52 protein-coding genes and 2 pseudogenes (1 of these 54 running past the window's edge) are annotated in these 56,911 nt (G+C 64.7%); 22 read left to right on the top strand and 32 right to left on the bottom strand.

Features of this window, described 5'->3' with window-relative positions:
* Positions 1-1,038: the 3' portion of an amidase family protein gene (locus QA600_RS11290; RefSeq protein ID WP_278292037.1), read on the top strand. Its footprint begins 735 nt before the window's first position; the window shows 1,038 of its 1,773 coding nt (coding positions 736-1,773); its start codon lies beyond the left edge, outside the window; it ends in the stop codon at positions 1,036-1,038.
* A 486-nt stretch (positions 1,039-1,524) separates the two neighbouring features.
* Here the strand turns inward: QA600_RS11290 and QA600_RS11285 are convergent.
* Positions 1,525-2,774: pseudogene (locus tag QA600_RS11285) on the bottom strand (transposase).
* 120 nt (positions 2,775-2,894) lie between these two features.
* Positions 2,895-3,029, bottom strand: coding sequence for a hypothetical protein (locus QA600_RS11280; protein ID WP_278292036.1), 135 nt, complete (start codon positions 3,027-3,029; stop codon positions 2,895-2,897).
* 212 nt (positions 3,030-3,241) lie between these two features.
* Here QA600_RS11280 and QA600_RS11275 point away from each other — a divergent pair, with 212 nt between their 5' ends.
* The gene (locus QA600_RS11275) at positions 3,242-3,418 is read left to right on the top strand and encodes a hypothetical protein (protein WP_278292035.1); all 177 of its coding nucleotides are present in this window, start codon (positions 3,242-3,244) and stop codon (positions 3,416-3,418) included.
* Between the two features lie 278 nt (positions 3,419-3,696).
* On the opposite strand, the gene QA600_RS11270 is transcribed toward QA600_RS11275, so the two are convergent.
* From QA600_RS11270 to QA600_RS11260, 3 genes are all read right to left on the bottom strand, one after another.
* Positions 3,697-4,545, bottom strand: a complete 849-nt coding sequence (locus QA600_RS11270; RefSeq protein WP_278292034.1) for a succinylglutamate desuccinylase/aspartoacylase family protein — start codon at positions 4,543-4,545, stop codon at positions 3,697-3,699.
* Between the two features lie 316 nt (positions 4,546-4,861).
* Positions 4,862-5,164 (bottom strand): HalOD1 output domain-containing protein, encoded by a 303-nt coding sequence (locus QA600_RS11265; RefSeq protein ID WP_278292033.1) that lies wholly within the window; start codon positions 5,162-5,164, stop codon positions 4,862-4,864.
* Entirely contained in the window at positions 5,165-5,461 is a 297-nt protein-coding gene (locus tag QA600_RS11260; RefSeq protein ID WP_278292032.1) for a hypothetical protein, read from the bottom strand.
* A 614-nt stretch (positions 5,462-6,075) separates the two neighbouring features.
* On the opposite strand from QA600_RS11260, the gene QA600_RS11255 reads away from it, so the two are divergent.
* Complete coding sequence (locus tag QA600_RS11255) at positions 6,076-6,270, top strand: hypothetical protein (RefSeq protein WP_278292031.1); 195 nt, start codon at positions 6,076-6,078, stop codon at positions 6,268-6,270.
* A 19-nt stretch (positions 6,271-6,289) separates the two neighbouring features.
* Here the strand turns inward: QA600_RS11255 and QA600_RS11250 are convergent, their stop codons facing one another.
* The 5 genes from QA600_RS11250 to QA600_RS11230 all read right to left on the bottom strand — a co-directional run bounded on the left by QA600_RS11250 (position 6,290) and on the right by QA600_RS11230 (position 9,720).
* A complete protein-coding gene (locus tag QA600_RS11250) occupies positions 6,290-7,246 on the bottom strand; it encodes an ROK family protein (RefSeq protein WP_278292030.1) in 957 nt (318 codons plus the stop codon).
* Positions 7,247-7,311: 65 nt separating this feature from the next.
* Entirely contained in the window at positions 7,312-7,929 is a 618-nt protein-coding gene (locus tag QA600_RS11245) for a hypothetical protein (protein WP_345782022.1), read from the bottom strand.
* A 198-nt stretch (positions 7,930-8,127) separates the two neighbouring features.
* Positions 8,128-8,310: an HVO_0649 family zinc finger protein gene (locus QA600_RS11240; protein WP_278292029.1), complete on the bottom strand. Its 183-nt coding sequence runs from the start codon at positions 8,308-8,310 to the stop codon at positions 8,128-8,130.
* A 91-nt stretch (positions 8,311-8,401) separates the two neighbouring features.
* On the bottom strand, positions 8,402-9,361 hold the full coding sequence (locus QA600_RS11235; protein WP_278292028.1) for a carboxypeptidase regulatory-like domain-containing protein: 960 nt from the start codon (positions 9,359-9,361) through the stop codon (positions 8,402-8,404).
* 152 nt (positions 9,362-9,513) lie between these two features.
* Entirely contained in the window at positions 9,514-9,720 is a 207-nt protein-coding gene (locus tag QA600_RS11230) for a hypothetical protein (RefSeq protein WP_278292027.1), read from the bottom strand.
* Positions 9,721-9,922: 202 nt separating this feature from the next.
* On the opposite strand from QA600_RS11230, the gene QA600_RS11225 reads away from it, so the two are divergent.
* The gene (locus tag QA600_RS11225) at positions 9,923-10,474 is read left to right on the top strand and encodes a metal-dependent hydrolase (protein ID WP_278292026.1); all 552 of its coding nucleotides are present in this window, start codon (positions 9,923-9,925) and stop codon (positions 10,472-10,474) included.
* A gap of 155 nt (positions 10,475-10,629) precedes the next feature.
* Positions 10,630-11,823 (top strand): ATP-binding protein, encoded by a 1,194-nt coding sequence (locus QA600_RS11220; RefSeq protein ID WP_278292025.1) that lies wholly within the window; start codon positions 10,630-10,632, stop codon positions 11,821-11,823.
* A gap of 65 nt (positions 11,824-11,888) precedes the next feature.
* Here the strand turns inward: QA600_RS11220 and QA600_RS11215 are convergent, their stop codons facing one another.
* The 4 genes from QA600_RS11215 to QA600_RS11200 form a co-directional block, all read right to left on the bottom strand.
* On the bottom strand, positions 11,889-12,398 hold the full coding sequence (locus tag QA600_RS11215) for a TrmB family transcriptional regulator (RefSeq protein ID WP_278292024.1): 510 nt from the start codon (positions 12,396-12,398) through the stop codon (positions 11,889-11,891).
* A gap of 156 nt (positions 12,399-12,554) precedes the next feature.
* Complete coding sequence (locus QA600_RS11210; protein ID WP_278292023.1) at positions 12,555-13,154, bottom strand: hypothetical protein; 600 nt, start codon at positions 13,152-13,154, stop codon at positions 12,555-12,557.
* A complete protein-coding gene (locus tag QA600_RS11205) occupies positions 13,147-13,563 on the bottom strand; it encodes a hypothetical protein (RefSeq protein ID WP_278292022.1) in 417 nt (138 codons plus the stop codon). The genes QA600_RS11210 and QA600_RS11205 overlap by 8 nt, the downstream gene beginning before the upstream one ends.
* 677 nt (positions 13,564-14,240) lie before the next feature.
* Positions 14,241-14,669 carry a universal stress protein gene (locus QA600_RS11200; protein ID WP_278292021.1) on the bottom strand — a complete coding sequence of 143 codons (429 nt, stop codon included), beginning with the start codon at positions 14,667-14,669 and terminating at the stop codon, positions 14,241-14,243.
* A 210-nt stretch (positions 14,670-14,879) separates the two neighbouring features.
* On the opposite strand from QA600_RS11200, the gene QA600_RS11195 reads away from it, so the two are divergent.
* On the top strand, positions 14,880-15,032 hold the full coding sequence (locus QA600_RS11195) for a hypothetical protein (RefSeq protein ID WP_278292020.1): 153 nt from the start codon (positions 14,880-14,882) through the stop codon (positions 15,030-15,032).
* A 161-nt stretch (positions 15,033-15,193) separates the two neighbouring features.
* Here QA600_RS11195 and QA600_RS11190 read toward each other — a convergent pair whose 3' ends face one another.
* From QA600_RS11190 to QA600_RS11180, 3 genes are all read right to left on the bottom strand, one after another.
* A complete protein-coding gene (locus tag QA600_RS11190) occupies positions 15,194-15,622 on the bottom strand; it encodes a universal stress protein (RefSeq protein WP_278292019.1) in 429 nt (142 codons plus the stop codon).
* A 63-nt stretch (positions 15,623-15,685) separates the two neighbouring features.
* Positions 15,686-16,099, bottom strand: coding sequence for a heme-binding protein (locus QA600_RS11185; protein ID WP_278292018.1), 414 nt, complete (start codon positions 16,097-16,099; stop codon positions 15,686-15,688).
* A gap of 126 nt (positions 16,100-16,225) precedes the next feature.
* On the bottom strand, positions 16,226-16,348 hold the full coding sequence (locus QA600_RS11180) for a hypothetical protein (protein ID WP_278292017.1): 123 nt from the start codon (positions 16,346-16,348) through the stop codon (positions 16,226-16,228).
* 236 nt (positions 16,349-16,584) lie between these two features.
* On the opposite strand from QA600_RS11180, the gene QA600_RS11175 reads away from it, so the two are divergent.
* Positions 16,585-17,781, top strand: a complete 1,197-nt coding sequence (locus QA600_RS11175; protein WP_278292016.1) for an MFS transporter — start codon at positions 16,585-16,587, stop codon at positions 17,779-17,781.
* Positions 17,782-18,217: 436 nt separating this feature from the next.
* Here the strand turns inward: QA600_RS11175 and QA600_RS11170 are convergent, their stop codons facing one another.
* The gene (locus QA600_RS11170) at positions 18,218-18,541 is read right to left on the bottom strand and encodes a hypothetical protein (RefSeq protein ID WP_278292015.1); all 324 of its coding nucleotides are present in this window, start codon (positions 18,539-18,541) and stop codon (positions 18,218-18,220) included.
* A 423-nt stretch (positions 18,542-18,964) separates the two neighbouring features.
* On the opposite strand from QA600_RS11170, the gene QA600_RS11165 reads away from it, so the two are divergent.
* From QA600_RS11165 to QA600_RS11155, 3 genes are all read left to right on the top strand, one after another.
* The gene (locus QA600_RS11165; RefSeq protein WP_278292014.1) at positions 18,965-20,263 is read left to right on the top strand and encodes a transposase; all 1,299 of its coding nucleotides are present in this window, start codon (positions 18,965-18,967) and stop codon (positions 20,261-20,263) included.
* 205 nt (positions 20,264-20,468) lie between these two features.
* Positions 20,469-20,825 carry a hypothetical protein gene (locus QA600_RS11160; RefSeq protein WP_278292013.1) on the top strand — a complete coding sequence of 119 codons (357 nt, stop codon included), beginning with the start codon at positions 20,469-20,471 and terminating at the stop codon, positions 20,823-20,825.
* 334 nt (positions 20,826-21,159) lie between these two features.
* Positions 21,160-21,609 carry a CBS domain-containing protein gene (locus tag QA600_RS11155; RefSeq protein WP_278292012.1) on the top strand — a complete coding sequence of 150 codons (450 nt, stop codon included), beginning with the start codon at positions 21,160-21,162 and terminating at the stop codon, positions 21,607-21,609.
* A gap of 387 nt (positions 21,610-21,996) precedes the next feature.
* Here QA600_RS11155 and QA600_RS11150 read toward each other — a convergent pair whose 3' ends face one another.
* Positions 21,997-23,169 (bottom strand): MFS transporter, encoded by a 1,173-nt coding sequence (locus tag QA600_RS11150; protein WP_278292066.1) that lies wholly within the window; start codon positions 23,167-23,169, stop codon positions 21,997-21,999.
* A 305-nt stretch (positions 23,170-23,474) separates the two neighbouring features.
* Between QA600_RS11150 and QA600_RS11145 the strand changes: the two genes are divergently transcribed.
* The gene (locus tag QA600_RS11145; protein WP_278292011.1) at positions 23,475-23,918 is read left to right on the top strand and encodes a hypothetical protein; all 444 of its coding nucleotides are present in this window, start codon (positions 23,475-23,477) and stop codon (positions 23,916-23,918) included.
* Positions 23,919-24,615: 697 nt separating this feature from the next.
* Here the strand turns inward: QA600_RS11145 and QA600_RS11140 are convergent.
* The 6 genes from QA600_RS11140 to QA600_RS11115 all read right to left on the bottom strand — a co-directional run bounded on the left by QA600_RS11140 (position 24,616) and on the right by QA600_RS11115 (position 33,381).
* Positions 24,616-26,199: a BCCT family transporter gene (locus QA600_RS11140; RefSeq protein ID WP_278292010.1), complete on the bottom strand. Its 1,584-nt coding sequence runs from the start codon at positions 26,197-26,199 to the stop codon at positions 24,616-24,618.
* Between the two features lie 164 nt (positions 26,200-26,363).
* The gene (locus QA600_RS11135; RefSeq protein ID WP_278292009.1) at positions 26,364-27,875 is read right to left on the bottom strand and encodes an aldehyde dehydrogenase family protein; all 1,512 of its coding nucleotides are present in this window, start codon (positions 27,873-27,875) and stop codon (positions 26,364-26,366) included.
* 103 nt (positions 27,876-27,978) lie between these two features.
* Entirely contained in the window at positions 27,979-29,178 is a 1,200-nt protein-coding gene (locus QA600_RS11130) for an iron-containing alcohol dehydrogenase (protein WP_278292008.1), read from the bottom strand.
* Between the two features lie 199 nt (positions 29,179-29,377).
* Positions 29,378-30,178, bottom strand: coding sequence for an IclR family transcriptional regulator (locus QA600_RS11125; RefSeq protein ID WP_278292007.1), 801 nt, complete (start codon positions 30,176-30,178; stop codon positions 29,378-29,380).
* 745 nt (positions 30,179-30,923) lie between these two features.
* Complete coding sequence (locus tag QA600_RS11120) at positions 30,924-32,918, bottom strand: serine hydrolase domain-containing protein (protein ID WP_278292006.1); 1,995 nt, start codon at positions 32,916-32,918, stop codon at positions 30,924-30,926.
* Between the two features lie 52 nt (positions 32,919-32,970).
* Complete coding sequence (locus QA600_RS11115) at positions 32,971-33,381, bottom strand: hypothetical protein (protein WP_278292005.1); 411 nt, start codon at positions 33,379-33,381, stop codon at positions 32,971-32,973.
* A 3-nt stretch (positions 33,382-33,384) separates the two neighbouring features.
* On the opposite strand from QA600_RS11115, the gene QA600_RS11110 reads away from it, so the two are divergent.
* The 4 genes from QA600_RS11110 (at position 33,385) to QA600_RS11095 (ending at position 39,067) form a co-directional block, all read left to right on the top strand.
* The gene (locus tag QA600_RS11110; RefSeq protein ID WP_278292004.1) at positions 33,385-36,354 is read left to right on the top strand and encodes a molybdopterin-dependent oxidoreductase; all 2,970 of its coding nucleotides are present in this window, start codon (positions 33,385-33,387) and stop codon (positions 36,352-36,354) included.
* A gap of 9 nt (positions 36,355-36,363) precedes the next feature.
* The gene (locus QA600_RS11105; protein WP_278292003.1) at positions 36,364-36,966 is read left to right on the top strand and encodes a 4Fe-4S dicluster domain-containing protein; all 603 of its coding nucleotides are present in this window, start codon (positions 36,364-36,366) and stop codon (positions 36,964-36,966) included.
* A gap of 6 nt (positions 36,967-36,972) precedes the next feature.
* Complete coding sequence (locus QA600_RS11100; protein WP_278292002.1) at positions 36,973-38,109, top strand: dehydrogenase; 1,137 nt, start codon at positions 36,973-36,975, stop codon at positions 38,107-38,109.
* A gap of 181 nt (positions 38,110-38,290) precedes the next feature.
* On the top strand, positions 38,291-39,067 hold the full coding sequence (locus QA600_RS11095) for a methyltransferase domain-containing protein (protein ID WP_278292001.1): 777 nt from the start codon (positions 38,291-38,293) through the stop codon (positions 39,065-39,067).
* Positions 39,068-39,126: 59 nt separating this feature from the next.
* On the opposite strand, the gene QA600_RS11090 is transcribed toward QA600_RS11095, so the two are convergent.
* Positions 39,127-39,312, bottom strand: coding sequence for a hypothetical protein (locus tag QA600_RS11090; RefSeq protein WP_278292000.1), 186 nt, complete (start codon positions 39,310-39,312; stop codon positions 39,127-39,129).
* Positions 39,313-39,834: 522 nt separating this feature from the next.
* On the opposite strand from QA600_RS11090, the gene QA600_RS11085 reads away from it, so the two are divergent.
* Complete coding sequence (locus tag QA600_RS11085; RefSeq protein WP_278291999.1) at positions 39,835-40,488, top strand: bifunctional 4-hydroxy-2-oxoglutarate aldolase/2-dehydro-3-deoxy-phosphogluconate aldolase; 654 nt, start codon at positions 39,835-39,837, stop codon at positions 40,486-40,488.
* A gap of 318 nt (positions 40,489-40,806) precedes the next feature.
* Positions 40,807-42,090, top strand: coding sequence for an MFS transporter (locus QA600_RS11080; protein WP_278291998.1), 1,284 nt, complete (start codon positions 40,807-40,809; stop codon positions 42,088-42,090).
* Between the two features lie 21 nt (positions 42,091-42,111).
* Here the strand turns inward: QA600_RS11080 and QA600_RS11075 are convergent, their stop codons facing one another.
* The 4 genes from QA600_RS11075 to QA600_RS11060 all read right to left on the bottom strand — a co-directional run bounded on the left by QA600_RS11075 (position 42,112) and on the right by QA600_RS11060 (position 46,349).
* Positions 42,112-43,122, bottom strand: coding sequence for an SRPBCC family protein (locus tag QA600_RS11075; RefSeq protein ID WP_278291997.1), 1,011 nt, complete (start codon positions 43,120-43,122; stop codon positions 42,112-42,114).
* Positions 43,123-43,459: 337 nt separating this feature from the next.
* The gene (locus QA600_RS11070) at positions 43,460-43,840 is read right to left on the bottom strand and encodes a hypothetical protein (RefSeq protein WP_278291996.1); all 381 of its coding nucleotides are present in this window, start codon (positions 43,838-43,840) and stop codon (positions 43,460-43,462) included.
* A 7-nt stretch (positions 43,841-43,847) separates the two neighbouring features.
* Entirely contained in the window at positions 43,848-44,927 is a 1,080-nt protein-coding gene (locus QA600_RS11065; RefSeq protein ID WP_278291995.1) for an aromatic ring-hydroxylating dioxygenase subunit alpha, read from the bottom strand.
* Positions 44,928-45,140: 213 nt separating this feature from the next.
* On the bottom strand, positions 45,141-46,349 hold the full coding sequence (locus QA600_RS11060) for a hypothetical protein (RefSeq protein ID WP_278291994.1): 1,209 nt from the start codon (positions 46,347-46,349) through the stop codon (positions 45,141-45,143).
* Positions 46,350-46,681: 332 nt separating this feature from the next.
* Here QA600_RS11060 and QA600_RS11055 point away from each other — a divergent pair, with 332 nt between their 5' ends.
* The 5 genes and pseudogenes from QA600_RS11055 to QA600_RS11035 all read left to right on the top strand — a co-directional run bounded on the left by QA600_RS11055 (position 46,682) and on the right by QA600_RS11035 (position 54,143).
* Complete coding sequence (locus tag QA600_RS11055) at positions 46,682-49,249, top strand: FAD-dependent oxidoreductase (protein WP_278291993.1); 2,568 nt, start codon at positions 46,682-46,684, stop codon at positions 49,247-49,249.
* A 326-nt stretch (positions 49,250-49,575) separates the two neighbouring features.
* Positions 49,576-49,851 (top strand): annotated as a pseudogene (locus tag QA600_RS11050) (bifunctional 5,10-methylene-tetrahydrofolate dehydrogenase/5,10-methylene-tetrahydrofolate cyclohydrolase); the annotation flags it as partial.
* A 192-nt stretch (positions 49,852-50,043) separates the two neighbouring features.
* Complete coding sequence (locus tag QA600_RS11045; RefSeq protein WP_278291992.1) at positions 50,044-52,593, top strand: FAD-dependent oxidoreductase; 2,550 nt, start codon at positions 50,044-50,046, stop codon at positions 52,591-52,593.
* A gap of 17 nt (positions 52,594-52,610) precedes the next feature.
* Positions 52,611-53,858: a threonine ammonia-lyase gene (gene ilvA, locus QA600_RS11040; protein ID WP_278291991.1), complete on the top strand. Its 1,248-nt coding sequence runs from the start codon at positions 52,611-52,613 to the stop codon at positions 53,856-53,858.
* 159 nt (positions 53,859-54,017) lie between these two features.
* A complete protein-coding gene (locus QA600_RS11035) occupies positions 54,018-54,143 on the top strand; it encodes a hypothetical protein (protein ID WP_278291990.1) in 126 nt (41 codons plus the stop codon).
* Positions 54,144-54,332: 189 nt separating this feature from the next.
* Here QA600_RS11035 and glyA read toward each other — a convergent pair whose 3' ends face one another.
* Together glyA and QA600_RS11025 are read right to left on the bottom strand one after the other, a co-directional pair.
* Positions 54,333-55,583 (bottom strand): serine hydroxymethyltransferase, encoded by a 1,251-nt coding sequence (gene glyA, locus QA600_RS11030; protein ID WP_278291989.1) that lies wholly within the window; start codon positions 55,581-55,583, stop codon positions 54,333-54,335.
* Between the two features lie 163 nt (positions 55,584-55,746).
* A complete protein-coding gene (locus tag QA600_RS11025) occupies positions 55,747-56,724 on the bottom strand; it encodes a formyltetrahydrofolate deformylase (protein WP_278291988.1) in 978 nt (325 codons plus the stop codon).
* Positions 56,725-56,911: the final 187 nt, after the last annotated feature.

Here is a 56,911-nt window from a genome sequence, read left to right as displayed (position 1 = left end):
GGCCTCCGCCCGACGATCGGGTTGATCAGCCGGGACGGGATCATCCCGTTGAGCCTCGAGCGCGACACCGCGGGGCCGATGGCGCGAACGGTCACGGATATGGCGGTGATGCTCGACGCCATGGTTGGCTACGACCCCGCGGACCCGCCCACCTCCCGGGGTGCAAACGAGATCCCCGCGAACAGCGATCGGATCGCCGGCGACAGCTACACCGACTACCTCGACGAGGACGCACTGGACGGGCTGTGTATCGGCGTCCTCAGGGACTTCTTCGGACCCGATATCGACGAGGAGGACCAGGACTGTTCGTGTAACGACGAGGACGAGGACTCCGTTGCACAGGCCGAAGCCGAGGCCGAACAGGTGACGGCCGTCGTCGAATCGGCCCTCGAGGAGATGGAGCGACAGGGCGCCGAAATCGTCGAGATCGAGGCGATCCCGAACTACGACGACCTTCAGGAGGCCGCGAGCGAGCCCTCGGTCTTCAAAGCGGATCTCGACGCCTACCTCGAGGGGGTGGACAACGAGTACGAGACGCTCGCGGAGATCGTCGAGTCGGACCTGTACTCCTGTGGGAAGGCCGACTCCCTCCGGACGTCGGACGAGGAGGACGATCCGGACGTCCGCGAGACCGACGAGTACACCCGCTCGGTAGCGGGGAAGATCGAACTCCGCGATGCGGTCGAGGGACTGATGCTCGAGCGAGGCGTCGACGTGCTGGCCTACCCGACGCTGTCGCACCCGCCCGCCGAGATCGGCGAGAGCCAGCCCGGTTCGAACTGCTCGCTGAGCGCGAATTCGCAGCTCCCGGCGATCGCGGTTCCCGCCGGCTACACCGAGGACGAACGGCTTCCGGTCGGCGTGGAAATGCTGGGCTTCGAGTTCGACGAGCCGACGCTCATCGGGGCGGCCTACGCCTACGAGCAGGCGGCCGACCCGCGCGAGACACCCGACTGTTTCGGTCCGCTTCCCGCCGAGGCGCCCGCGGTCCCGAACCCCGACTACGAGGTTGGGATCGCGGCCGAAGACGACTGCTAATCGGTCGCCGGAGCACGGACAAAGGGAGCCGAACCGAACTCGAGGCGATCGCTCCGCGACCCGAGTATCGAACCATCCGTGCAGGAATCGTCCGACCGCACGGCTCGTCCGTCGAGATCCAAACTGGTCTACCCGAAAGAGGGCGAATCGCCCTCCGTCACGGTAGGTGGTGGTGGTGGTCCAAAGCGACCATTCGGTCGCTCGGACACCCGGATACTAGCGCACAGTTGCATAAGTGGGCGGCTTGCGGGCGAGTTCTGCCGATCCGCACAATCGACAGACCACGCGCCGGGTCGAACGTTCGTCGGCGGTTTCGGGCCCGACTCGAGACGGTCCCGATCGCCGAGCGCGCCGTGTGAGGAGCGGCTGCTTCGACCGCTACCCCATCTTGTGGAGGTCGAGGCGCTTGATGAGCAGTCGGTTTGTCCCACCGATGAGCAACAGGACGAGCAGCAGTCCGAGGAGGTTGACGACGATGCCCTTGAGCTACCCACCGCTAAAGCGGTGGGATTCAGCGTGGACTCCCATTCTGGCCGATTCCTCGGCAGGAGAATAGCCTCCGTTCACGGTCACCGTCCCGCTGTTCAAGCGCACGCCCAAGGGTGCGCCTCCGTCGCCGCCAGTTTGGTTGCGACGGAGATACCGCAAGCCGATGTTCTTCGCGGCGTTGTAATCCGCGTGATTCTCATACCCACACTTCAGACACTCGAACTCCTCGCTCTCACGGTTATCAGGGTGCGTGAACCCGCAGTGCGAGCAACGCCGTGACGTGTTCTCAGGGTCAACCTGCGTGACTGTGATGCCGTGTTCCTCGGCTTGTACTCGACATACTCATACAGACGGTTGAACGCCCACCTGTGTCCCCACGACGCGCCAGTTCGCTCACGGATGTCGGTCAAGTCCTCGAACGCGATGACCGTACACTCGTTCTCACGGGCTTCAGCGACGATTTTGTTGCTGATGCGGTGAAGCAGTAGCTTGAACCGACCTTCCTCTTTCCCTCCGACTGACTGGATATTCTCGTGTGCCCAGCGTGTTCCGCACTGTTGGAGTGAGCCACGACGTTTCTCGTACTCGCGCCGCCAGTGGTCGAACTCGTCGCCCGTCCAGAACGTGCCCGTCGATGTGACGGCGAGGTTGTTCACACCGAGGTCAACCCCGAGAACCGTTCCGTTCTCGGTGGTTACCTGTTCCGACATGTCAGACCCCACCTCCTTCTTGCAGTGGACGTGAACCACCCAGTTGTCGTGGTAGTGTAGTTCCGCACCCGTGACTTCGTATTCGTCTGAAAACAGGTACTCCGAGTGCGGCGTGTCACTATCCTCGTCGGGCAGTACGTAGTCGGCTTCGATGCGACCGTCTGTGGTGGCGAGGCTTACGTAGTCGTCGTGGAATGTGGCGGTGCGGTGGTCGTAGACGACGTGTGGGCTGGTGAACGTCGGCTTCGAAGCTTTTTTGCCGTTCTTCCAGCGTCCGACGACACTTTTGCAGGCTTCAGCAGCCTTGTTCCGAGCGGCTTGCACTAACCCGCCGTTGAATCCGTTTGTTTTCTCCCGTACGTCGTCGTAGGTTTCGTCGTCGAGCGTGGTTTTGCTGGTGGTGACGTACTCGCCTTGGAAAGCGTGATCAACGACGTACTGTGCCGACCAGAGGAACGTGTCTACAGTATCTTCGAGGAGTGCGGCGGCGTCGCTGTCCACGTTGAGTGCAACGGGGACGGTACGCCGCACCTCCATATCTCATATGTGGAGCTGACATTCTTAAACGCTGGGGAGTCGGCCTGCCACTGTAGCGTGGTCTGGTTCAGCAGTGACGGATTCATCCCACGGCTAAAGCCGTGGGTTTTCTCCTGTATTTCATATAAACCAGAGTTGCGGGACGAAAACGGGGGGATCGACGACCGCCCGAACGACCTCGCGAACGAGGACGAACGCCACCAGCCCGTAGCCGACCCCGATCAGCAGGAACACCCATCGAAGTCGTTCCCTCATATTATCTGACTGTCTGCAGTTCGAATAGTAATTGTGGCCGAAGGCGCTGTCATCCGATAACAGTCGACGACGGGTTCGTCCCACGGCCGACCCGAACGTGTCGATGGCGGTCCTCGAGCCCACCGAGTGACCGACAAAAGCAACCCGCAACGGACAGTCTCGAGCCCTGAAACGGCGAAGGACACTAGTTCGGGGCGTTCCTAGACGTGCCAATGACCCCGGACCGAGATCTGGCCGATCGGCTGGCGGCCGCGGACGATCCGGAGCTCCTGCTGGCCTGGAAGCTGTGGTGCGAGCGGGGCGTGATCCTGCCGGGGTACGCCGGCGAAATCGCCGAACTCCGCCGGCTCAAACGCGAGTGGGACAACGTGGACGAGCCGCTACGCTAGGGATCGTCGGCCACAAGAGCGCCACGCCGGCCTCGGGGGTGAGAGAAAACCGTTCGTGAGTCACTCAAAAACGCCGCCGCTACGAGCGCAACGTTCTGAAAGGGTGGGGTGGTGGTCGCGCCGCGGTGCCGAGTGGGGTGGCCGGCAGCGCGGCGACGACCCGGGTAGGGGTGGGGAGGCGGTATTCCGCCAGCACACTCTACCGCCGACACGATAAAAACGATTCCTCCAAAGCAGGTTGGGTCGCCGTGAACCCGCAAGCAAACCGCGGCTCGCACTCACTCGCGTACGACGTCGATCCCGTGGTGTGCGAGCAGCGTCGCGGCGACCGCCTCGGACCACTCGGTTCGCGTCTCGAGGGCGGTGTCGTGGCGCGTGACCTCCGTCAGGTAGCCCGCCGCCCCGAGGTCGGCCGAGACCTTGTGGATCAGTCGCGGGTGGGAGCCGTCGAGCGTGTTCCCGCGGGTAAACTCGTAGGCGCCGTCGTACCGGCTCGAGGGCCGAATCTCGCGCTCGTTGAGCGAGTCGTTCGCGCGGGCGGCGACCCGCCGGGCGTTGCCGGCCTCGGTGGGGAAGATCGCCTGGCCGAACCCGCTGGGGCCGCGCGAGGAGCCCCAGATCCCCATCGAGCTGTGCATGTCGATCACGGCCGCCGGCTCCATCTCGGTGATGAACGACCAGATCGCCTCGGCGATCGGCGTCGTCGGCGAGCGACCCGACGGGAACTGCTGGTTGAGGTCGCCGTCGGGGCCGCTGTAGGTTTTGTCTCTGACCGCGGGGGCGTTGGCTTCCGGAATCACGACGAGCGTGCCGCGGTCGAACGTCCACTCACGAACGCTGTGGGCGGCGTCGACGCCGGCGATCTCGCTGCCGTGGACGCCGCCGAGGACGACCACGGTTTCGCCGTCGTCCGGCGCATCGCGGACGTACGCCGGCGTTTCGTACTTCGTTCCCGAACGCAGCGTTCGCGTCTCCTCGGCGATCGCCGCTGATTCGGCAGCGCGTCCCGACCGCGTGCCGACGAGGCCGCCGCCTACCGTCGCCGCCGCTACCCCGAGCAGCAGGGACCGTCGCGTGACTGTACCTCGTGGTGACGCCGACCGAGCGGATGGATTTCCATCTGCCATTTTCTCTTCTGTAACAACAATACGCTTGCTATATAAAATTAGCCAATCGGAGTTATATGAAATAACTCTGGACGAAACAGAACTGCCGGCGTTCACCGCTGACTGGCGTGACGGACGGGCCGGTTCCTCGAACGCTCGACGGACCTGCCCGTCGCTGTCGGGCGAACCGAAACACCGCGGGCGCTATCAAAAACGGCGACGAGGAGCGACGGCTCGAGCCACGAGATCGCTCCGCAGAAAAGCTCGGTCGAGCGCACGATGAGGCGTGCGCGAGTCGTTCAACGGCTGTCGAACGCGTCGCCGTCGGGACGCGTGTCTACGAGTCGCGCGTAACCGTCACGCGATCGGGCGTGACCGTCGCGGTGTAGGTCGCGTCAGCCTCGAACGCGACCGTTACGCTCGCGGCTGCGGACTCGCTTGCAAACAGCGCGTCGAGCGCCTGCGGATCGAGGTGGTCGTAGAGGACGAGCCCGAACTCGTCGCCGAGTGCGGTCGCGTCGGCCCCCTCGAGGGCGGCGATCGCCTCGAGGACGGCGACGGTCGGCGCGGTGTCGGGGCCGTACTCGCGTTCGATGCTGGGCGCTCCGGTCGCGTCGGGATCGCTGTCGCTGGCAGCCATTCAGTGGGCTCCGTACTCGACGTGGATCGTCGGCGACTGGGACCCGGTTCGATCGAGGACGTGTGCGTTGGCCATGTCGCCAGAGAACCGGAACCGGGTGGTGCCGGCCTCGATCGCGCCTTCGGCGGCGTGTTCCGAGACGACGGCCGTTCCGGCGCCGTCGGCGGCCTCGATCGCTCCGTTGACTGTGATCTCGAAGCTTGCGGGAGCGCCGTGTCCGACGATCGTTACGCAGTTGGGGAGGGCAGGGGCACCGTTCGGGGCGTCTTCGTTCAGGATCGCAGCGTCGCGTGCCATACACCTGACGAGAGAACAGGAGAACTTAGTGCTTTCTGTCGAAGTAACAGTGTATTGGGGCGAATTAGATAGATATGAGAACGAGCGGAGTATATTTTGATCGAATTGTTCAGGTTCACAACTCACTCTCCGGAAGGATAATGGGCGGCTAGCCACCGGGACACCCACCGTCGCTGACGTGGTAACACCTGACTACCGCGAACGAATCTGGTAAATACTCTGTTAGCCGAGCCCGCTCGAGGTGAGGCGGTGCCTACACCGGGCCCGTTCGAGTCGATCGGATGGGTCCTCACCACGCGAGCGCCGGACTCGCTCACAGCGACCGATCGCCGATCCACAGCAAAAAAGGCGGTCAGTGCAACGAGATCTCGCAGTACGGACACACCATCGATCGCGTGGGGATCTCCCGGCGACAGTTGGGGCACTCGAGGTCCTCGTCCACCTCGTGAACTGGGGCATGATGCATCGTTGACCACCCCCTAGTCATTCGGTAGCTAGTGGCATAAGCTCTCCTCACTGTCGTGGCGACTATCTGCCGCCGTGACTGGTGGGAAACGGGAGATGACCGGGCCGACGTCGGCTCGAGTGAGAGCTACGACACGAGGAAGTGTTTCATGGTAACAGTTACCAAACATGGCGTCGTACGAGCGGTCGGAATGAGCCAGCAGATCCCGTCGCAGTGTCCGGAGTGTCGATCGCTGAACGTCCGCATCACGCGAGTGTCTCCGGACGACCACGACCGAAGCGAGGAGTGGGCGACTCGGGTCGAGTGCGACGACTGCGACGCGTACACCGACTGGTTTCGCTGAGACCCACCCCACGGTGTGGCTACCGCGCCGCCCGATCGAGTGCGACACTCAACGCCCCGTACAGTCCGAGTGCCTCGCCCAGCGGACTCTCCCGGATCGTCGGTCGGTCGACGAACAGATACTCCTCGAGGTAGCGATCGACCCCCTCGAGGAACCGGTCGGCGTTGTTGAGCGCGACGCTGCCCCCGACCGTTACGAGGCCGGGCTCGTACGCGTTACACAGCGCGGCGAGCCCAACGGCGTTGTACCGGTTGATCCGGTCCAGACAGGTCTGGGCGAACGGATCGCCCGCGGCGGCCGCGTCGAAGACGGCCGGCGCGGCGAACTCCTCGCCGGCCGCGAGCGTCTCGCGGAACTCGCCGGCTGCGTTTTCGTCCCATACCTCGTCGACGCGATACCGGTGGCGAACGTACGACGGGATCCCCCGACCCGAGCAGAACGCCTCCCAGGCGCCGGTGACGCCGGCGCTCTCGAGAATGCTGTCGGGAGCGACCGGGATGAGCCCGAACTCGCCCGCACCGCCGGTCTCGCCCCGGAGCAGCCGACCGCGTTCGACGACGCCGCCGCCGATCCCCGTGCCGACGGTGAGCTGAATCACGCATGTCTGGTCCTCGCGCGCTCCGAACCGCCACTCCCCCAGCGCCGACGCGGTGCAGTCGTTCTCGAGGAACACCGGGAGCCCACAGCGGTCCCGAAGCGGCGATGCGATCTCGGTGCGCTCGATCACGTCGCCGTCGGCGGTGTCGAACCGCCGAACGCTGCCCCCATCGGCGTCGACCAGTCCCGGAACGACGATCGAAACCGCGTCGAGAGAAGCTGCCGCTGTCAGCGTCTCGACTACTCGTCCAAGCTGTGTGCACAACTCGTAGGGCCGTGTCGGCTCGGACTCCACGGCCGTCAGGAACTCGCCGGCCGGCGTCGCCGCGGCGTAACGGACGTTCGTGCTGCCGACATCGACGACTCCAACGGCGTTCATACTCGAGAGTTCGCGGGCGGTTACTTAGCTGTTTTCTGTAATAATAACTTCGTGCCAGTGTATTATTAACCGTCGAAGAACGTCGTCGGTCCGTCCGGAGGATCCGGCCACGCCTCGCGTTCGAGGTCGAAGCGCTCGAATAGCTCGAACTGGGGGACCTCCTGGCCGGGATAGTGGTAGTCGGTCCCGAACACGAGCTGCTCGTGGTGGGTCCCGAGAAAGGTCTGCCCAACCCCGAGATCTCGCGTCAGCGCGTTCCAGCCCGCGCGTGTCGAGAGATCGCCGTAGACGTTATCGTACTCCGCGACCAGGTCCCAGACGCGCCCGCGGGCGTCGACCGACCCCTCGGGGAGTCCGCCGAGATCCCCCGACTCTACGTCCGCGGCCATGTGTGGCCACCAGCCGTGGGCGTGTGCGACGAAGTCGACCTCCGGATACGAGGCGAGCACGCCCTCGAGGCGTTCGTCGTCGATCGCCATTCCGACTTTCAGCTCGCCGAAGCCGCGGGCGCCCCGTTCGAGGTACCCCTCGAGGACCTCCGCGACGATCTCGTCGCCGTAGACCAGCGTTCGCGGATCGATCGAACAGAACGGAACCAGCCGATCGGAGTGGGCCGCGACCTCCACCGAACTGAGGGAGACACAGCCCGCGATCGCCCCGGAGAGACCGAGTTCTGCGGTCACGGCGAGGTGGTGTCGAGATGTCGGCCCCGATCGGAGGGGATCCGCGGCGGTCGGTTCGGTTGGGTCGGAGCGACGGGAGGACGGATCGCCGGGCGAGGACGGGCGAGCCGTGGCCCGGAGTTCTACGAAGGGCTCTAAATCGTTGTCGTGGATACTCGGCGCCTGAATCGCGGTAGTCCTCCCGTTCGGAGTCTCCGATCAGGTTAGCCGGAAGGTGTGCTCGCGGCTCGCATCGCAGCTCGGACAGACGTGGCGGTACACGACTCGCTTCCCGTCGGTTCGGCTCTCCCAGTTTCGCTCCGTATCGACGTAGCCACACGCCGGACACTTCTTGTCGGTCGTCTCGTACCGCCGTCGAAGCCGGTTGAGGGCTGTTGGCATATAGCATAGTATCCCCTGTGACGAGAAAAAACCTTGCTCGAGCGTTCCGACACTGCAACGATTCGCTCCCAACGCCGAACCGCCGCGGGTCTCAGTCGCTCCCCCGAAGGGTTGCCGTGTACTCCACGTTTCCGGTGAGCTCGAGCGACTCCTCGAGCGTCGGGTACCCCTCCGCCTCGACGATCACCAGGTACTCGCCCGCCTGGAACTCGAACTCCGTCCGGCCGTGGTCGTCGACCGCTTGAGTGTCACCCCAGCCGCCGAGTCCCTGTTCCTCGACGCTGACGGTCGCGTCATCGATCGGCTCGCCGACGCCGTCCTGAACGAGGACGCGCAGCAGGTGTCGGTCCGGCGCCTCCTCGACCTCCTCGGTTTCCCCGGCCGCCTCGACGTCCGTGACCTCGAGTTCGTACGCCGCGGTCTCCGCGCAGTTGTTCAGTTCGAACGAGTAAACGGCGTCGTCGGCGCCCGGCTCCGGCCCCTCGGTAGCGGCCTTCGTGGTCGAGGAGAGCTCGTTCCCGTCGGCGTCGTACACGCGAGCGGTCATGCTGACGGCGAGCTCCGCTCCGCTCGCGTTCGCGAGCATCATGTGCACCTGACACAGCTCGCTGGGCGGCTCGTCACCCCAGGTGAAGGTGTGTCGCTCGACCTCGAGGTGGCGCTCGGCCGCCTCCGACAGCACGACCTCCCCGTCGATCGCCTCGTCCTCGTAGACCTCCTCGTCGTCGCCGTCGTCCTCGTCGGACTCGTTTGCCTCTCCCGACTCGCTGTCGGCCGGCTCCTCGTTCTCGTTTGCGTCCTCGTTGGCGATGTCGTCTCCGGAGCCGTCATCCCCGTTCTCGTTCCTGGCGTCGTCGCTTTCGGTCTCGTCGGCCTCCGAATCGTCGCTCTCCCCGTCCTCGGCTCCGTCGGCCGCCGAGTCGTCGGCCTCGTCGGTCTCCGACCCGGAGTCGTCTCCCCCCTCTTCCTCCTCGGTGTCGGCACAGCCCGCCAGCACCCCCGACAGCGAGACGCCCGTGATGACGGCGAACTCGCGACGCTTCAGCTCCATACCGTCCCCCGTCGATCCCCGATCTCGTGCCAGTACATCTCTGCTACAGAGAGGGTTCTCGAGTGCATAACGTTTTATATTGCATCGAATCCGCAGAAAACCCGCTGCCGCACGAAAATCGTCGTTTGTCGCCCCCACCAGGCCGAGATGCCTCAACCGAGGGCCTTCCCGGACCGCCGCCGTCGGTTGTACAGGTAAACTACCGTAACCACCAGCCCACAGAGCGGTACGAGAACGCCGAACTCGTAGGTGTCCGGATTCTTTAAACTTCTCCGTTTCGCATCAAAATGAACGAATATAGAGATAGGAATCTGCAGCAGGACGAGTGCGGCGACGATGGGGAAGACGAGCGGTTCCATCCTCTGAGCACTGGCCGGTCAACTGTAAAAGCGTTTTCATCACGACCCGTCCGATCGCTAACTAGACGGCAGTTCCGGACTCGAGCGGCGGAATCTGTCCAACTGGTTCGGCTCCTTCGAGAGGCCACCGCACTTGAGGGATACCCGATTCCCCTCGGCCGATTTAGACAAAGGTATAGGCGTAGATAGACGTGGCTAATCCATGTGGCCCTGGGGACACTTCGGCGTCGCGTACATCGTCTACTCGCTGTACTCGCGCGGTCGGTTCGGACGATCTCCCCGACCCGAGCCCGCCCTCGCGGCCATCTTCGGCTCGCAGTTCGCCGATCTGATCGACAAACCGCTCGGCTGGCTCGGCGTGTTTCCCCACGGCCGATTCCTCGCCCACTCCCTGCTCGCGACCGGTATCGTGATCCTCGTCGTCTACGCCTCGGCGATCGCCCTCGATCGCCTCGAGACGGCGACGGCGTTCGTCCTCGCACACCTCTCTCACCTCGTCGCGGATATCCCGCCGCGAGCCTACCTCGGCTACCCCAACGACACCGAGTTCCTGTTCTGGCCGTTTCTCTCCCACCCGACGTTTACCTACCACGAGCGCCTGTTCGAGCCGCCGGCGATCGTCGAGTTCGTCGTCACTCCGTTCACCCATTCGGGGATCTTCTTCCTGCTCGAGATCCCGCTGTTCGCCGCCGGACTCGCGCTCTGGTATCTCGACGGCTGCCCCGGGCTCGACTACGTTCGCTCGCGTCGCTGAGTGCCGACCTCGCCGCGAACCGCCGAGGGTGGGTTCTCGAAGGCGAATGTATACGAATTCACCACCGTTCAAACTCGAGAAACGATTGAACGACCACCCACTCATACGGCCTCCCACAGCAACCCTCATGCCAACGCATGGGGTACTGGAGGGAGATGGTTCGTCGGTCCCGGTACGTCCACGGTCTCGGCCTGGGTATTATCGCGGTCGCCGCCACCCAGTCGCTGCTCAAGGTCACCGGCGGCGGCTCGAGCGTCGAGGCCTTCATCGATTTCGTGTTGCTCGGGCTGACGGGCGCGCTGTTTCTGTACGTCGGAAGCTGGCTCTCGGAGTCCGAGATCGAACCCGACCTCTACCGGCGGATCGCGACGTGGAGCCTCGCCGGCGTCGGCGTCATGCTCGCCTTCCTCGTCCTCCGGGCGCTCCACCCCGGGATCCCGACCGAGTTCACCTTCGGCACGCGAGCCGTCGCGCTGGCGATCGGGTCGGTCGCCGGCCTCGGAATCGGGATCCACGAGTCGCGCGCGATCTCCCGGGAGCGGGAGATCGAGCGGCGAAACGACGCCCTCGAGCGGGTTCAGGCCCGACTCGAAGAGCGCAACGACGAGCTGCGGGAGACACAGCAGGAACTCGAGGCGACCGTCCGGGAGCTCGAGGCCTCCAACGAGCGCTTGGAGCAGTTCGCCTCCGCCGCCAGTCACGACCTCCAGGAGCCCCTGCGGATGATCTCGAGTTACCTCCGGCTGCTCGAGGAGCGCTACGGCGACGAGCTCGACGAGGACGCCGAGGAGTTCATCGAGTTTGCCGTCGACGGCGCCGACCGAATGCAGGTGATGGTCGACGACCTCCTGGAGTACTCCCGGGTGGAGACGCGGGGCGACCCGTTCGAGCCCGTCGACCTCGACGCCGTCCTCGAGAACGCGCTGACCGATCTGGGGGTTCGAATCGAGGAGACTGACGCCGAGATCATCGTCGAGGAACTGCCCCGCGTCGCGGGCGACCGAAGCCAGCTGCGCCAGCTCTTTCAGAATCTCGTCTCGAACGCCCTCGAGTACAGCGGCGACGAGCCGCCTCGCATCCACGTCTCCGCCGAACGGGTCGGCGACCGGTGGGAGATCGCGGTTCGCGACGAGGGGATCGGGATCGATCCCGAGGACCAGGAGCGGATCTTCGAGGTGTTCGACCGCCTCCACACCCAGGCCGACCACGAGGGAACGGGGATCGGCCTGGCGCTCTGTCAGCGCATCGCCGAGCGCCACGACGGCACCCTCGAGGTCGACTCCGAGCCCGGGGAAGGCGCGACGTTTTCGGTCCGCCTCCGGCCTGCCGAGGAAGCACTCGCGAGGTGACCGCGAGCCCGGCAGGCTTCGAGTGAGAGCCCTCAATGGCCCGGCTATCTCGAGCCGCGACCCCGTCAGATCCGTTCTTCGGACACCACCTCACGTAGTCGGAGCCGCCGCGCGCGCTCGCACCGTTGCAGCTCCGCCCGGGCGGTCTCCCAGTCGGCCAGCGCCGCCGGCGTGATGTCGACGGTTCGGCCGTCGACACCGAGGGGCGTCTCGGCGTCGTAGCGGCACTGGTAGCGCCACACCCGATCGACCAGTACGTCCATCCGCGCCTCGAGCTCCTCGAGCGACCGCTCCCGTGCGAGCACCGCCGCCCCGTCCTCGCTCCGGGGAAACCGCCTGTCGTTTCGTTCGTAAGTCGAGGGCGACCCCCTCCGTTCGGTGACGATCCCGAGTTCGGCGAACGACTCGAGTGTCTCCCGAACCGCGACGCGGTCGCAGTCGGCTCGCGCCGCCAGCTCGGCGACGGACTGTTCCCCGTCCGTCCGGGCGAGCAGTTCGTACAGCCGTTCGGCCGTCGACCCCGCGGCGAAGGGGTTCTCGACCGGCGATGCGCCTTCCCCTGTGCGACCCATCATCGTGTCACCGTCTCCCGCGGGCGATATGGGTAATCGCCCGGTGCAGCCGTTCATCCGAGGCTACCTAGGACTGTAGCGGTCGGCTACCGAATCTCCCCACGACCGTCGACGAACGATAACCAGTGACAAAAACGAACCGCTGACGCTCGGAGTTACCTACTCGGTGCTGGCCTCCCACGGCCAGTCGCCGCCCTCACCGAAATCCGGACGGTCCGGAATCTCGTCGACGCGTCCGGAGTCGCGATCTCGGAGCGTGCCCTCAGCGGTCTCCTCGAGGATGGCGCGGTTCTCGTTGCGCATGATGCGGACCATCTGTCCCTCCATTCGGGAGCCACGATCGCCCATCTGGCCGGTCATCTCGTTGAGGATGCTCCCGAAACCACGGGCACCGTAGGCGTTGCGGGCGATGTTGACCGTGTCGCCACCCGGATAGACCGAGAGTTGGGCGTTTGCCTTCCCTTCGGCGTGATCGTACATCGCGACGTTGAGCTGTTGGGAGAGTTCGATCGCCTCCGGGTCGACCCCGCTTGCGTTTGGCCAGAAATTCGACGAGTGGAACATGTCACCGGGATTTTCGTTCTCGTCGTAGTACATTCCGCCCTGGGTGTGCAGATCGGCAACCCACAGCGGTTCCAGCGGGACGACGTAGTCGATCATCGCCTGCGTCTCCGGCGACGGGTTGTCGTCGGACCCGACCTCGTAGTCGTGCTGGCGGTTCGGGTCGACGTTGTCGGCGTTTTCGCGCTGGTTACGCATCGCTCCGTCCGGGTTCTGCATCGGCAGGACATGGACGGTTAGCTCGTCCGTAACCGAGCGCGAAGGGGCTCCCGGAAGTCGCGAGTTCGCGGAGCTCCGCGAGGATCGCGTTCGTCCCGGTGGGCTCGTCGCCGTGTTGTTCGGAGACGAAGAAGACGTCCGTGTCGCCGCTGCCGACGCGGGCGACGGTCAGGTCGCGGCCTTCGAGGCTCTCGCTGATCTTCTCGAGTTCGAACGGTCGTCGCGCCCGTTGCTCGAAGCCCCCGAGCAACTCTTGGACCTCTTCGTAGGTGTAGAACCGACGCGTTTCCTCGCGAGCCCACGAATCATCCGCGCTGACCGTCGTCGCGCCGATCGCGCTCGCTCCCGCAACACTGCCGAGCAGTTTGAGTGTGGTCCGACGTCGCATGGTACATCTGCCATCCACTAATGGATACAATAAAGGTTGTTACTAATTTAAATTCCTGATAATATCATATTTAATAATTGACACTAAGTGTGATCTATGTGAATATCGGAAGAAGGTCTATCCAAGCAATCGATCGACAGGTACTCTCACGAGCGAGCGGCTCACTCGGAAGCGACGGACGGTGCCCAGCTAAATTGCTCACCGCTGAAGACGATCGGTCGAAGCGAACGAAAAACCGGGTCGCAAAGGTGGAAGCATGACAGGAGGCAGCGGACGAGGCGTCTCCGGCATCTGATCTCAGAGGATCGAGTCACGACCTCGGTTGCCACAGGCACATCGACTGACGAATTGGATGGTATTCGTTGGCATCACCACCGTGGTTGGTGTATAGATCGTCCAGTAATAAATCCTTCTAATGGCGCAAGCACACCAAGGTCTGGAGTGAAGTTTTGGCTATGTTCTCAATCATCCCCAATAGGTTTAATACACATACTTCGGACCGGGCGAAAGGGAAGAGAAATTGCCAATCGGCAACAGCAGGAGCCGACGACGGCGGTCCCGCCTCGTTCGGACTGATCCGAGATAAAACCGAGAACGCCGTTGCCGCCGCGCCGCCGGGTTGTTCGAAGACGGACGACCCGATTCCGTCGGCGACGAGAGCGAGGGGTCGATCCTCGTCACTTGACGATCGTCACGGGAACGGTCGACTTGTCGACGACCGCCTTGGCGACACTGCCGACAACCCGTTCGTGTTCCGTCGAGAGCCCGCGGTGGCCGACGTAGATCCCGTCGACATCGGCCTCGGCGGCGTAGTCGGCGATCGCCGCCGCGGGCCGCCCCGCCAGCAGCTCGGTCGTGATCTCGAGATCGGCTCCCTCGGCGACGGTTTCGGTCGCCAGCTCCGTCGCCTGGCGGAGCGTCCGCTCGCCGTACTCGACGGCGCGCTCCTCGCCGGGCAACACGAGCGCTCCGTCCACGAACTCCGTTTCGGGTGTCAGCACGTGGACGATCTCGAGGGAGGCCTCCAGCGCGCTCGCGTCGCGCGCCGCGCGCTCGACCGCGGTGTCGCTGACCTCGGAACCGTCGGTTGCGATGAGATACCTCATACGAGAACATCCCGCTCGAGCGGCGATAGTACTATCAGTCGTTCCTGTTTCGAGAGAATCGGTCGGCAGACGGTATGAGACGGGTGTCCCGTTGCTCGAAGGAACCGAGGGAGTCTGCACCCTACGCCTCGGGCCGGGTGCGTCAGGCGCGATTCGAAAACAAGAAATCACTGACAAGTTTTAATATCACGGATTGAGTTATGTGTTATAATGAACGAGGCGATCCCCCCGCAGTGTCCCGAGTGCGGATCCACGAACCTCCAGCTCTCCCGGGTTGCGCCGACCGAACACGACCACGGCGACGCGTGGGTGACACACGCGACGTGTGGCGCCTGCGAGGAGTATGGCGAGTGGTTCAACTAACCTATAGTAACCACTGACAGTCAGTGCGCACTCGATCGCACGACAACTGTGCGATCGATGTGCAAACAGTTTCAGTTGCTACTATAGTCCGCCGGTCGAAGCCCGGAACTTGTCAACGATGTCCTCGAGTGACCCCCCTGAGGTTCTGCTACATCACCCTTTCAGTACACCGGAACGACCGACAGCTCCCGCTCGCGAAACGCCTCAAGCGGGTCCGAAACTCGGCGCCAGGCACCGGTCCCCGACTGCAGGTCGCTGTCGACGACGACGGTGTCGGCCTCGACCTCCGTGGCGTATTCGACGATCTCGTCGAGCGGGTGTCCGATCCGTCCGGCAGTCTCGTAGCGCTCGAGTGCGGGCGCGGCGAGTCGATCGGCCTTGCGTTCACAGATCTCCCGTATCGTGTCGGTACCGGTCGGAATCCGCAGTCGTTCGGCCAGCCAGAGCTCCGCGCTCGCGTACCACTCGAGGCCGAGCACGTAGAGGACGTGGACGGTCGCGCCGGAGTCGTCGGCCCGGCGCGCGGCCTCGAAGAGCACGCGTTCGGGGACGGTGGTACCGCTCACGACCGCGACGATTCCGTCGCTCATCGCTGCCCGACGGGACGCGCCGCGAGGGCGCGTCCGACGTATCCCCACGGTAGTCGGACCACGCTAGCTGCGGTCGAACGCGTCGACACCGGCTTCCGCGACGTCGACGTCCTCGTCCGCGCTCCCGCCGGAGACGCCGACGCCGCCGACGACGGTCCCGTCGTCGTCCTCGAGGGGAAGTCCGCCACCGAAGGTGACGATCCGGCCGTCGTTCGTGGTTCCCAGCCCGTACAGCGACTCGCCCGGCTGTGACACCTCCTGGATGGTCTGCGTCTCCATCTCCAGCGCCACCGACGAGTAGGCTTTGTTCCGCGCGATGTCGATGCTCGCGAGCAGCGCGCCGTCCATGCGGTGGAACGCGACGAGGTTTCCGCCCTCATCGGCCACCGCGATACACATTGGGACGTCGATCTCCGCCGCCCGCCGTTCGGCCGCGTCCACGATCTCTTTTGCCGTATCCAGCGTCAGTTTGCTCATTGGTGTCGACCCAGCTACGAACTCTTCGTCGGAGCCGATAAACCCGTGGGACCGACCCTCATGCGGTAGTGGTCGACCGCATAGCTAAGACACGCAGCGCAGTCGGACGCCAACCTCGAGAACCCGTCACTCGGCGTACTCGAGTTCGATCCCCTCGTCGGTGAGGACGTCCCACCAGTACCACCAGGCCAGCAGGTACGTTACGGAGAGCCCGAAAACGACCGCGAGCATCGGCTCGAGCGGCGTCATCGGTCGACTTTCCTCGCCCGTTCGGTCGTCGGCTCCTGCTGTGGCGTTCGAAGCGCGAATCGCGACTGGTAGTCGGCCATGGATGCTGGCGGACGGCCGTCCGTCCGCTCGAGGGTCCTGCACCGTACAGGGGCAAGTAGCTTCGCGGTGGCCGTCGCCGCGGCGACTCGAGGCGATCTCGGCAACGGTACTGGAGGATCAGAATCCTTTCGACCGAGCGCGCTCGAGACAGTGCCGTGCGCACCGACGACCAGGAACGTCCCGACGGTCGCCGCAGCTGGCTGGTGGCGATCGTCGGCGCCGTCGCGATGGTCTTTACCTTCGGCACGCCGCTGTCGTACGGCATCTTCCGCGCGCCGTTCAGCGACGCTTTCGGGGTCTCGCCGCTCGCGCTGTCGGGCGTGTTCGCCGTCATGCTGTTTACCTTCTTTATCGGCTCCGGACTCGTCGGCGTCTTCGGCACCCGCCTGGACTCTCGGCTCGTGTTACTCGCCTGTTCGCTCGTGACGGGGCTGCTGGCGCCCGCGCTGTACCTCGTGGAGTCGATCGCCGGACTGGCGGTCGTCTTCGCGTTCCTCGGACTCGCGCTGGGGACGGCGTTCGTCCTGCTCGCGTCGGTCGTCCCGCGCTGGTTCGATCGCCGCCGCGGCGCCGCGACGGGGCTGATCTTCGTCGGCAACGGGCTCGGGCTGACCGTCCTGCCGCCGATCTGGCAGCTCGTCCTCGCGGAGCTCGGCGTCCGCCCGGGATTTCTCCTCGTGATGTCGGTGACTGCGGTCGCGTTCCTGCTGGCCGGACTGGTCTGTCGGCGTCCGCAGTGGGCCGAGCAGTCGACCGCGACCGCGGGCGAACTCCTCGAGTGGCTCGCTCGGCTCGGCGGAACGCGAACGTTCCAGCTGCTGTTCGTCGGGATCGCGCTCTCGTTCGCGTGGTACCAGCTACTCGCCGCCTACGCCGTCGATCTGTTCGCCTCCCGTGGACTCACCGAGGCGGGCGCGTCGGCCGCGTTCGGACTGATCGGCGGCGTGAGCATCATCTCGCGGATCGGCAGCGGCTACCTCGCCGACGTCGTCGGCTCCCGGCGGGCCTTCCTCGCCTCGCTCACCGCCGCGGCCGCCGGCATCGGCCTGCTGTTCGCCTCGACCGACTCGATGCTCCCGATCGCGATCTTCCTGATCGGGCTCGGACTCGGCGGCTCCGCGACGCTGTACATCCCGCTGGTGATGACGATCTACTCCCCCGAGAAGGACACCGCCATCGTCGGCGTGTTCAACATCGCGATCGGCGTAACCGCGCTGGCGATGCCCCCGCTGGGGACCGCGAGCGTCGCCTACACCGGGAGCTTCACGATCGCGATCGCTCTCACCTTCGCCGCGGTTCTCGTCGGGCTCTGGTCGACCGCCGTCGGCACCGCTCGGCCGTCACACGCGTGACTCGAGTCGGAGAACGAACCGCCGAGTCGATGGTGAGTCGCGGCCGAAAAGTACACCGACGAACTCGGGAACGGACGAGCGAGCCGAATGCGACCGCGAGGACGTCGGACTCACCCGAACGAGGAATCGTGAGAAGTATCAATAAAATAATCACACACCGTGTCGTGTGATAGTGCATGGGTGAGGAGGAGGAACGAAGAATGGCGGTCTGTACGAAGTGTGGATCGGCCTACGCTGCCAGGATTGCATCAGACGGAGCGGTACAGCCGATCGGCTCGAGGGACGGCTGTCGCTGCGGCTCGAGCGAGTTCGAGGTGGTCAGAGAGTCGACCGACGCCGCCCGTCGAGAAGAGTAGGTCGATGGGCTATCCGTACCCACGACAGCCAGGCGCCGGGCGAGCGGACGGTCGCACGCCGAGGGGCGGCTCCGTCGTCACTACTCGAGCAGCCGCCGAACCGTCTCGTCGTCGGCGAGCTCCCCGTCGGCCTCCTCGAGCAGGGCGACAGCTCCGTCCGGCGCGTCCGTCTCTGCCCCCGGCGAGAGTGAGGTTTCGTACGACTCGCCATTGGGCTCGATAACGATGCGCTCGACGTCGGTCTCGAGGCGATAATACTTCGTCGTCTCCGGAAGCTGCTCGCGCCGGCTGGGCTCGTCCCTGATACAGCGGATCCACATGCCGTTCTTCCGCTCCAGCACCACGATTTCGTCGAACGGAACGCTCCGTCCATCTCGCAGGTCGACGGTGAATGTCCCCACCATGTTTTTGTAATGGAACTTCTAGGCTTTTGTTCTATTGGCTACTTTCGTAGCTCGAGAGATTCTACTAATGGTTATATGCCAGCAGAAAATTCGTGCCGACGCCCGGCTCCGAGCGTTTGCGTCGTCACCACTGCGCTCCCGGCGCTCGGTCGGCTCTGAAGCCTATCTTTAAACAGCGAGAGAGTCCCGCCGTTTACGGCGGGCGTGAATCGCGTCACTCGGCTACACAAAGCACCGGTTATTCCCTATCTGGAGTCTCCACGGCGTCGAGTCCAGCGTTCAAGAGTTGTTCGTATGCCTCGGTGAGCGTAATATCTCGTTCTTCGGCAAAGTCTTTCACACGACCATGCGTTGCGTGGGAGAGGTCTATGTTTGGACGCATAAGACTTAATAGACGTAAGGACATGTTGAGTGTTACGGCGAATGAAGCGAACCAACGAGTTCGAAGTAGTTCCGAAGTCCGACGCAGACGAGGAGTTGCTTCGCCGACTCTTGGACGCTTCAGCCGCCCTCTGGAACGAGATCAATTACCAGCGCCGAACCAACTTCGAAGATCCAGACGGCGACGTTTGGGAGATCGACGAGTACCGCGGTCGGTACGGCGGTACGCTCGGTGCTTCGACAGTTCAACAGATCGAACGCAAGAACCGCGAAGCGTGGCGCTCGTTCTTTGCACTCCGAGAGAAGGGCGAAGCCAACAGCAAGCCCGGCTTCTGGGGCAACCAAGACGAGGGCCGCGATCTTCGGACGTACATCCGGAACACCTCGTACTCGGTCAAGTGGGGCGAATACTCCCGACTCGAAATTCTTGTCGGCCAAGACCTGAAAAAGGAGTACGGTCTTGGATATCGAGAACGACTCCGGCTCGAGGTCCGGGGTGAACCCAACTGGAACGAGTACGACAAGCAGGGTCGGTTGGAACTATATTACGACGACGTGAGCGAGACATTCAGGGCCTTTCAGCCAGTCACAATCAGCAATTCTCGACTGGCACAACCACTGGCGGACGAAACCGCCGCTCTGGATATTGGCGCAAACAACATCGTCGCCTGTACGACCACAACCGGCGAGCAGTATCTGTACGAGGGGCGTGACCTGTTCAAACGGTTCCGCGAAACCACGCAACGGATTGCCGAACTTCAGTCGAAACTCGAGGACGGCCGGTACAGCTCGAAGCAAATCGAATCGCTGTACCGACGCCGGACGCGACGGCGCAACCATGCGATGGACGCGCTTGTACGCGACTTGATCGAACGGCTGTACGACGAAGGTGTCTCGACGGTGTATGTCGGCGACCTCACGGACATCCTCGAAACGCACTGGTCGGTTCGGACGAACGCCAAGCTGCACAACTTCTGGACCTTCCGGCGGTTCGTTGGGCGGCTCGCCGATACCGCCGAGGAGTTCGGTATCACCGTCGAAGTGCGAACGGAAGCGTGGACCTCGCAGACGTGTCCGAACTGCGGTTCGACCGAGGACACGACGCGGCATCAGGACACGCTGACCTGTCACTGCGGCTTCGAGGGCCACGCGGACCTCGCGGCAAGTGAGACGTTCCTGAGACGGCACGAAACGGTAGCAAGGCCGATGGAACGGCCCGTGTGCCTCAAGTGGGACAGCCACGACTGGTTGGAGTCACCACGCTCTCCCCGTCCCAACGAGGAGCACACGAACCCGCAAGTTGCCTCCGTGGTCGTTCGAGACGACGAAGTCGTCTCGTGATGACAAGAGAGCTTGCTCTCTCGAACCAACTCGGCGTAGTCGAGACTCCCAGCGCGAGGAAACCCCGGCGTTCACGCCGGGGAGGATGTCATTGTTGCAACCGTCCTCGAGAGCCGACGGGCGAGTTCCAGGCTGCTGTCTCGAGCGCTCCCAACGTGATTTGACCGAGCCGTTTTTGCACCCGATCCCGGAACTCTTCTCAGAGATGAACCGGACGGAGGCACTCGCGGTGCTCGCCAGCGCCGACCGCCAGCTCGTCCTGCACGAACTGGTCGAACGGGACCAAACGGTGACACTCGAGGGTCTCTCACGGAGCGTGGCTGCCCGCCGACACCAGATACCGCCAGAGAACCTCGACGGTCGGGAGATCGAACACGCCCGATATCGACTCCGACACACGCACCTGCCGAAACTTGCCGAGGAGGGTATCATCGATTCGAACTGGGAGGAGTCGGTCTCACTGGCGGACGGGGAGCGCACCGACCAGGTGTTCGGGCTCTCCGAGGAACTCGAGTGCTGGCCGCCGGACGACTCCCTGGGATACCCCTATCGGAGCCGGTAGGTGCCGCCGAATCCGCGTCGTGGGGCGTTTCGACCCGTCGACGATGTCCGCGTTCGAACACACACCGGGCTGGGCCTCGAGCTTCCGTGATCGCTAGTCTCGAGGGAGGTACCGACGTCACCGTGCGGGACAGGTTCTCAGACGGCTATTCGTCCGGGCAGTCGCGGCCGCGCACGATCGGCAAGCGAGGTGTCGCTGGTCGCCCACTGAATGTAGGCTGTTCACAGTCACACAAATCGGCCGAATAGTGGGTTAATACTACTAGCAATTCTAGCATATTGGCCCCATATGTCCAGTAATGCTATGTACTGATGTATGCTAACTCTAGCCAGTTATGATCGAGATGACAGTCAACAGCCTCGGGGTGCAGGCCCCGCCGACCGTGTCGCCCGATCTGGCTGCGGCGGAGGCGGCACAGCACCTTCGCCGTCCTGCGGTTCCGGCTCTTGTAGTCTGTCTCGACGATGTCGTCACCGGTATCGTCACCGAATCAGATATCGTCGCGATGGTCGCGGAAACGGCCGAACAGCCGACCGTCGGCGAGATCATGTCGACGCCGGTGACGACGATCGAACCGACGGCGACGCTGAAAGCGGCGACGGAGACGATGCAGGCCGCGGGCGTCAGACACCTTCCCGTCGTCAACGACGGAAGGTACTGTGGACTGCTGTCGGCAGACTCCCTCTCACCGTACCTCTCACGCGGAAAGCTCGAGATCGAGTGGCACGGCGAATCGCTACGCCTCGAACCCCCGGGCGGGCAGGGGCCCCAAACGAACGGGTAGCACGCCCATCTCGCGGTCGGACGGTCTCAGAACCCCTGTGCGGAGCCGTCGCCGCAGGGGTCGGCGCCGCCCTCGAGGTATCCCGTCTCGGGATCGATGCGGATCGCCTGGGCGTAACCCATGTTATCGTCACAATCGTCGGGTACCCATCCGACGCTGACTTCGAGACTACTACTCCGTCATCTATCGAGGTCGAGGAATCACAGTTCGTGTCTCGAGCGGTGCTGAAACGCTGGCGACGGGCGTACGAAAGCAGTGAGTTCAGTCAGCTCAATACAGCCACTACCCCCCCCGTAGCTCCCGGAAGAGGTCGCGCTCGAGTCGACACAGCGCCTCCGAGCAGCCCAAGCCACGTCGAAGCCGCAGCGGCCTCGGGTCGGTCCGAACTCAGTAGCCCAGCTCGAGCGCCCAGTTCGCCGCGAGCGCGGCAAACGTCAGCGCGAACAGGACGGCGAGGACGAGAAAGGAGACGCCCCAGCCGAACAGGTCCGCAAGCAGGCCGACGCCGACCGAACCGGCGGAGCCGACGACGGTGTAGACCGTACGCACGAGCCCGAAGCCCGCCCCGCGTTCGGTGTCGCCGAACTGATCGAGAAAGCGCGGGTCGAGCGCGGCGAAGAAACTCGAGCCGAGCCCCGTCAGCAACACGGCGATCCCGACCGTGACGAGCCCCGGGCCGACGACCATCCCGAGGACGCCGACGGTCCCCGCGAGCATCGCGATGCCGATCGCGAGGTCGCGTCCGTACCGGTCGGAGAACTCGCCGAGGATCGACTGGCCGACGGTTCGAACGACGAAAAACGCCGAGAAGGCGACGCCGGCCAGCGTCGCGGAGTAGGCGTGGTAGTCGATCAGGAAGGTCGGAAGGAAGGTGAGCAGCCCCTGGACGATGAAGGTGCCGAGCATAGCGATGCCGAGCGTGAAAGCGATCGCCGGCCGCGTCACCAGCTCGCGAAGCGCCGCGAGCTCGAACCGGTCGCGCATCGGCTGGTCGGGCCGGCGCGGCTCGGTTGAGCGCACTCGGAGGGCGAAGAGGGCGAACACGGGGAGGCCGACGAGCAACGCGAGCGCGACGGCCGGGCGCCAGCCGTACCGGGTGCCGACCCAGGCCGCCGCGACGGGGGCGACCAGCCCCGCGAGCGGGCCGCCGATCGAGTGGATGCCGACCGCGCGGCCCAGTTCGTCGTACGTCCGCGACAGCAGCGTCGTCGCGACGGCGTAATGCAGCCCCGCGACCAGCCCGAGGATCACGGCGAACAGGACGAACGCCGGAAACGCTGGCGCGAACGCGAGCAGGAGGCTGGCCAGCGCCGTGCCGCCGACGGCGACGAGGATCACCGGCTTCTCGCCGTATCGGTCGCCGAGGACGCCGCTGGGGAACTGCGAGAGCCCGTAGGCGAGCCACATTCCCGAGAGCGCGAACCCGATCTGGGTGTTCGAGACGTCGAAGTCCGCGGCGATAAAGGGGATTACCGGACTGATCGCCATCCGCGCGAAGTACGTCACGAAGAAGGCGAGCAGACAGAGCGCGAGGACCGTCGTTCGATACCGCCAGCGCATGATGGGGACGTCGATCACTTCTCCGGCGAACGCATAAGCCCGCTGAATCTCGACCGGCTCGAGGCAACGCCGAATTACCGGCGTCGGCCGTTCCGACACCGGTGTCCCGGTAGTCCCGCGCTGATCGAGGGGACGCTCGGTACGGCGCTCGAGAAACGCCTCTCGGCGTCGCTCCCGACGCGTCGAGCCGGAAATCGGTCAGTACTCGTCGGCCGCCGTTCGTCCGAGTCCGTGTACCTACCGGTTACTGAAGCTCGAGACCGTCGAATCCGATCTTTCGACCGGGTCCCCGCCGGTCCGTTCCAATGGCTCCCGCAATCGTCCACTTTCTGGTCGGCGCAGCGCTCGTCCTCCTGCTCGTCACACCGCTGGCGCTCCGGTACCGACTTCCGGCGTGGCTGCCGCTGTGGCTCGTCGCCGTCGGCGGGCTCTGGGGGCTGTTTCCCGATATTCATCATATCGCGCCGGTGTACGAGACCAAACTCTACGCGTTCCACAACTCCCAGTGGGCCGACCTGTTCGCGTTCCACTACACGCTCGATCGGCCGGCGGTCCGCGCCCGGTACAACGAGAGCATCTTCTGGTCGATCGTGCTCTTCCTCGCCGCCAGCGCGACGTTCACGGCCGCGGCCGCGGCGAACGCGCGGACTGCCGTCGACGAGACGCCCGCGCCGCACCTCGTGGCGCTGGCGACGGCAACGATCCCCGCGCTGCTGGTCGCCGGCGCGGTAATCGGTGGCCCTCTCTGAGCGCGTGCCTCCGCGGTGTAATTATTCTCTGGGTAACCCGAACGAGTACGTCCGAGCACGTGTCGGCTCGTCGACTATAGCGCGTAGGTCGGCGGATCGCCCTCGTCGAGGACGCAGTCGGTTCGATCGCATCTCGGCGACCGGATCGGCGGCCCTTGCTGGAGTACTCGAGTCGCGCTACGTGACGCGCTCGATGGCACCGACGAAGCCGCTGACCGTCGTGTTGTCGCCCCTCGAGACGTCGAGTCCGGCCCGGAGACGGCGAAAGCAGAATCTGTCACCAGCTATTGATTTTCTCGAACACATATGCAAAGTAGAATTCTTTTGGCGAGCAGTATTGTTATATATTTGATCATCCATCTCGTGGACTACTATCCGATATATGCACAAGTACGTCTCTGTACGGGTTGAAGAGGAGGCCTCGAGGTTCGGATTTAGCTGAGGGAGAAGAGTACAGCCTGAAGCGCATTAGCGAGTGCTAGATGCCGGGTAGCAGTCGATTTCGCTTCACAGATATAGTGCTTGGATATCCCATTTGTACGTACATCTGTTTTGGAATAGTATTTTGATCACACTACTGGGGGATGTTACAGACCTTCTCAAACTAGGTAGGTTCCGATCTGGAACGTCCGTTTTCCGCCCGTTCACCGGGGTGTTCAACGAGTACGGAGGGTGTACAACCGGTTTCGGAGGTCGCTCAGTTATCATCGTCCGACGCCTCCGAATCGTAGTTCGTGATGAAGGTGTCCCCGCGTTCGTGGTCCAACACGCCGTAATAGTACTCCTTCGCGGCGACGTAACTCGCGTACGCGAGTGCGACCAAAAACAGCGTAAACGGGAGCGCGAGGACCGTCGGGAACGCTTGCATCGCGTCGAAGACGGGTAGCTCGAGCGTCATCACGCCGAGGAAGGAGAGCAACACGCCCCACCACGCGCGGTTGCGGGCGTTGGGCGTTTCGTCGCCGAGGGTGATCGACGAGAGGATGTACACTGCCGAGTCCAGCGAGGTAAGCACGTACCCCGCGATGACGAGGATGAACAGTACGCCCACCACCGCGCCGTACGGCGTGATCGTCACGGCGGTCGCGATCGCAGCTGGAATCCCACCGTTGTTCAGCGCATCCGTCACGGGCTCGATGTAGCCGGGTGCGAGGACCCAGCCACCGATGATCGAGTGCTGGATCCAGAGGAGCCCGGCCGGAATAAACACCAGACTGACGAACGTCTCTCGGATCGTGCGACCCTTCGAGACGCGAGCCACGAAGCTCCCGACGAACAGCCCCCAGGCGGCCCACCACGCCCACCAGAAGCTGGTCCAGCTCTGGGGCCAGTTGCCGTCGGCGGTCGGCGCGGTGTACAGCGAGAGCCGGAACATGTTGTCGAGCCAGACGCCGGCCGCATCGAGCCCGATGTTGAGAATAAACAGCGTCGGCCCGACGACGAACAGAAACGCGAACGAGACGAGCATCAGGACGATCGTTGCCCGCGCGGCGTTCTGGATCCCCTTATGGAGCCCAAGCCAGACGTCGGCCAAAAAGACGAACCCAAGGATCGCGAACAGGCCGTAGGTAAACGCCGTTGCGGGGAGGCCGAACACTGAACCGAGGAGTGCCGAGAACACCTGCGCGGAGAACCCGATCGCCGCGGCGACGCCGCCGACGATCGCGATCAGTGCGGCCAGATCGACGATCCAGTAGAGCCCGCGGTGGCCCTCGCCGAGTACCACCTTGAGCATCGCGCTGAACTTGTACTCGTCGGTACCCCGCGTGTAGATGATCAGTCCGAACGCCAGCGCGAACGGGGGATACCACATGGCGAGGCCGGGAAAGACCTCGTGGATGTACATGAACGCCAGCGCCAGCGACTCGATCGGCGCTCCCGCGACCGGCCCCGGGTCCGGTGGCGGATCCGCGACGATGGAGATGGGTTCGCCGACACCCCAGATAATGATCGACCCGCTGTATCCGACGGTGAAGACCATCGCAAGCCACGAGAACAGTCCGAACTCGGGTTCGGCGTCCTGTCCGCCGATCCGAATGTGACCATACTTCGAGAACACCATGAACGTCGAGAAGACGAGCAACACGACTCCGAGCAGCATGAACCACCAGCCGAAGTAGTTCAGCACCCACTCGAAAGCCGCGTTCATCGTTTCGTTGAGGCCGTGTGGGTTCCACAATCCGACACCGCCCAGTACTGCAAGCGACGCCGCAGTGATAATGAAAAGCCCGCGTTCTCCGCGCCTGGCGTCCTCCAGTCCGAAGAGGTACCAGGGGTTCATGGTTGCGGACGAGCGAACATCGGTGTCTCTGTCGACGAACGAGCTCCTATGTGTTCCATGGTATCGTGCACTATGGATCAAATAGAGCGGTACCGATGACTTATATTTTTCGACGGAGATTCGGTTCGGTCCCAAGCCTTCCGAACCGGATGCTCTCACCGACCTCAGCAGCTCGGTTCGTCGAGGTTGACGTAGACCGATTTCGTGCGCTGATAGTGCTCGAGGACGTCCGTCCCGAGATCCTTCCCGATTCCAGAGGCCTTGAACCCGCCGTATGGCGCCTCCGGCAGGATCGGGCCGTACTCGTTGACGTAGACGACTCCGGCCTCGAGATCGGCCGCAGCGCCGTGGGCGAGGTCGGTTCGCTCGGTGGCGATCCCGGCCGCCAGTCCGAACTGAGTGTCATTTGCGAGTTCGATCGCTTCCTCGTAGGTCGAGAACGTGTTGAGAGTCTGGACTGGGCCGAAGATCTCCTCCTGAGCGATCGTCATGTCGTTGTCGACGTCACCGAAGACGGTCGGCTCGAAGAACCAGCCGTCCCGAAGCGTCTCGTCATCCGGCGGTCCGCCACCGGTCAGCAGCGTCGCCCCCTCGTCGACGCCGTGCTCGACGTAGTCGGTGACTGTCTCGTACTGTCCCTGCGAGGTCAGCGGCCCCATCGTCGTCTCCTCGTCGAGGGGGTCGCCGAGGACGTACGACTCGGCCATCTCGACGAATCGGTCGACGAACTCTGCGTGGACGTCCTCGTGGACCAGCGCGCGGGAGAAAGCGTCGCAGATCTCGCCCGTGCTGTAGAAGATCCCGTTTGCGACCGCTTCGACTGCCATGTCGAGATCGGCGTCCGGAAAGACCAGGAACGGCGATTTGCCGCCAAGTTCCAGGGTCACCGGCGTCAGGGTGTCGGCGGCAGATTTCATGACCTCGGTCCCGACACCGACGCTTCCGGTAAAGGAGAGCTTCCGGATGTCCTCGTGATCGGTGATCGCAGCGCCGACCGTCGATCCCGTGCCGGGGACGACGTTGAGCACGCCGTCGGGTAAAATACCCGCGGAGAGTTCAGCGATCCGGATCGTCGAGAGCGGACAGTCCGTCGAGGGCTTGAGGACGACGGTGTTTCCAGTCGCGAGCGCGGGGCCGAGCTTCCAGGCGGCCGCCCAGATCGGGAAGTTCCACGGGACGATCTGGCCGACGACGCCGTACGGCTCCGTTCGTGTGTACAGGTGCAGATCGTCGTCGGTCGCGATCTGTCGGCCGTCCTGGACTCGACACAGCGAGGCGTAGTACTCGAGCGTATCGATCGCACCCTCGACCTCGCCGCGAGCCTGCGAGCGAGGCTTGCCCGTGTCGAGACACTCGATCAGCGTGAGTTCCTCGACGTGATCGTGGAGTCGATCGGTCCACTCGAACAATAGTCGGGACCGCTCGCGTGGTGTCGACTCGGACCACCGAGCGTCGAACGTTCGCTGGGCGGTTTCGACGGCGGTCTCGACGTCGGAAGCCCCACACCGTGTGACCGTCGTGATCGGTTCGTTCACCGCGGGATCGATCGTCTCGAGCGAGCCGTCGCCCGCGACGGCGGTGCCGTCGATCCACGCGTTCCAGTCGCTCAGTTCGCGTACCTCTTCTCGGGCGGCCGCGTGGGCCTCCCGTAGCTCTCCGCTGAACGTGTCTGCCATTAGCGTCAGTTGGTTTAGTGCCGTCGTTCTTATCTCTTTGGGAGAGGGTGACACGCTAAAGACGGCGCTATCGGCCCGGGAACGGGGCGTTGGACACGATCCGTCAGTAGGCGTCGGTTGCGATCTCGAGGAGATCGTCCGCGTCCGCGGGACGGGGGTTGTCGTGGATCTCGATCGTGTCGAGTGACTTCGTTGCGATCTCCGGAAGGTCCGACTCCGCCACGCCCAGTTCCCGGAGACTGGACGGCAGATCGACGCGATCGATGAGCCGTTCGACGGCATCAACCGACGCAAGCGCGGCCTCTCGCGTCGAACACTCCGTAGTGTCGACGCCCATCGCCGCGGCGACCTCGGCGTACCGCTCGGGGACCGCCTCGATGTTGTACCGCATCACGTCGGGCGTGTAGGCGGCGATCGCCTCCCCGTGGGGGATCGATGGATACATCCCGCCGGTCGTCTCGGCCAGCGAGTGGATCGCGCCGAATCCGGCGAAGTTCTCGCAAAAGCCTGCGACGTGTGAGCCGAACAGCATTTGCTCGCGAGCGTCCAGAGCTCCGTCCTCGTAGGCTCGGGGGAGAGCCTCCGGCACGAGCCCGAGAACGTGTTCGGTCATCGGCTTGACGATCGGCGGACACGCCGCCGAGACGTGGTTCTCGAGAGCGTGGGAGAATGCGTCGAACCCGGTCGCCGCCGTCTGTCTCGGCGGCAGTGACTCCGTCAGGGCGGGGTCGACGACCGAGAGTTCGGCCCCGAGATAGGGACCGCCGGGGTACTGGGGCGACTGACCGAGAGCCATCTTGAACTCGCGGTCCTCGTCGGTGATGACGGCCCAGTAATCGACCTCGCTGCCGGTTCCAGCGGTCGTCGGCACCGTTGCGAGCGGAAGCGGGTGGTTCTCGATCGGTGCCTCGCTTACGTCCGCCGCGGAGGTCACCTCGTAGTCGGCGACCGAACCGGGGTTGGTCGCCATCAAGGAAGCACCCTTTCCCACGTCGATCGAACTGCCGCCACCGACTGCGACGACCGCGTCGCAGTCCTCGGCCTCGATCGCCGCCGTCGCCTCGTTGACCATCCCAGTGGTCGGATTCGGTTCGACACCGTCGTAGGTCGCGTAGTCGATTCCGGCGGCCGTCAGCGACGCCGTCACGTCCTCGAGTAGACCGGCGTCGATGATTCCCTGATCGGTAACGATAAGCGGTTTCTCCCAGTCCTGTGAGGCGACGAGATTTCCGAGATTTTCGGTCGAGTCGGTCCCGAACTCGACCCAGATCGGAAACGTGAGCGTGTACTCCTGAAGCGTCATCGGACCCCTCCTCGTTTTGTGGTCGATCGGGTACTCGATGCCGTTGCTGTCGCATGATCCGCAATCATGGTGGACAATACCATACGGTGCAGGTGTACGCCGAAGGGGTACATAAAACTAGTCGAACAGGCCGATTCGAGCCCGAAAAGCCGAAGTTCAATTGCTTTCGCTCTGCGAAAATAGCTCGGTTCGAGAGCGCCTATCCAGTGTTTGCCTCGACCAGTTCGCGCTGGAGGTCGGCTCGTACAGTTCGTATTGCCTCGGGAATCGTCGTTCGGAGGACGTCCCCCTGAAGACGGTAGCTAGGGCCGGAGACGCTGATCGCGCCAACGACGCCGCCATCAGGACCCGTGACACTTACGCCAACGCTGCGCAGTCCGTCGGCGTACTCTTGGTCGTCGATCGCGTACCCGCGCTCGGCGATTCGCTCGAGTTCGGCGAACAGTTCGGTTCGGTCGGTGATAGTTTGCTCCGTTCGTGCGGGCAAACTCCACCTGTCCACGATTGCATCGACACGCTCGCGTGGGTAAGAAGCAAGGATCGCCTTCCCGGTCGCCGTCGCGTGCATGTGGTAGTACGATCCGGTTCGTGCACGATACCGTTCGGCGCCACCATCGTCACCGTACTTGACCCACTTGTGGTACGACTCCAGGATCGTCATCACGCGTCCGTGATCCTCAACGGTGAAATCGACCTCCTCGTCGGTTTTGGCGGTCAGTTCCTGAACCGCATCCTCGATAATCTGGAGTCCGTCGATTCGACTTCGAGCGTGTTCCCCGAGGTTGAGAAACCGGAAGCCGACGTAGTACGTGTTCTCCCGCTCGTTGAGGTACCCGTTCGACTGCAGCGTGACGAGATGTTTGTACACGGTACTCGGAGCGAGCGAGCATTCGCTTGCGAGTTCAGATACCGTCGCACCATTCAACCGTTCGATCGTCTCGAGAAGTTCGATCGAACGTTCGGTGGTTTCGAGCGTATGTTCCGGGGTATCTCGTGACATAGGTCAGTAGAGAGCATCGGGCTACTTAACCATTTCACGACTGCGAAAACTGTATCGTGTCCGTCTCGCATCCGCTTCGCCGAAACGCGCCGAAGAAAGCCGGGCGAGACCGAAACGCACTCCGATTCCACTGTCGCTTTCGATGTGCGAAACGAAACGGGGAACGACCGACCGAAACCGAGACGTTCGGTGGTTGTATTACAGTCATACTATCGTAATACGAGGCACGACCATACCGAATACGGTCCCGGTCGACAGCGCAGGGCCGACGAAACATGAACTATCAGAACTCATATTTTTCGTGGAGTCAGTTTCGATAATAGGTTTGAATATAATTTTCCATATGCTTCCGGCCTACTATTTGTGGGCTGACACTTCATTGCACCGACTAACTCCGGAGCGAGGACGACCGCTCGTGAGTAGGTTTTCTCTCGTCTAAGCGGATTGTAGAGCCATTGAAGTCGCGACTCTACCGATGGAGTCCGCTAGAAGGAATCGATCGGGAACCGAACGAGAGGTTCGGCTTTAGCCGAACGAATTCAGACCCCTGGACGGTCGAAAATCGATTATTTGTCTCCCTCGGACTGGCGTCCACCTTGCTGCGATAGTGCGCCATAACAGCAGACTCCTATCATATTTGTTTTATATATGTGTTATTTATTGCGATAGTCGACGGGTCATCGACACACCAGCAACGGATCCCGGATGATGAGCCGCACTCCACGCACGCATGTCGGCGAAAGTGTCAAAACCATACCGCCGTCAGCAGATTCCAGTACCACAGCTGCCAGGCGAAGACGAGCAGGGCGACTGTCAGCGCGGTCAGGTACGCCAGACCCAGCGGAGTCGTCGAACTCGCCTCGAGATCTCGCGCCGTGGCCACCCGGTACCACTCGAGGCCGACCAACGCTAGCGCGACCAGGGCCGCGAGCGGAACCCCGAGCAAGAACGCGAGGGTGAGCCGCAGCCACGGCGTGTAGCCGTACACGAACTGATTCGGGTCGCCTATGCCGTTCGCGAGCAGACCGACGACGAACGCGGCGAGGAGGCCGGCACCGGCGAGGATCGCCAGCCGCGGGCGAGTGAGGTGGGTCCGCATCCGTCCCCACCCGCGGCTCCGATAGGCGCTGATCGGCCAGACCAGAAGCGTCGAGAGCACCGCACCGAGGGCGACGACCGCAAGGCCGAGCTGAACCGTCGCCGTTTCGTACCACGACACCGCCTCGTACGGAGCCGCGGGCGCGTCCGTGTAGAGGGCCCCGTCCTCGATGACCACTCTCGAGGTCAACATCGCGTCGTCCTCGTCGGGGTCGGGCGCGAAGACGCCGGGCTCGAGCTCGACCCAGCGCGTCTCGCCGCCGAGCAGGGGTGATCCCAGCTCGAGGTACCCCTCGTCGGTCACGGAGACGTGGTGGGCGTCGGCGAGCCCGACGATCTTCTCGGGGGTCGTCTGAAACCCGGTGCTCCGGTACTCGCCCTCGTACGCGTCGGCGCGGTCGGCAGTGGCCGGATCGGGCTCGAGTTCCTCGCTCGCCTCGCCGTCGAAACGCTGCTCGATGAAGCCGTCGAGAACATCGGCCAGCGCGGCGCCGCTGCCGGCCGTGTTGAAGCTCACGTAGAGCGCGACGTCGTGGTCGGGAAACAGGACGAACAGCGTGTTGAAGTACTCGGTGCCGCCGGTGTGCCAGGCGAGGGCCTCGCCGCCGCGCTCGCCGAGCATGTAGCCGTAGCCGACGCCGCCGACGTCGGGGTGGTTCGTCGCCCGCTGCTCGAGCATCGCCTCGGCCGACTCGGGCTCGAGGACGCGGTCGTCCCCGAACGCGCCGTCCTGCAGCGCCGCGATCGCGAAGTTCCCCATATCGGTCGCGGTGGCGCTCATCGAGCCCGCGGGCGGAACGCCGATGATGACGGGGTCGTCCGTCTCGAACCTGTCCTCGGTCGGAACGTGGCCTTGCGAGACCGGCTCTCGGTCGTCGGGAACGGGCTGCTCGATCGTCGCCCCCTCCATCGCCAGCGGCTCGAAGATTTCGCGGTCGACGTACTCCTCGAACGGCTCGCCGACGGCCTCCTGGACGACCAGCGCCGCGAGCCCGGTGCCGTGGTTAGAGTAGGCGACCGTCTCGTCCGGCGGTCTGACCTGGGCGGGCAGCTCCCGCTCGAGTTTCGGCTCCCAGTTGGCGGCCTCCGCGTAGTCGTCGACGAACAGCCCCTGGAGGCGATCCTCGTACCCCGGCGTGTGGGTCCCGAGATGCTCGAGGGTGACCTCGTCCTCGCCCTCGACGGAGTAGTTCTCGAGGTAGGTGCCGACGGGTTCGTCGAGCTCGAGGTCGCCGTTCTCGACACCCTGCATCACCGCGGTCCAGACGGTCAGCTTGCCGACCGAGCCGACCATGAACGACGTCTCGTTCGGGTCGACCGAAGTTCCGTTCGCGGCGTCGGCGTCGCCGTACCCCTCGACGTGGACGAGTTCGTCACCCTCGACGACCGCAGCAGACGCGCCCGCGATGTCGTGTTCGGCCATCACGCTCTCGATCAACTGGTCGACCTCGGTACCGACAACCTGATCGCCCGCGGCCGACCCGGCAGTGTCGTCGGCCGACGGTGAGGCGTGGGCCGCGTCGTCGAGTTGATCTCCCGTGACACCGTCCGAATGGGCCATCGCCGTTCCGGCGAGCGGGCCAACGAGCCCGCTTACCAGAAGCAGACAAACAAGTGCCGTCAGTGTCGCCCCTCGAGCCATAGCCCCAGAACGCCGGCCGTCGAAAAAACAGTACGGGTCGCTCCGCTGGCAATTAGATCTCGACGGCGCCGAGCCACCGATCCTCGCCGTGGACCGGGCAGAACGACTCGTGGTTCCGCCGGCAGTTCGGGTCCATACACCAGCCGCACTCGCAGACGCGCTGCAGGGACCGATCCGGGATGGTCCGTCTGCAGAGGGTACATCGTACACGCATGGTTCGAAGTATGCTATGAGGTACCATGTCTGTGTCCACGTTCAGCGAGCGTTTCATCTCGCCGTTCCGAAGTAGGCTCTCGACGCCGACAGCGGGGAAAAGCGTCAGCCGCGACAGCGTCCGTTTGCCGACGAGTGTGCGGTAGCGAGCGAACTGCGTTTTGCCGGTGAGTATAAACGCAGCAAAAATAACTATCAAAAGAATGTATGGGTACCGGCCATATTTATTACCGACCTCCATGTTTGTCATTGTATGTCACGATCGACGCTCGATCTCGATCGTCGGGGGTTCCTCAAGGCCGGTGCTGCCGGGACGCTCGCGACGGCGGTCGGGGGGCGAACGCTCCTCGAACGGGGGGAGGCACAGGACGACGACACCGTCGATCCCGACGCGGCCGACGAGCTGGTCAAGACGGTCTGTACGCACTGTTCGGTCGGCTGCGGCGTACAGATGGCCGTCGAGGACGACGCGCTCGTCGGTCAGGAGACGTGGGACGACAACCCGATCAACCGGGGCGGGCTCTGCTCGAAGGGGGCGTCGCTCGCGCAGTCGGTCAACTCCGACAAACGGCTGAAGGAGCCGCTGAAACTCGAGGACGGCGAGTGGACCCAGATGGAGTGGGACGCGATCCTCGAGGAAATCACGGGTCGACTGAACGACGTCCGCGAGGAGACCGGGCCCCACGCAACGATGTGGGTCGGCTCGGCCAAACACACGAACGAGTGTGCGTACCTGATTCGGAAGCTAGCCGCGTTCTACGGGACGAACAACATCGACCACCAGGCGCGGATCTGTCACTCGACGACGGTGACCGGGATCGCGAACACGTGGGGCGTCGGCGCGATGACCAACAACAACAACGACATGCGAAACGTCGACGTCAACCTCATCATCGGGCACAACCCGCTCGAGAGCCACCCCGTCGCCTGGCAGCACTTCCAGGAGGCCCAGCGTCGAGGCGGCAGACACATCGTCGCCGAACCGCGGTACACGAAGACGGCCGCCGCCGCCGACGACTACTACCAGTTCCGATCGGGGACCGACGTCGCGTTCATCTACGGCCTGATCTACCACATCGTCGAGAACGACCTCCACGACGAGGCGTTCATCGAGAGCCGCGTGATGGTCCCGACCTGGGAGGAGTTCCGCGACGACGTCCTTCCCGAGTACGACCTCGAGACGGTCTCGGATATCACCGGGACGTCCGAGGACGACCTCGCCGAACTCGCCGAGACGCTCGCCGACGCCGACGTGAGCTGCGTCGAGTGGGCGATGGGCGGAACCCAGCACAACAACGCGACGGGCAACGTCCGCGCCTACGCGATGTTGAACCTGACGCTCGGCCACGCCGCCCAGTCCGGCGGCGGCACGCCCATCTATCGGGGCCACGACAACGTCCAGGGCGCGACCGACCTCGGCGTCGACTCCGGGAACACGCCGGGCTACTACGGGCTCGATCCGGACGCCTGGGAACACTGGACGAACGTCTGGACCGAAACCGAGAGCACCTCCGGCGAGATCAGCTACGACGAACTGGTCGATCGGTTCCACTCGACCGAGCTGATGGAGAAAAACGGGTTCACCGTGGCCCGCTGGTTCGAGGGCGTCCTCGACGACGAGTGGGAGATCTACCAGCCCGATTCGCTCCGGGCGGCGGTCTTCTGGGGACACGGCCTCGGCTCGCTCAGCGAGTACAAGCGGGTTCGGGAGGCGGTCAACGAACTCGAGTTCATCGTCAACGTCGACGTCTACCCCAACCAGGTCGCCGAGCTCGCCGACAGCGACACCGACGTCTACATGCTGCCGGCGGCGACCAACATGGAGGAGGCCGGCAGCGCCACCAACACCGGGCGGCAGCTCCAGTGGCGAAACCAGGCGATCACCCCGCGACACAACTCCCGGACGGACTGGGAGCTGCTGTGTGACTTCGCCGAGCATCTCGGCTTCGGCGAGCACTTCGACTACGACGAGCCCGAGGCGATCCTGCGGGAGATCAACCTGGGTACGCGCTCGATCGGCTACGTCGGCCAGACGCCCGAACGGCTCAAGCTCCACCAGGAGCACGCGGAGCTGTTCAGCGTCGAGGATCTCCGGGCCGACCTCGAGGAGGACCACGAGCTGTACGACGAACTCGACGGCGACTACTACGGCCTGCCGTGGCCGTCCTGGCACGAGGACCACCCCGGGACGCCGATCCTCTACGACGCGTCGCTCCACCCCGCGGAAGGCGGCATGGACTTCCGTGCGAACTGGTGGGACGCGGCGGTCGACGAGGACGACCCTGAGGTCGAGCCCGAGGACCAACTCCGGGAGCCGTTCGAGCCGGAGTGGTGGGACGGCGAACTCGAGGGGGTCCCGCAGTATCCGCTGTTCTCGACCGTGCTGCCCGACCCCGAGATCCCGGCCGCGGCGACGCTCCCGGTGGAGTACGCCGAGGACGAGTCCCAGTCGGTCGCCGACACCGCTGAGGCGCTTGCCGACGAGGGGTACGACGTCGACCTCGAGCGCTACGCGGCGTTCGACAACCCACAGCCCGACGCCCCGTGGGGTCGCGGCCGAGCCCGGATGAAAGCCTGGAACCTCGAGGACCAGATTCCGGTCCATCGCGAGCCCGCGGTCACGCCGCGCGCGGATCTCGTCGAGGACTACCCCTGTAACGAGCGCGTCGAGGACCACTGGCGCGTCGAGCTCGACAACGAACGGGTCCAGCAGGACAACATCGACGCCCACGAGGAGTACGATCTGGTCCTCACGTCAGGCCGGCAGGTCGAACACCAGGGCGCCGCCGCACAGACCCGCAGCACGCTCGGCACGGCCTCGCGGTCGCCGATGATGTACCTCGAGATCCACCCCGACGTTGGCGGCGACCTCGGCGTCGAGGACGGCGAGTGGATCGTCGTCGAGACGCCCCACGCCGAGATGATCGTCCAGGCCAACGTCACCGAGCGTGTCGCCCCCGATCACGCGTTCGCCCCCTACCACTGGAGCGGCATCCTCGAGGGGGAGCGTATGCTGGAGACGGTCCCCGAGGGGCTGGGGCCGCTCGTGATCGGCGAGTCGATCAACGCCGGGACCGCGCCGGCCTACGACCGCGAGACCCAGATGCAGGAGACGAAGGTGACGCTGTGTCGCGTCCGGGTGGCCGACGACGGCGAGATTCCGGAGCTGTCGGATCGGCAGCACCGGTGGCAAGAACAGCGCATGAACCGCCACAAGCGATAGGTGAAACCGATGAGCACACACCAATCAGACGGAGGAACGGCCCGGGTGATCCCGAACTGGGAGTCCTGTATCGACTGCGGCGCCTGCGAGGTCGCGTGTCAGCGAACGTGGGACCTGCCGCCCGAAAGCGACCGGATTCAGGTCGTCGCGCTCGCCCACGGCACGGAGGACGAGACGAACAAGCCGATGCAGTGTTACAACTGCGCCGAAGCGCCCTGCGTCGAGGTCTGCCCAACCGACGCGCTTCGGTTTCGAGACAACGGCACCGTCCGGGTGGACGCGGGGATGTGCATCGGCTGTCACTACTGCGGCGTCGGCTGTCCGTTCGGCGCCCCCCAGTACCCCGACGCCGAGATCCCCGAGGCCGAGGAAGCGTCGCCGCTGGGCGCCCGCGGGAACGGCCTGATGGACAAATGCACGACCTGTGAGCCACGCCAAGAGCAGGGCCTCGAGCCAGCCTGCTCCTCGGAGTGTCCGACCGACGCGTTGCTGTTCGGCACGCCCGACGAACTCTCCGAGAAGCTCGAGGAAGACCACGTCTCGACGCCGTTCTCCGACGAGGCTGCACGGATCGTCTTCGGAGACGACGCGGACGAAATCGTGGGGGAGTGATACACGATGGCAACAGAAATCGCGTTCGAACTTCCGTACACGGAGTGGAACTGGCGAATCGGCGTCTACATCGCCATGATTGGGATCGCCGGCGGGGCGTACCTGACCGGCTACGTCGCGGACCTCCTCTCGGCGAGGGGCAACGCGAGCGAGCACGGTCGGATCGCCAAGTACGGCTACCTCGTCGGACTGCTCGGACTGGCGATCGGCCCGCCCGTTTTGCTGTCGCACCTCGCGACGCCGTTCCGGGCGATGTTGATCCCGCTGACGATGACGAACCTCGGCTCGTGGATGGCCATCGGGGCGTACATGTTGCTCGGATTCGGCCTGGGCTCGTTCCTGATGTTCGTCTGGGTCACGTTCGGGGCGAGCCGACCGCACTCCCCGACCGTCGCCGAGGGGGAGGAGGGAACGCTCGCGGCCGACGGTGGACGGGACGTCGCCTCCGACGGCGGAGCCGAGGACGGCCCCGCCAGGGCTGCAACGGGTGGGACGACCGGCGGGATCCGTGGCATCCTCAATCGGATCGGACTCATAGACCGGCTCGACTCGCTCGCCGACTACACCCGCCCCTCGGAGCCGATCCGCCTCGCACTCGGAGGTGTCTTTGCGATCTTCGCCGCCGGCGTCCTCGTCTACTCGGCGATGGCGTACGGCTCCGGAGCGACCGAACGGGTTGCGCTGTGGGACAAGACGTTCCTGGTTCCGGTCCAGATTTTCGGCGGGCTCGGTGCAGGGCTGGCCGCCGCCGTCGGGCTGACGGCGGTCGCCGACCGATCCGTCAGCAGGACGATCCAGAACTACGCGCTCGGCGCCGCCGGACTGCTGGCGGCGACGCTGGTGGCGGTGCTCGCGACCGTCTTCCTGCTACCGGAGCAGGTTCCCGCGGCCGAGCCGGCGGTACAGAACCTGCTGACCACTCACGCGACGCTGTTCGTCGGCGTCGTCGTGATCACCGGGCTGATCGTGCCGATCCTGCTGTCGGTCGGAGCGGTCGTCGGCCAGCGCCGCGACGTGATCTCGAGAACCACTGCGACGGCGTCCTACGCCCTCGTCGGGCTGCTGGTGATCGCCGGCAAGGTCGCCCTCGCGCTGGCGTACCTGCTCGCCGCCGAGTTCACGCCGATGCCGCTCCCGGTCTAATACGGTTTACTGTAAGTTATTACCGGCGTAACCGCGACCCGTGCGGCGGTTGCGCCGGTACATCGTTACAGCAATCCGTATAAGTCGGCCACCCGACTAACTCGGCCGTGGAGACGAGCGTGGATGGATTTCCAGCTGTAACCCAAACGGATAGGCAACCCGCCGACGTAGCCACTAGTTGATGACACGCCCACGGGACGACTGGGACGCGACCGCCTACGACGACGACCACTCGTTCGTCTACGAGTACGGAGCCGACCTACTCGAGCTCCTCGAGCCGACCGCGGACGAGCGTGTACTCGATCTCGGCTGTGGAACGGGGGAGCTGACGGCGGCGGTGAGCGACGCGGGCGCGACCGCCGTTGGACTCGACAGCTCCGCCGAGATGATCGCGACGGCTCGCGAGGCCCACCCCGATTGTTCGTTCGTTCACGCCGACGCGACGACGTTCGCTGCCGAGGAACCGTTCGACGCCGTGCTCTCGAACGCGGCCTTACACTGGATCGACGACCAGGACGCCGTCCTCGAGACCGTTCGAGACGCGCTTCGGCCGGGCGGTCGCTTCGTCGCCGAACTGGGCGGAACGGGCAACGTCCGAGCGATCGTCGACGCGCTCGCGGCCGAACTCGCAGACCGGGGGTACGATGGCGATCACTCCTGGTACTTCCCCTCGATCGGCGAGTACGCGCCCCGGATCGAGGCCCACGGGTTCGAGGTGCACTCGGCGGCGCTGTTCGACCGACCGACGGAACTCGAGAACGGCGCGGACGGTCTCGCGAACTGGATCGGGATGTTCGGCGACGAGTTCTTCGAAGGGGTTCCCGACGCCGAGCGTGACACGATCGTCGAGGGGGTCGAGGATCGACTTCGCCCGGCGCTGTTCCGCGACGGCTCGTGGGTCGCCGACTACCGGCGGCTTCGCTTCGTCGCGGTTGCGGACCCTCTCTCGAAGGAATAGCTGCAGTGTGTGGAAAGTATAGTTGCCGTAAAAGATCTACCTATTGCAGCTATTGAGAATTAGGTGACTATCGAGGAGACGAGCAGGTATCCGACGTAGACGAGGAGCCCGAGCACGGCCAGCGAGACGATCGTGCTCACGATCCACGTCACGAGCCCGAACACGAGCGCGATAAGCTCGAGAACGAGCCAGAGAACGACGATGCCGGCGAGGGCGAGGCCGACGATCCGTAGCGGACGCGTCATACCAGTAAATACAGCACGAACCGATATGAGTGTTTTCGCCGCCGACGGCGAGTCGGATTACGCCGATCGGCCTGAGTGCCATTCGACCCCAAGCGGCCGCCGGTTCGGGACGGCCGAATCTCTCTGGTTCTAGTTTATAGTCGATAAAGTATAGAACGGCTATCGGTGCTCGCGCCTCTACTGTCACCGGTCGGTTCGTCAGCACGTATCGTCCGCAGACTGACCGGTAATCCCGGTATACACGCGAGTGGTCAGACAGCTCGATCTCGAAACGGTGCTTGACGGAACCGGCGAGGCAAACCGAATCGGTATCGAACGTCCCGCGATGGAATAGGAAATTAATCGATGGTTCGATAGAAGTGTCTGGTAAAAAATATATTGGAACGATAGAATCAAGGAGAATCGGATCGTCGAACGGCCGGCGATCTCACCTCGTTCCCGCGTTGGTTATATGAGCGGGAACGAACCCTCGACCGAGTGACGAACCGCTACGTTCAAGCCCGCGATCGGGAAAGGGTGCGTATGTCCGAACCGAACGCCGTCGAACGACGAATCGGCGACAGCGGCGTCGTCGCAGTGCTTCGCGGGGTCGGCGAAGACCGAATCGCCCCCGTCGCTCGAGCGATCCACGACGCCGGAGTCGGCGCGATCGAAGTGACCGCGGACGGAACTCGCGTCCGCGAGAAGGTCGCGGCCGTCGACCGCGAACTGCGCGATACCGACACCGTCGTCGGTGCGGGGACCGTCCGCGACGCCGCGACGGCGGCGTCGGTCGTCGACGCCGGGGCGACGTTCGTCCTCGCCCCCGACTGCAACCCCGACGTGATCCGAGCGTGCAACCGTCACGGCGTCGTCTCGATCCCCGGCGTCACGACGCCGACGGAGGCCGTGACGGCGATCGAGGCCGGTGCCGACATCCTGAAACTGTTTCCGGCGGCGACCGTCGGTCCCGACCACGTCGGCGCGCTGCAGGGTCCGCTTGGAGACGTTCGCGTCGTGCCGACCGGCGGCGTCGCCGTCGACAACGTCGCGTCGTTTTTCGACGCGGGAGCGTTCGCCGTCGGCGTCGGCAGCGCGATCGTCGACGACGACGCGATCGCGGACGGCGACATGGATCGGGTCCGCGAGACCGCCGCCGAGTTCGTCGCCGCAGTCGAGTCGGCTCGGCCGGGGTAGGGTCGCCGCTGCTCGAGAAACCTCGCCGTTGCCTCGAGCGACGTCGCGCGGGCTCGAGCGAGCCGTCGAGCGATTCTCGGACCGTCGGACGACGATCCGGCCACCCGCCAAGGAGCAACTCTATACATACATATGACTGTAAACACCTGACCGAGCGGTACTTCGGGAAACACGACCTATACGAAATCCAACAGATGATGGGACGATGTCGGGGAGGCGACCGACGCCTCGAGTCGCCGCCCGCCGACAGGTTCCCGGCACACCCCCGTTCGCGTTCATAATATCAAACGCTTTGTCGTCGTACTCGAGACCCCCCGTATGGACTACTGGTCGTCGCCGAGGAACCGTCGCTGGCTGCTGTGGGGGATTCTGGCTGTCTCCTTCCTGCTGGTCAACGTCTACCGGCTCTCGACCGCCGTACTCGCCGACGACCTGATGGCGGCGTTTCGGACGACCGGCGGGCAACTCGGCACGCTCCACGCCGTTTTCTTCCTCGTCTACGCCCTGATGCAGTTGCCGACGGGCATCCTCGTCGACCGAATCGGTATCCGTCGAACGGCGGCGATCGGCGCGGTGACGATGAACGCCGGCGCGCTCTGGTTTGCGCTCGCGGAGGGGTACCCGTCTGCACTGGGTGGTCGGCTGGTGATCGGACTCGGCGGCAGCGTGATCTTCGTCTGTATGCTGCGGTTCTGTGCCAGCTGGTACCGCGTCGACGAGTTCGGTACGATGAACGGGCTGAGCTTCGCCGTCGGCGGCGTCGGTGGCGTGCTCGCGACGACACCGTTGGCCGTGCTGGTGGACGCGACCGGCTGGCGAACCTCGCTGTCGATGCTCGCGGCCGTTGGACTGGTCGCCGCCGCCGTGACGGCGCTCGTCGTCCGGGACTCACCGGAGCGCGCGGGGTTCGAACCGATCGAGGGGGTTCCTGAGCAGTCCCGGCTCACGCTGGGGGAGATCCGAACCCACGGCGCCACCGTCCTGCGTGATCGGTGGACGTGGGTCGTCAGCGTCCTGCTGTTCTGTACCGGCGGGGTGAACCTCACGCTGTTCGGCCTCTGGGGGATCCCCTACGTCGTCCAGGTGTACGACACCTCGGTGACCGTGGCATCGCTGTGTACGCTGCTCGGCGGCGTCGGGAGCGCCGTCGGCCCGCCCGCGTTCGGCTGGCTCTCCGACCGCCTCGAGCGTCGAACCGAGTTCATCGTCGGCGGCGGACTCCTCTACACCGGCGCGCTCGCGCTGCTTGCGATCGTCGGCGATCCGCCGCTCGTGGTCGTCGGAGCCGTCTTCTTCGTGGCCGGCGCGCTGCTGGGGACGTTCGTCCTCACCTACCCCCTGGTCAAGGAGCGCCACTCGAGCCGGGCGAGCGGGATCTCGCTGGGCGCGATCAACGGGGCCTCGTTCTTCGGCGCCGCCGTCTTTCCGACGGCGATGGGGTGGGTGCTCGACGCCTACTGGACCGGGGAGTTCGTCGGCGGCGTCCGCGTCTACACGGTGACGGGGTACCGGGTCGCCTTCGGAATCGCCGCCGTCGCGGGGCTCGTGACGATCGCCTGTGCGGTCTGGCTTCACCGTCGAGCCGACGCCATCGAGGCGTAAGTGGGGTCGTCCGCTCGAGAATCAGGCGTCGTACGCTTCCTGAGCGAGGCGGTGGAGCTTGTGAACGGTGTGTTCGTTCGGTCCGAGCTGAGCCTGTGCGAGCGCGCCGGTCCGCAGCCCCGCCCACTGGCGTTCGACGAGTTCGAAGTCCTCCTCCTGGAGCTGACGGCTCGTGCGGACGAACTCTCGTTCCTCCTCCGAGATGTCGCCATCACGGAAGTAGTAGTCCGCGATGAGCCGGAAGCGGCCGGTGTCGATTGGATCGATGATGTAGGTGCCGTAGCCGTCGGCGGTGCCGTACATGTTGATCGTGAAGTTCGGCCAGAAGTAGTGGAACTGGGCCTCACGCTCGTCGTGAATCCGGAGCTCGTCCTCGACGTCCTCGTCGTGGGTGTAGTGGAGCACCCAGTGGTAGTCGTTGACCTCGAGTTCGGAGTCGGCGAGCTCGATCCCCTTGATCCAGTCCTGGTGGTTGGCCTGGCAGTGGTCGCACTCGGAGTAGTTACCCGCGAACACCTTCCAGTTGCACTCGACCTCCGAGACGACCCGACAGCCGTGCTCGTACTCCTCGAGGGGCAGCGATTCGAGTCGCTCCTCCAGTACGCCGGCCTGCTCGGATAGCGACATCGGCTCGTCGCCCAGGTTGACGAAGTAAAGCGGCCCAATGCTGTCGACGCGGACCGGCTCGGCGTGCTCGAAGTCGGCGAGGTCGACGCGACCGGGGTCGGTCATCGGCGTCTCGTCGACCACCGGCGAGCCGGTTCGTGCCGAGAAGTTCTCGAAGACCTCGACGTCGCCGTCCGTTCCGCGGACGACGACGAGGTCGCGACCGCCGACGTTCCGGGTGAAGAACTGTCCCGGCTCGGTGATACAGCTGGCGTGGCCGGCATACACCCAGTACCGCCCGAAGATCTTGTCCTTCTCCATCTCGAAGGTCTCGGGCTCCGTGAAGTACTTCGCCGGCAGCGCGTTCGACTTCTCCGTGATATCCGGGCTAACTGGCTTCGTCTGAGCGTGCTCCCACTGTGTCATACACTCTCTATGATGATCGAGTTCATGAAAGAAGTTAACTAGGTATATAGCGCCCATTTATATACAGGGTGGTTCTCGGCGACCCCCATGGGGGCTTCCCGGCCTCGAGTCGCAACGCCACCGACGATACCGGCTCGACGGACGAAGGCGACGTCGAAACGACTCGAGTTCGAAATCCACCGACCGCCCGCCGATCACAGCGGATACCGGGGTACCAGCCGTGGCCGCGATCAAGAAGAGACCGTCCATGCAGTCGCCGTCGCGGTGTGGGGCAGTCGTGCATCGACAGCAGAACGAGCCGGAAGCCGACGCACCGCCAACTGCGGGGGTTCCTCGATCAGAACGCGCGTAGGTGGTCGTCTTGCGGTTCGTACAGTCCGCCGCCCATTCGGATCTCGTGGATCTTCTCGAGCGTCTCGCCGATCGACAGTCCCTGCTCGCTCATCGCCGCTGCAACGGCGCCGATCGGAGCCCCGTTCTCGTACTCCGCCTCGAGCTGGGTCACGACGTCTTTGAGCGTGTAGACCTCCTTGAGGTCGTCCTCGGTCACCGCGTCCACGAGGTCGGGTCCGATTCGGGTAAACTCCACGTCGTGGCCCGTGACGCTCGAGTGGCGGCGGTAGAACTCGACGATCTCGTTCGGGTCGTCGCTGTGCAGATCGACGTCGCAGTCGGGACAACTCGCGGCATACGTTGGGTGTTGCTGTTGTGTGCTCATGTATCGATTACGAATCGGACTCCTGTGCGAGCCCGTGGAGGTCGTCGACGGTGTGTTCGTTCGGTCCGAGCGTCCGCTCGAGGGTGCTGACTCCGTCCGTGTCGCGGCGGCGTTCGGCCAGTTCGATCGCTTCGGCCCGACGCTGGCGGCTCGTGCGGACGAACTCCCGTTCCGCTTCGGTGCCGTCGCCGTCCCGAACATAGTAGTCTACGATCAGCTGACAGCGGCCGGCGTCGACCGGGTCGACGATACACGTCGCGTACCCGTCGTCGCCGTCCACCTCGATCGTGACGTTCGGCCAGCAGTAGTGAACCTGTGCTGTCTCATCGTCGTCGGTCGAACTGAGCGACCAGCAGTGGTCGTCGGTTTCGAGGTTGGTCTCCTCGGACTCGGCGCCCGGAAGCCGATCCCGACGGCCGACCGCGTCCAGGAGGCTGCCGGCGACCGTCTTCCAGTTGCACTCGACCTCCTCGACGACTCGACGCTCGTGGTCGGACGCCTCGAGGGACAGTGACTCGAGTCGCTCCTCCAGTGCGCCGACCTGCTCGGACAGCGCCGGCGGCTCGTCGCTCAGGTTCACGAATAGCAGCGGGCCGACGCTGTCGACGTGGACGTCGTTCAGGCCGTTGGTCTCGCAGTCGAACTCCTGGACGTCTTCGTTCTCGAGATCGGGGTTCAGGCTCGCGTCCTCGAAACTCTTGGGCGTACTGCGGAGCTCGCCGTCGAGATCGTACGTCCAGAGGTGGTAGGGACACTGGATCCGGTTGCCGCCGCCGGGGTCGGTCATCGGCGTGTCCTCGACCATCTTGGAGCCGCGGTGGGCACAGACGTTGTCGAACGCTTTGAGCTCGCCGTCGTGGCCGCGGACGACGATCAGCTGTCGGTCGCCGACGGTTCGGGTGAAGAACTGCCCCGGTTCGGCGATGCTGTTCGCGTGGCCGGCATACACCCAGTACTCGCCGAAAACCGTCGCCTTCTCCGCCTCGAATGCATCGGGGTCGGCGAGCTGATTCGCCGACGGCGCGCTCGACTCGTCCGTAACGTTCTCACTCACCGCGGCGGCTCGTGAGTCGTCCCACTGTGTCATACGTCACGATCAACACAGAAGATACTGAAAGTCGTTCACCCGTGTTATTGAACACCAATATATACCCCGCGGGGGTGACGGCTCGCACCGATCCGTCTCCCGGCGGCGCCGAAACCGGCCCGTAGCGCACGAGCTGGGGAGAACGGTGACGACGAGAACACGAGAGAAGAACCCGGTCGGCGTTCACGGATCGGTGCCGATCGGCGAGCGACGCTACGGGACGGCCGACTGCCGATCGCCGGAGCCGGTGTCCCCGGCGTGACGCTCGGATCGGTGCTGGTCGCTGCCGCGGATCCGCTCGGCGATCTCCTCCCGCGACGGTCCCTCTTCCGGCGTTCTCGAGGCGTAGACGCGCCTAACCACGAGATCGATTAGGTCGAGTCTCTCGAGCAGCTCCCGGGTCCGGTCGCGCTCGAGGCCGAGCGCTCGAGAGACGTCGTACAGCGTCATCGACGACTCGACTGCGTCGATCAGCCGCTCGACCTCGACGTCGTCCGGGAGGCCGACCCCGTCCGCGACGAGTGGCCGCTCCGGGACATCCTCGACCGGATCTGCGGTCCCGTCGGGACGAGCGGGGGCCGACTCCGGCTCTGGCTCCGCGTCGGTCGTGGCGGCATTGAGTCCTTCCGTGGCGGACGGATCGTCCGGTTCGTCGGCCGGTTCCGTTCGCTCTTCGGTCTCCTCGGCGTCGACCACGTCGTAGGAGACGGGGTCGTGGACGCCGGCGTCGATCATGTACCGACGGACCGTCTCGGCGGCGACGTCCATCTCGAGGACGTCGGCCATCGCTGCGAACGTCTCGAAGGACTCGTACAGACACTGCAGGTACTCGGCGTCGTCGTACGGCGGCAACTCCTCGTTGCGCGCGTCCTCGAGGGCCCGCGAGAGTTCGGAGTCGATCGCGGACTCCGTTTCGGATTCGCTCCCGAGTCGGGACTCCGTCGATACCGGATCGGTCCCGTCCTCGTCGTGAGCTTTGCCCGTCTCGAGCGGTCCGTCGGTTTCGTTCGGTTCCGTCCCGGCGTCCGATTCGGCCGCCGAACCCGACGGCGTCTCGGCTCGAGCCGACGTCGCCTCCTCCTCAAAGCTGATCGCGAACGTCACGACGACGTCGCCGTCGGCGGTCACGCGGGCGTCGTCCCTCGTCACGACGACGCCGTCGGGCGCGTACTCCGCTATCGCGGGCAGCGCCGAGCGGGAGAACTCGAGGTGGAGTCCCCCGTTGTCGTCCAGGCGTGCCGTTTCGGGAGCCGTGCTGGAGTCCGATTCGGACGCCGTTCCGTTACACAGCGGAGCGACGGCGTCGACCGAAACGCTCGGCCCGGTCGCGTCCGCCCGTCCGGAGATCGTCGCGTCGACCTGTCGGATCACGCCGCCGTCCGCCTCGTACCGGTCTACTATTTGCGAGAGAGTGTCAACCAAGTCCCCGATCCTCATGATTTGTCTACGATTGAACTCGGGTCGGGGTAATACTGAGTGGGGAATACTCCGTCCCTTCATATAGCTCGAGGCTGAGTTCCGGGAAGCGGACGTGAGAACCGAGAATCCGCGAGCGAGCGAACCGGATCCGACGGGCCGTTCGATCGGGCCCTTGGCGGTCTTCGACGGAACGTCGTCGGTCGACGACGCCATCGTGCGGTCCTCGGGACTGCCGGGTCGTCCGAAACACTATCTCTCAGTTTTCGTATCGTTCGTTGGACGATCCGGGACGGCGACAGCTATATTTGATCCCCACCAGCATATCGAGGTGAGTAATGAATACACACGACAGTCTGCCGGCCGAGGCCGACACCGTCGTCGTCGGGGCCGGAATCGTCGGCTGCAGCACGGCCTACCACCTGACCGAGTTCGGGCGCGAGGACGTCGTCGTCGTCGACCAGGGGCCGCTCCCGACCACGGGCGGCTCCTCGAGCCACGCGCCGGGGATCATGTTCCAGACCGCCGAGGACAAGGTGCTGACCAAGTTCGCGAACTACAGCCGCAAGCTGTACTCGGAGCTCGAGGACGAGGACGGAAACCAGCTCTACAGCGAAACGGGCGGGATCGAGGTCGCCCGGACCGACGAGCGGATGGACTTCCTCCAGCGCCGGGTCGAACACGGCACCGCCTGGGGCGTTCCGGACCCGCAGCTCCTCTCGCCAGAGGAGGTCGAGGAGAAACTCCCCCTGGTCGACAGCGACGTTATCCAGGGCGGCTACTACTCGCCGACCGACGGCCAGGTGTCGGGCGTCAAGGCCTGCGCCGCGCTGGCGAGAGCCTCTATGGATCGGGGCGCGAAGTTCGTCCCACACACCCGGACCGAAGACGTCGCGGTCGAGGACGGCGAGGTACAGGCCGTCGTCACCGAACACGGCGAGATCGAGTGCAACGAGGTCGTGATCGCGACGAACATCTGGGCGCGCCAGCTGGGCGAACAGCTCGGGGTCCACCTGCCCGTGACGCCGGTCGAACATCAGTACACCATCACCGAGTCCCTCGATGAGCTCTCGGGCGACCAGGACGTTACCCAGGACCCGGTCTACGAGAACTACCGCGAGGTCTCCGGCGAGAAGGCCGACCGCTTGCTCGCGAACCCCGATCGGCCGATCCTCCGGGATCAGGACAACGCCCTGTACTTCCGGACTCACGGCGACGCCTACGGGATCGGCTCGTACAACCACGAGCCGCTGGTCCCCGACCCACAGGAGCTCGGCGGCAACGAGGAAGATGGCGAGCAGGGGTCGGTCCACGAGTTCTCCGACTACCACCTGAACAACGCGACCCACCCCGACCGTCCGGACAAGGCACCCCGCCAGGCCAGCGACGAGCTGTTGCCCGCGACCGCGGGGAAGGAACTCGAGCACAAGTACAACGGGATGTTCGCGGAGTCGCCCAACGGCCTCCCCGTGATGGGGCCCGTCCAGGAGTACGACGGGCTCTGGACCGCCGCGGCCATCTGGGTCACCCACGCCGGCGGCGCGGGGCGAGCGCTGGCCGAGTGGATGGAGACCGGCGCACCGAAGCTCTCCGACGGCCGGATCGACCTCTCGCACTGCAACGTCAACCGGTTCCAGCCCCACGAGGGCAGCTGGGACTTCGCCCGCGACATCGGCGGCGAGGAGTACCGGATCGTCTACAACATCGTCCACCCCAAGTGGACCTGGACGGACTACCAGCGCGACATCCGCCGCAGCTCGGTCTACCACAAGCTCGAGGAGCTCGACGCCGAGCTGTGGGCCGAGGCCGGCTGGGAGGAGGCCCAGTGGTTCGATTCGAACGCCGACCTGCTGGCGCGCTACGGCGAGGACGTCCCCGAACGAGACGGCTGGGAGGCGAAGTACTGGTCGCCCATCGAGGGTGCCGAGTCCCTGCACGTCCGCAACGAGGTCGGCATTCACGACATGACCTCGTTCAACAAGATGGAGGTCAGCGGGCAGGGCGCCGGCGAGTTCCTCCAGTATCTGTGTACCAACGACATGGACATCGACGTCGGACAGGTTCGTTACACCCTCATGTGCAACGAGGAGGGTGGCGTGCGGGCCGACATCACCGTCACCCGGACAGACGACGATCGCTACCTCGTGCTCACCACGGGCCGGGAGGTCGGGCAGAACCACGTCGCCTGGGTCAAGAAACACGCCCCCGAGGACGTCACGGTCCGGGAGGTCACCTCCGAGCTCTCCTCGTTCGTCCTCACGGGGCCAAACGCCCGTGACGTACTGAGCGAGGTAACCCGAGCCGATCTCTCGGACGACGCCTTCCCGTACTTCACCTCCCAGGAGATGTTCGTCAAGAACGTCCCGGTGCGAGCGCTTCGAGTCTCCTACGCCGGGGAACTCGGCTGGGAGCTGTACACGCCAAGCGAGTACGGCGGACGGCTCTGGGAGCACCTCTGGGAGGCCGGCCAGGACCACGACCTCCGGCCGTACGGCAACGGCGCGCTCGACTCCCTGCGCATCGAGAAAGGGTTCCGGCTGTGGGGGGAGGACCTCCACACCGAGCACAACCCCTACGAGGCGGGGCTCAGCTTCGCTGTCGACCTCGAGACGGACTTCATCGGGAAGGAGGCCGTCGTCGAGGCCGCCGAGGGCGAGCGGATCGATCACAAGGTAGCCTGTCTGACCCTCGAGGACGAGGACGCGGTCGTCTTCAAGAACCGGCCGGTCCTCGACGGCGACGAATCGTTAGGGTACGTCCACAGCGCCGAGTACGGCTACACCGTCGGCGCCTGCGTCGCCTACGCCTACCTCCCGCCGGAGTACGCCGAACCCGGCACCGAACTCGAGATTCTCCACGAGGGTGAGCGCTACGCGGCGACGGTTCAGGACGGACCGCTGCTGTAGTTCGGCCTCGAGCGGTTTTTCGACTCGCTATCGACGCGTAGTGACATCTCTAGAATCTCGAGTGGTCAGTTCGACACGGTACGAGGTCCGAAACGGCCCGGAACCGCACTCCTTCGGACCGATGCTATGGGAGTGGAGGCGTGGAAGAACGCCACGCCTCCCTTCGTATGGCAGCGACACCCCTCAACAGGTGTCACCTCGACGTTGACATCCGATCTCAAAGTAGGTGCAGGTGGAATACTGGAGGTGTTTATACCGCGATCGGGAGTTCGGGAATCGCGGTCCAGAAGCTGTCTCGACGATGAAACGTGAATATCGCTCCCGGCATTGTGATCGCGGCCACCAGCTACCCCGAGCTGATCGACGGCTCGATGATCGGCGACGGTGCGGTCGTGATCGACGTCGGCGTCAACCGCGTCGATGCAGAGACAGAGAAGAGGTACGAACTCGTCGGCGACGTCGAGTTCGAGAGCGCGAAGGCGAGAGCAAACGCCATAACCCCCGTTCCCGGCGGCGTTGGTCCGATGACGATCGCGATGTTGTTCTATAACACAGTGAAGGCCGCGAGTATCCAGGCGGACGTTCCGTTTTCGCTGCCGTAGTCACGGTCGTCGAACGCGTTCTCGAGCGACGAACCTCGGGACGCAATACGTGTCTGGCTGATGACTGCTTGTGGAGTGTCGATCAACACTGTTGCTTCGTCGCCGACACTCGGCCCGCAACACCCGGATCGGAGACCGCCTCCGCCCTCTCACCGATGCACTTATGATACCCACTGTACCAGGGTGTGGTATATGAGCACAGACAGCCCGCCCTCGAGAGCCGGGACGGTGATCATCGGTGCCGGGGCGGTCGGGTGCAGCGTGGCTTACCACCTGACCGAACTCGGTGCCGACGACGTCGTCGTCCTCGACAAGGGACCGCTGCCGGTGACCGGCGGCTCCTCGACCCACGCGCCGGGGATCATGTTCCAGACCTCGCCGTCGAAGCTCCAGACCAAAACGGCCCACTACACGACTCGACTGCTGAAGGAAGCTGGCGTCTACAACGAGACCGGTGGAATCGAGCTCGCTCGCTCGCAGGAACGGATGGATTTCCTCCAGCGCCGGGTCGAGTGGGCGAAATCCTACGGGCTCCCCGAGCCGGAGTTACTCGAGCCCGCGGAGGTCACCGACTACCTGCCGCTGGTCGACGAGGAGGAGATCCTCGGCGGCTACTACTCGCCGACAGACGGCCAGGTCGCGGGCACCGACGCGCTCCAGTGGTACCTCGAGACGACGCCGGCGTCGTTCCACGGCCACACCGAGGTAACCGACATCGAAGTCGACGGCGGGGAGGTACAGGCGGTCGTCACCGACCGCGGGCGCATCGAGTGTGACCGCTGCGTGCTGGCGACGAACAACTGGGCCTACCAGACCGGACAGCTCGCAGGCGTCGACCTGCCGATCGCCCCGGTCGAACACCAGTACGTCGTCACCGAGCCCCTCGAGGAGCTGCGAGGCAACGAACGGGCCGACGACGCCGTCACCGGGCTCGAGATCCCGGGCGATCGAAAGATCACCGAGTCGATGGCCCAGCCGCCGGACCGCCCGGTCGGCCGGGACCAGGACAACTCGCTGTACTTCCGAACCCACGGCGAGGGGTACGGGCTCGGCTCGTACAACCACGAGCAGCTCGTGGTCGACCCCGACGAGATGGGGTCGAACTCCGAGGAGAGCCAGGCCTCCGTTCACAGCTTCACGGAGAAACACTGGACAAAGGCGACCCACCCCGATCGCGAGAAGTCGCCGAAGCAGGCGTTCGACGAGCTGCTGCCCGCGACGGCCGACAGGGAGTTCGACGCCACCGAGAACGGGATCTTCGTCTACACGCCGGACGGGATGCCCGTACTGGGTGAAACCGCGGCGGTCGACGGGCTCTGGACCGGGCTGGCGATCTGGTGGACCCACTCGGGCGGTTACGGCAAGATCCTTGCGGAGTGGATGGAAACCGGCGTTCCGCGGCTCCCCTCCGGCCCCGTCGACACGAGCGGGATCCACGTCGAGCGGTTCGAGCCTCACGCAGGAAACAAGCAGTACTTCATGGACCGTGGCGGGATGCGCTATCAGCAGGTCTACAGCATCGTCGAACCCCGCTGGCAGCCCGCCGACCGCCGCGGGCTCCGAACGAGCCCGTTCTATCACCGCCAGCAGGAACTGGGCGCGGAGTTCTACCAGAGCGGCGGCTGGGAAGTCCCCCAGTGGTACGAGTCCAACGCCGATCTCGTCTCGAAGTACGAGGACCGCATCCCCGACCAGGACGGCTGGCAGGGGGTCAACCGCTCCCCGATCGAGGGCGCCGAACACCTCCACACCCGCGAGAAGGTGTCGATGTTCGATATGACCACGTTCAGTTCGATCGTGGTCGAGGGAAGCGGCGCCGGCGCGTTCCTCCAGCGGGTCTGTAGCAACGATATGGACCTCTCGATCGGCCAGGTTCGCTACACGACGATGCTGAACGAGGGCGGCACCGTCCTCGCGGACCTCACCGTCGTCCGCCTCGACGACGAGGAGTACGTGGTGACCACCGGCGGGGGGAACTCGCCGGGGATCCACGGCTCCTGGCTCGAGCGCCACGCCCCCGAGTCGGTGTCGGTCACGGTCGAGGAGTCCGCAAGGAGTACGATCGGCCTCTGGGGACCCAACGCGCGACTCCTCCTCCAGCGGACGACCGACGCGGACCTCTCGAACGACGAGTTCTCCTACTTCAGCGGGAAGCGGATCTACGTCGGCGACGTCCCCGTCATCGCCCTGCGACTCTCCTACGTCGGCGAACTCGGCTGGGAGCTGTGGGCGCCGACGGAGTACGCGGGGAAGCTGTGGGACACCCTCTGGGAAGCAGGCCAGGATCTCGGCGTCCGACCGATGGGCGCCGGCGCGGTCGAGTCGATGCGCCTCGAGAAGGGGTTCCGGCTGTGGGGGACGGACGTCGATACCGACGTCAACCCCTACGAAGCGGGGCTCCCGTTCGCGGTCGACCTCGACACTGACTTCATCGGGAAGGAGGCACTCGTCGAGGCGAAAGACGAGGGGATCGACAACCGGGTCGCCTGCCTCACCCTCGACGACTCGAGCGACGTGATGCTGGGCGGCCGTCCGGTCTACAAAGACGGTACCGCCGTCGGCTACGTCCAGGCCGGCGACTACGGCTACAGCATCGGCGAGTCGATCGCGTACACCTACCTGCCGAGCGAGCACGCGGAGACCGGCACGTCGGTCCGAATCGAGTGCGAGGGGCAGAGCTACGACGCGACGGTTCGGAACGAGCCGCTGTTCGACTCCGGCCGCGATAAAATAATCCGATAGGCGGTCGAGAGCAGACCATGAACGAATCACGAAAACGCGAACCCGAAATCCGGTATGAGGACATCGAACGAGCGAGTGAGCGACTGACCGACGAGACGGTCGTCAAGCGCACGCCGATCGAACGCAGCACGTCCCTCGAGGAGCTGGTCGACGCGGAGGTCTACCTGAAGATGGAACACCTCCAGTGGACCGGCTCGTTCAAGACCCGCGGGGCGTACAACCGGATCAGCCAGGCCGTCGCCGACGGCGCCGACGAGTTCGTCGCCGCGAGCGCCGGCAACCACGCCCAGGGCGTCGCGCTGGCTGCGACTAGGTGTGGCGCCGACTCGACGATCGTCATGCCGAAACACGCCCCCCAGGCGAAGATCGATGCCACTCGGAGCTACGGCGCGACGGTCGAGCTCGTCGGCCAGGACTTCCAGGACGCGATGGCCCACGCGAAGGAGTACGCCAAGGAGGACGACGAGGTCGAGTTCGTCCACGCCTACGACGATCCCGCGATCGTCGCGGGACAGGGAACTCTAGGAATCGAGATGTACGAGGACCTCCCTGAGGTCGACACCGTCGTCGTCCCGATCGGCGGCGGAGGGTTAATAAGCGGCATCTCCACGGCGCTCGACCACCTCGCACCCGAGACGCGGGTCGTCGGCGTCCAGGCGACGGGCGCCGAGACCGTCCACGAGAGCCTCGACAAGGGCGTCCCGGTGACGCTCGACGACGTCGATACGATCGCCGACGGGATCGCCACCGGTGGGATCTCCGAGCTGACGCTGGGGCTCATCGAGGAACACGTCGACGAGGTCGTCACCGTCACCGACTCCCAGATCGCCCGTGCGATCTTGCTCCTGCTCGAGCGGGCGAAGCAGGTCGTCGAGGGCGCGGCCGCGGCGTCGGTCGCGGCGCTTCTGGCCGACGATCTGGACGTCGAGGGCGAAACCGTCATGCCACTGCTGTGTGGTGGCAATCTCGACATGACGATGTTGCAGACGGTGTTGATCCACGCGCTCACCGGTCGGGGCCAGATCCTGCGCCTGCGCGTGAAGATCGACGATATGCCGGGGAAAATGAACGAACTCTCGGGGATCATCGCCCATCACGGAGCGAACATCCAGACCGTCCGCCACGACCGCGCGGTCGAATCGCTAAACGTCGGCGAGGCCTACCTCGTCTTCCAGATCGAGACGAGCGGGATCGAACACGCCGCTGCGATCATCGACAGCATCGAAGCGGAGGGGTACGACGTCGAGGACGTCAACCGCGAGTAAGCGGAGACGCCCTCGCACCGAAACGATTTGCGAGCGCTACGGGCGACGATAGCGGACGCCCGTCGAATAGACACGAATGTCAGCTAGTAACTAACATGAGTCGTCATCGCGGCCGTGTCGGTGTTGGCGTTCGTGATTGCCCTGCTCGCCGTGATCTCGATGATATCCGCGTTCGGGGCCCGCAGACCGCTGTTCCTCCGCGAGGAGGACGACGTCTCGCTCGGCTCGACCGACCTCGAGAAAACCCGTACGGAACCCGAGTCGGTGGATCCGTCCGACGACTGATACGGTCCGTCGTAACGATTTATCGGTACATCCGCAGGACGACCGCGGTTGTACCGGACGACTTACACAGGATCGAGGAGAAAGCCCACGACTTCAGTCGTGGGAGAAGTCACGATGATCCGTTCGACTGCGAATCGCTCGCGCTCCTCGTGTTGTTCTCTCGGCCAGAAGAAATCGAACCCCTCGCGCTTATTCGTAGATCGGGTACGCCGCACAGAGTTTGTCGACCTGTGAGGCCACACGATCGGTGACGCCCTCGTCGTCGGGCGCGTCGAGTACGTCGACGATGCAGTCGGCCACGGTCTCCATCTCCGCCTCCTCGAGCCCGCGCGTGGTGAGTGCCGGCGTGCCGACGCGGATCCCGCTCGTGACCATCGGCGATCTGGTCTCGCCGGGAACGGTGTTCTTGTTGACGATGATGCCGGCGTCGCTCAGCAGCGACTCGGCTTGTTTGCCCGTGAGGTCGGGATGAGAGTCACGGAGGTCGACCAGCAGGAGGTGTTTGTCGGTGCCGTCGCTGACCAGCGAGAGCCCCCGCTCGACGAAGACGTCGGCGAGTCGTTTCGCGTTTGCGACGACCTGTTCGGCGTACTCGTCGAACGCGTCGGTTCGAGCCTCCGCGAAACCGACGGCCTTGCCGGCAACGTTGTGCATCAGCGGGCCGCCCTGCGCGCCGGGGAAGACCGCCGAATCGATGTCGTCGGCGAACTCCTCGTCGCACATGACGATCCCGCCCCGACCCGCGCGAATCGTCTTGTGCGTGCTCCCAGTGACGAACTCGGCGTGTTCGACCGGCGAGGCGTGGACGCCGGCTGCGACGAGCCCAGTTACGTGAGCGATGTCCGCCAGGTGGAGGGCGTCGACGGCGTCGGCGATCTCCGCGATTCGCTCGTAGTCGAACTCGCGGGGGTACGCCGAGGAACCGCTGACGATCAGCTCCGGGTCGGTCTCGCGGGCCTGTCGCTCGAGGTCGTCGTAGTCGATGTAGCCGGTGTCGGGATCGACCTCGTACTGGTCGACGTCGTAGAGCTGTCCGGAGAAGTTGACGCTGTGGCCGTGGCTCAGGTGGCCGCCGTGGGACAGCGACAGCGAGAGGATGCTGTCGCCGGGCTCGAGGACGGCGAAGTAGACGCTCATGTTCGCCTGGGTCCCGCTGTGGGGCTGGACGTTGACGTGGTCCGCGCCGAAGAGCGCTTTCGCCGACTCGATCGCGTCCTCCTCGACCGTGTCGACGTGCTGGCAGCCGCCGTAGTACCGGCCGCCGGGGTAGCCCTCGGCGTACTTGTTCGTCAGCGCGCTGCCCTGGGCCTCGAGAACGGCCTCCGAGACGTGGTTTTCCGAGGCAATCATGCCGAGCGTCGACTCCTGTCGATCGCGTTCGCGATCGATGGCCGTCGCTACGCTCGGTGAGATGCTGTCGAGTGGCTGGTCGAACGCCATACTACGAGTAGCGAGAACCCGGAGTAAGTATCTTGCGAGCGTGAGTGTTCAAACACAATACGTAAGATGAATGATCGTGCGTGGTAGGAACGAGGACGGAAGTGGATGACTCTCGGGCGAGATCGACGGACACAGGTCACGGAGCGAAAGAACGAAATCGACGTCAGTCGTCGGCAACGGCCGTCCCCTCGCGATCGTCGGCGACGAGCGACTCGCGCTCGTCGACCGGGGCCTCGGGGTTGGCCCGATCCAGCGCTGCGGGTGCGCCGAGCTGGGTCGTATCCCGGTCCGGTTCCTCGACCATGGCCCGGCCGTCACCGATGACGAGTTCGTCCTCGAGGTGGAGCTCGATCGCCTCGAGCAGGGCTTCGGCCTCGAGGGGCTGGCCGCGCGCCTTGAGGTCGGCCTCGGCCGCGTCGGCGGGAACGTTGAACGCGCGCTGGGTGATGATCGGGCCCTGATCGAGATCCGTGGTCACGTAGTGGGCGGTGACGCCGGCGATCCGGACCCCCTTCTCGAGGGCCTGACGGTAGGCCGCAGCGCCGGGAAACGCCGGTAGGAGGCTCGGGTGGACGTTGATGATGCGATCCTCGTACCGGAAGACGACCTCCGGGGAGAGGATCTGGATGTACCTGGCCAGCGCGACGAGGTCGGTGTCATACTCGGCGAGCAGCTCCAGGAGTTCGTCCTCGTCGGGCGAACCGCTCTCGTCGCCGACGTCGTGGAACGGGACGTCGTACTCCGCGGCGAGGGGACGCAGATCGTCGTGGTTCCCGATGACGACGCCGATATCCGCGCCGAGCTCGCCCTCGTCCCAGGCCTCGAGTAACGCCTCCAGACAGTGGCTCTCCTTCGTGACCAGAACGGCGATCGACTGATCGTCGCAACTCGAGGGGAAGCGTACCCGTACGTCGGCGTCGAACTCGTCGCCGAGCGCCTGCAGCTCCGATCGCAGGACCGACTGCGAGACGGTCATTCCGTCGGTGTCGACCCGGGCGTTCACCCGGAAGGTGCCGTCGCGGACGGCCTGATCCAGTTCGAGCAGTTCGACGTTACGATCGTAGAGCGCGGTGGTCAGCTCCGCGAGTACTCCCGACTCGTCCGTCCCGATAAGGGTTATCTCGGTGCTCTCGCGGGTCATCGTTGCCGGTTCCCTCCGTCGTCGGCGCTTACTCGTTGCTGGCGCTGCAGTCGCTCCTCGCCTCGAGGGGCCTGCCTGTAGTGTGACATCTACTGACGTAGTTCCGGTTCGCAGATAATGAACGTTGGCTCTCCTGAAATCACCGAGAGAGGATGTGCTTCGGAACGCTCGTCGTTTCCGGTATCTG

The sequence above is a fragment of the Natronococcus sp. A-GB1 genome, assembly GCF_029688845.1.
GTDB lineage: Archaea > Halobacteriota > Halobacteria > Halobacteriales > Natrialbaceae > Natronococcus.
This window is presented reverse-complemented; position numbering and strand designations above follow the sequence as displayed.

Coding starts and splice junctions, on each gene's coding strand:
- QA600_RS11280 (WP_278292036.1), bottom strand. CDS start 3,029: ATGAGGGAACGACTTCGATGGGTGTTCCTGCTGATCGGGGTCGGCTAC.
- QA600_RS11275 (WP_278292035.1), top strand. CDS start 3,242: ATGACCCCGGACCGAGATCTGGCCGATCGGCTGGCGGCCGCGGACGAT.
- QA600_RS11270 (WP_278292034.1), bottom strand. CDS start 4,545: ATGGCAGATGGAAATCCATCCGCTCGGTCGGCGTCACCACGAGGTACA.
- QA600_RS11265 (WP_278292033.1), bottom strand. CDS start 5,164: ATGGCTGCCAGCGACAGCGATCCCGACGCGACCGGAGCGCCCAGCATC.
- QA600_RS11260 (WP_278292032.1), bottom strand. CDS start 5,461: ATGGCACGCGACGCTGCGATCCTGAACGAAGACGCCCCGAACGGTGCC.
- QA600_RS11255 (WP_278292031.1), top strand. CDS start 6,076: ATGGTAACAGTTACCAAACATGGCGTCGTACGAGCGGTCGGAATGAGC.
- QA600_RS11250 (WP_278292030.1), bottom strand. CDS start 7,246: ATGAACGCCGTTGGAGTCGTCGATGTCGGCAGCACGAACGTCCGTTAC.
- QA600_RS11240 (WP_278292029.1), bottom strand. CDS start 8,310: ATGCCAACAGCCCTCAACCGGCTTCGACGGCGGTACGAGACGACCGAC.
- QA600_RS11235 (WP_278292028.1), bottom strand. CDS start 9,361: ATGGAGCTGAAGCGTCGCGAGTTCGCCGTCATCACGGGCGTCTCGCTG.
- QA600_RS11230 (WP_278292027.1), bottom strand. CDS start 9,720: ATGGAACCGCTCGTCTTCCCCATCGTCGCCGCACTCGTCCTGCTGCAG.
- QA600_RS11225 (WP_278292026.1), top strand. CDS start 9,923: ATGTGGCCCTGGGGACACTTCGGCGTCGCGTACATCGTCTACTCGCTG.
- QA600_RS11220 (WP_278292025.1), top strand. CDS start 10,630: ATGGTTCGTCGGTCCCGGTACGTCCACGGTCTCGGCCTGGGTATTATC.
- QA600_RS11215 (WP_278292024.1), bottom strand. CDS start 12,398: ATGATGGGTCGCACAGGGGAAGGCGCATCGCCGGTCGAGAACCCCTTC.
- QA600_RS11210 (WP_278292023.1), bottom strand. CDS start 13,154: ATGCGTAACCAGCGCGAAAACGCCGACAACGTCGACCCGAACCGCCAG.
- QA600_RS11205 (WP_278292022.1), bottom strand. CDS start 13,563: ATGCGACGTCGGACCACACTCAAACTGCTCGGCAGTGTTGCGGGAGCG.
- QA600_RS11200 (WP_278292021.1), bottom strand. CDS start 14,669: ATGAGGTATCTCATCGCAACCGACGGTTCCGAGGTCAGCGACACCGCG.
- QA600_RS11195 (WP_278292020.1), top strand. CDS start 14,880: ATGAACGAGGCGATCCCCCCGCAGTGTCCCGAGTGCGGATCCACGAAC.
- QA600_RS11190 (WP_278292019.1), bottom strand. CDS start 15,622: ATGAGCGACGGAATCGTCGCGGTCGTGAGCGGTACCACCGTCCCCGAA.
- QA600_RS11185 (WP_278292018.1), bottom strand. CDS start 16,099: ATGAGCAAACTGACGCTGGATACGGCAAAAGAGATCGTGGACGCGGCC.
- QA600_RS11180 (WP_278292017.1), bottom strand. CDS start 16,348: ATGACGCCGCTCGAGCCGATGCTCGCGGTCGTTTTCGGGCTCTCCGTA.
- QA600_RS11170 (WP_278292015.1), bottom strand. CDS start 18,541: ATGGTGGGGACATTCACCGTCGACCTGCGAGATGGACGGAGCGTTCCG.
- QA600_RS11165 (WP_278292014.1), top strand. CDS start 18,965: ATGAAGCGAACCAACGAGTTCGAAGTAGTTCCGAAGTCCGACGCAGAC.
- QA600_RS11160 (WP_278292013.1), top strand. CDS start 20,469: ATGAACCGGACGGAGGCACTCGCGGTGCTCGCCAGCGCCGACCGCCAG.
- QA600_RS11155 (WP_278292012.1), top strand. CDS start 21,160: ATGATCGAGATGACAGTCAACAGCCTCGGGGTGCAGGCCCCGCCGACC.
- QA600_RS11150 (WP_278292066.1), bottom strand. CDS start 23,169: ATGCGCTGGCGGTATCGAACGACGGTCCTCGCGCTCTGTCTGCTCGCC.
- QA600_RS11145 (WP_278292011.1), top strand. CDS start 23,475: ATGGCTCCCGCAATCGTCCACTTTCTGGTCGGCGCAGCGCTCGTCCTC.
- QA600_RS11140 (WP_278292010.1), bottom strand. CDS start 26,199: ATGAACCCCTGGTACCTCTTCGGACTGGAGGACGCCAGGCGCGGAGAA.
- QA600_RS11135 (WP_278292009.1), bottom strand. CDS start 27,875: ATGGCAGACACGTTCAGCGGAGAGCTACGGGAGGCCCACGCGGCCGCC.
- QA600_RS11130 (WP_278292008.1), bottom strand. CDS start 29,178: ATGACGCTTCAGGAGTACACGCTCACGTTTCCGATCTGGGTCGAGTTC.
- QA600_RS11125 (WP_278292007.1), bottom strand. CDS start 30,178: ATGTCACGAGATACCCCGGAACATACGCTCGAAACCACCGAACGTTCG.
- QA600_RS11120 (WP_278292006.1), bottom strand. CDS start 32,918: ATGGCTCGAGGGGCGACACTGACGGCACTTGTTTGTCTGCTTCTGGTA.
- QA600_RS11115 (WP_278292005.1), bottom strand. CDS start 33,381: ATGACAAACATGGAGGTCGGTAATAAATATGGCCGGTACCCATACATT.
- QA600_RS11110 (WP_278292004.1), top strand. CDS start 33,385: ATGTCACGATCGACGCTCGATCTCGATCGTCGGGGGTTCCTCAAGGCC.
- QA600_RS11105 (WP_278292003.1), top strand. CDS start 36,364: ATGAGCACACACCAATCAGACGGAGGAACGGCCCGGGTGATCCCGAAC.
- QA600_RS11100 (WP_278292002.1), top strand. CDS start 36,973: ATGGCAACAGAAATCGCGTTCGAACTTCCGTACACGGAGTGGAACTGG.
- QA600_RS11095 (WP_278292001.1), top strand. CDS start 38,291: ATGACACGCCCACGGGACGACTGGGACGCGACCGCCTACGACGACGAC.
- QA600_RS11090 (WP_278292000.1), bottom strand. CDS start 39,312: ATGACGCGTCCGCTACGGATCGTCGGCCTCGCCCTCGCCGGCATCGTC.
- QA600_RS11085 (WP_278291999.1), top strand. CDS start 39,835: ATGTCCGAACCGAACGCCGTCGAACGACGAATCGGCGACAGCGGCGTC.
- QA600_RS11080 (WP_278291998.1), top strand. CDS start 40,807: ATGGACTACTGGTCGTCGCCGAGGAACCGTCGCTGGCTGCTGTGGGGG.
- QA600_RS11075 (WP_278291997.1), bottom strand. CDS start 43,122: ATGACACAGTGGGAGCACGCTCAGACGAAGCCAGTTAGCCCGGATATC.
- QA600_RS11070 (WP_278291996.1), bottom strand. CDS start 43,840: ATGAGCACACAACAGCAACACCCAACGTATGCCGCGAGTTGTCCCGAC.
- QA600_RS11065 (WP_278291995.1), bottom strand. CDS start 44,927: ATGACACAGTGGGACGACTCACGAGCCGCCGCGGTGAGTGAGAACGTT.
- QA600_RS11055 (WP_278291993.1), top strand. CDS start 46,682: ATGAATACACACGACAGTCTGCCGGCCGAGGCCGACACCGTCGTCGTC.
- QA600_RS11045 (WP_278291992.1), top strand. CDS start 50,044: ATGAGCACAGACAGCCCGCCCTCGAGAGCCGGGACGGTGATCATCGGT.
- ilvA (WP_278291991.1), top strand. CDS start 52,611: ATGAACGAATCACGAAAACGCGAACCCGAAATCCGGTATGAGGACATC.
- QA600_RS11035 (WP_278291990.1), top strand. CDS start 54,018: ATGATATCCGCGTTCGGGGCCCGCAGACCGCTGTTCCTCCGCGAGGAG.
- glyA (WP_278291989.1), bottom strand. CDS start 55,583: ATGGCGTTCGACCAGCCACTCGACAGCATCTCACCGAGCGTAGCGACG.
- QA600_RS11025 (WP_278291988.1), bottom strand. CDS start 56,724: ATGACCCGCGAGAGCACCGAGATAACCCTTATCGGGACGGACGAGTCG.